The following is a 51,279-nucleotide window of genomic DNA, read 5'->3' as shown; positions in this document are numbered from 1 at the left end:
TTTGTTTAGCAAACTTACCCACAAGCATATGCCTTATATGTAGTTTCTGTTCGTCAGACCAGAGTTTTGCTGCCGACTTCCTTCAGATTCCACCTCACGGTGGACACCCTTATCTTAAGCTAACGGTTAGCACTATCGGCCCCCGTATCGGACTTTCACCGACGAGTAAACGCCCATGCCGGGCACACTAAAAAACCCTACAAACATAAATGTTTGTAGGGTTTTCAACTTTGCTATTATTATCTCTTTGAAAATTGAGATGCTCTTCTTGCTTTTTTAAGACCGTATTTCTTTCTTTCTGTCATTCTAGGATCTCTTGTTAAAAATCCTGCTTTTTTAAGTTCTGGTCTTAAATTCAAATCAGCTTTTAATAAAGATCTAGAAATACCATGTCTTATTGCTCCAGCTTGACCTGTGTATCCGCCACCATTAACATTAACTAAAACATCAAATTTATCTTTAGTTCCAGTTAATACTAACGGCTGGTTAACTATAAGAATTAAAGTTTCTAATCCAAAGTAGTTTTCTATAGCTCTTTTATTTATAGTAATTTTACCTTCTCCAGGTACAAGTCTTACTCTAGCAACTGATGTCTTTCTTCTTCCTGTTCCTATATATTGAACTTTTGCCATTATATATCCTCCCTTCGAATCTAATTAGTATTTAAGTACTAGTACTTCTGGGTTTTGAGCTTCGTTCTTATGTTCTGGTCCTCTGTAAACAATCATTTTTTTAAGTGTTTGACGACCTAATGGTCCCGTTGGAAGCATTCTTCTAACTGCCTCTTCAAAAATGAACTCAGGCTTTTTAGCTAGTGCAATTCTATATGGAACTTCTTTTAATCCACCTGGATAATGAGAATGATGTCTTAACATTTTTTGGTCTAATTTCTTACCAGTTAAAACTATCTTATCAGCATTAATTACAATTACAAAGTCACCTGTATCTACAGATGGTGTAAATGTTGGTTTATGTTTTCCTCTTAATATTGAAGCTATTTGGCTAGCTGCTCTTCCTAAAACTTTTCCTTCTACGTCTACAACGAACCATTTTCTTTCTACTTCTAGTGGTTTTGCTAAGTATGATTTCATTATTTTCCCTCCCTGAACTTTTAACAATTAAAACTCTATGCTAAAGATCCGGGGCTAGTGGATCTTATACACGATATTTTATACAAACATTTATAAGTATAATACATTCTACCGGGTGTGTCAATGCTTTTACATAAGCATATTACAACTTTATTACTTTTATTTTAATAAAAAACCTCTTCTAAACATAATCCATTCGCTGGAACCGATTTTCCAGCCTTTGATCTCTGTTTCGACTCAATTATATCTTTAATCTCACTTGGTTTTATTTTCTCTTCTCCAACTCTGATTAATGCTCCAACTATTATTCTAACCATATTGTATAGAAATCCATCAGCAGCAACATATATTTTTATAAACTCTTCATTCTTTACAATATCTAACCTAGAAATAGTTCTTACTGAAGTTTTTGCAGAGCTTCCCAAATTTTTGAAAGCAGAAAAATCATGGGTACCTATAAAATACTCAGCCCCTAGTTGCATAGCCTCTACATCCAATATTCGCCTATGTTGATATATGTAATTACGTCCTACTGCAATAGCCTCTCGCCTATTAATTATAGTATAGCTATACATTTTACCTATACTATTATACCGTGAGTGAAACTCATATGGAACTTCAAAAGAATTTAAAATAACAATATCCCTTGGGAGCTTACTATTAATAGCTCCTGTGAATTTTTCTATCATTATTTTGCTATTAGTATAAAAGTTACCTGTATAACCCTTAGCATGAACTCCGGCATCAGTTCTACTAGAACCTGTAATCTGGGTTTTTTCGCGTGTAAGTTCCTCTATAGCGCTCTCAATTTTTTCTTGAATAGTCATAACATTATTTTGTCTTTGCCATCCTGAGTAATTTGTTCCATCGTATTCTATAATAATCTTAATGTTTCTCACTACATCACGCCCCTTTCTATTTATACCTAGGATTTAACAACCCTTTGTATTTTAGCAGAATATTATGTTCTACTAACAATAGTAATGACAAACAGTAGTATAAATGAACAACTTGCAATATAATCTCTTTTAGTTACTTTTAGTTGCTTCATTCTAGTTCTTCCTTCTCCCCCCTTATAACATCTAGATTCCATAGCCATCGCTAATTCATCCGCCCGCCTAAAAGAACTTATAAATAAAGGTACTAGAATAGGAATTAAACTTTTGGCCCTGCTTATTAAATTACCAGATTCAAAATCAGCACCTCTGGCCATTTGTGCTTTCATTATTTTATCAGTCTCATCCATTAACGTCGGAATAAACCTTAATGCTATAGTCATCATCATTGCTAACTCATGAGCTGGCACACCTATTTTTTTAAATGGATTAAGGAGGCTCTCTATGCCATCAGTTAGTTCTATTGGCGATGTTGTAAGTGTTAATATAGATGTTCCCATAATTAAAAAAACTAGTCTAATAATCATAAACGCGGCAATAATTAAACCTTCTTTATAAATTTTTATAAAATGCCATTGAATAAGTGGAAGACTTCCATTTCCCCCAGTCATAAAAATATTTAGTATTGCCGTAATAAGTAATAAAACTAAAATAGGTTTTAAGCCATTGTAAATATACTTTACAGATAGATTTGCAATTAGTATTGTGACTAAAATAAATATAAGTACATATAAGTAGCCTATAAAATTATTAACTAGAAATAGGTCAATAATAAATAATATAGATATTAATATCTTAAATCTTGGATCTAACTTATGTATAAAAGAATTTCCTGGTATATATTGTCCTATTGTAATATCTTTGATCATACAAATTCCTCCAAACGCTGTAAAAAGAACATATTACGGTTCCAAATATGATTTTTATTCAAGCAAAAGAGCTACATTACTCTTTATTGAGTATCTTAAGCAACTCTTGTTTAGCTTTTTCTATGGTAAATATATCTTGAGATAAATCAAATCCTCTATTACGAAGTTCCCTAATTAAATATGTTACCTGTGGTACTGCAAGCCCAACGCTTTCTAATGTATCTATCTCTCTAAAAATTTTCTCAGGTGTTCCATCTAAGATACATTTTCCTTTATCCATTACTAAAATTCTATTTGCAACTTTAGCTACATCTTCCATACTATGTGATACTAAAATTATAGTCATATTGTTTGCTTTATAAAGCTCAACAATTTTATTTAAGATATCATCTCTTCCTTTTGGATCAAGTCCTGCGGTTGGTTCATCTAAAATTAATACCCTTGGCTCCATAGCTACTACTCCTGCAATAGCTACTCTTCTCTTTTGACCACCACTTATCTCAAAAGGTGACTTATCTTTATATTCTCCATAATCAAGTCCAACAATTTTCATGGCGCTTTGAACTCTTCTATTTATCTCATCATTATCTAGACCTAAATTTCGTGGTCCAAATGAAATGTCTTTTTCAATAGTTTCTTCAAAAAGTTGATATTCGGGATATTGAAATACTAATCCAACTTTTTTTCTTATACTTGTTAATTTCACTTTTTTTTTCGTTATATCAATATCATCTACTAAAATCGTACCCGATGTTGGTTTTAGTAACCCATTTATATGTTGAATTAGGGTCGATTTACCAGAGCCTGTATGCCCAATGAGTGCCACAAATTCTCCTTGCTTTATTTCTATAGATACATCATCTATAGCTTTTTTTTCAAAAGGAGTTTTTGGCATATATATATAAGTTAAATTTTCTATTTTAATTGACATAATGCATTCACCATCTCATCTATAGTTAGTATACCAGATTCTATATTAATACCATTCTGTCTAAGTTCATACGCAAGCTCTGTTACCTGCGGAACATCTAAACCTATTTTTTTCATAGTAGCTACATTCTTAAATATTTCTTTTGGTTTTCCGTTCATTACAATTTTACCACTATCCATAACTACTATTCTATCCGCTTCTACTGCTTCTTCCATATTATGAGTTATTAGAATGATTGTTATCCCGTAATTTTTGTTTATCTTTTTTATAGTTCTCATAACTTCTTTTCTTCCATATGGATCAAGCATCGCTGTTGGTTCATCGAAAACAATGCATTTTGGCATCATAGCAAGAATGCCTGCAATCGCCACTCTTTGTTTTTGACCACCCGAAAGTAAATGTGGAGCATGTTTTCTATATTCGTACATATGTACACTTTTTAAAGCATCATCCACTCTTTTTCTAATTTCCTTAGGATCTAATCCTAAATTCTCTGGACCAAATGCTACATCTTCTTCTACTATGGTTGCAACAATTTGATTATCTGGATTTTGAAATACCATACCAGCTACATTTCTAATCTTCCATAAATTAGCTTCTACAGATGTTTGTAATCCATCCACATAAATTTCCCCGGTTGTTGGTATTAGTAGTGCATTTATATGCTTAGCGAAAGTTGATTTTCCTGAGCCATTATGGCCTAGTACCACTAAAAATTCACCCATATTAACCTCTAGATCTAATCCATCTACAGCCACCTTAGGTTCCTCGCCTTCACTTTGCGGGTACTTATAAACAAGTTTATTACATATAACCATTTTTTCACCCATAAGTGTCACTCCCAACGTTTATAAATATGATAAAATTAAAATCTACTAAATTAGTTAATTACAACTTCAGTAGAAATCTTTCCAAAATCAATTAAATATTAATAAGAAAATGGGGATTAAGTTTGTTCCAACTTAATCCCCTTTGCTCAAACTATACTAATTCTATTATACTCATTTCTGCTGCGTCGCCTCTTCTTGGACCCATTTTCATGATTCTAGTATATCCGCCGTTTCTCTCAGCATATTTGGGTGCAATATTATCAAATAAATCTTTAACTACGCTTTCTTCAGTAATGAATGCAAGTGCCTGTCTTCTAGCATGAAGATCTCCTCTTTTTCCAAGAGTTATCATTCTTTCAGCAAACTTTCTAGTTTCTTTTGCTCTAGTTACTGTAGTTTCGATCTTACCATACTTCAACAAATTAGTTGCAAGACTTCTAAACATTGCAATTCTTTGATCAGTGGCGCGTCCTAATTTACGGTACATTGCCATATATTTTCCTCCTTACTCTTCAGTTAGTTTTAAGTTCAAACTCAAAGCTTGAAGTTTTTGTTCAACTTCTTCAAGTGATTTCTTACCTAAATTTCTAACCTTCATCATATCATCCATTGATCTTTCTGTTAGTTCCTGAACTGTATTAATTCCAGCTCTTTTCAAGCAATTATAACTTCTAACTGAAAGATCTAACTCTTCTATAGTCATTTCAAGAACTTTTTCTTTCTTATCTTCTTCTTTTTCAACCATTATTTCAACATTATCAGCATGATCTGTTAATGTCATAAACAATTTAAAGTGTTCAATAAGAATTTTAGCTGATAAACCAATAGCCTCATCTGGTCTAATTGTTCCATTAGTCCAAATTTCAATTGTCAATTTATCATAATCAGTAATTTGGCCTACTCTTGTGTTTTCAACAGTAAAATTCACTCTTTTAACTGGAGTATAAATTGAATCAACTGGTATTGTAGCTATTGGCAATTCATCTGTCTTGTTTTTAGCCATAGACACATATCCTCTACCTTTATTAACAGTTAGTTCCATATATAATTTAGCATCGTCATCCAATGTTGCTATATGCAAATCACTATTAACTACCACTACATCTCCATCAGTGCTAATATCTGCTCCAGTAACTACTCCCGGTCCTTTAGCATCAATATATACTGTTCTAGGACCTTCTCCCTCCATTGTCAGTGCCAAGCTTTTGATGTTTAGAATTAACTCTGTAACATCTTCTTTAACACCTTTAACTGTGGAAAATTCATGAAGTACTGTATCAATCTTAACTGCTGTTGTAGCAACTCCAGGTAAAGAAGAAAGAAGAATTCTCCTTAATGCATTACCTAAAGTTATACCATAACCCCTTTCCAATGGTTCAATTATAAATTTACCATAAGAACCATCTTCAGCTGTTTCTACACATTCTATTTTTGGCTTTTCTATTTCCAACATATAAACCCTCCCTTTTTTAATTGGCAACCTATTATGAGGGCAACTGATTCTATATTGATGACTATTTACTGTATAATTCGACGATTAACGTTTCATTAACAGGAACATCTATATCTTCCCTAGTTGGTATTGCTAAAACTTTTCCTTCAAATTTTTCTAAGTTAGCTTCTAACCAATTTGGTAAGGTTTTAGGGTTTTCAAGGAAAACCTTAAACTTCTCAGTAGCTCTGCTTTTTTCACATGCAGATACTACTTCATTTACTGTTAAACTGTAAGAAGGAATATCTACCTTTTTACCGTTAACTAAGAAATGTCCGTGAGTTACTAGTTGCCTAGCTTCTTGTCTTGAATTACCATAACCCAATTTATAAACTACGTTGTCAAGTCTAACTTCTAAGAGTTTCAATAGATTCTCACCTGTTATTCCTCTTAACTTGTCAGCTTTTTCATAGTATCTTCTAAATTGACTTTCAAGTATTCCGTATATTCTCTTAGCTTTTTGTTTTTCTCTCAATTGTAATCCGTAATTGGACATTTTTTTCTTACTTTGTCCATGTTGTCCTGGTGCATAGCCTCTTCTGGCAAATGCACATTTATCTGTAAAGCATCTATCACCCTTAAGGTTCAGCTTCATACCTTCTCTTCTGCAAAGTCTACAAGTAGCTCCAGTATATCTTGCCATTCAAATTACACCTCCTGTTTTTATAAACTATAAATCAAACTCTTCTTCTCTTTGGTGGTCTACATCCATTATGAGGAATTGGAGTAACGTCTTTGATTAATGTAATTTCTAATCCAGCCGCTTGAAGTGACCTAATTGCCGCTTCTCTACCTGCTCCTGGTCCTTTAACAAATACGTCAACACTCTTTAGTCCGTGCTCCATAGCTGCTTTTGTAGCAGCTTCTGCTGCCATTTGAGCTGCAAATGGAGTACTTTTTCTAGATCCTCTAAACCCTAATCCACCTGCACTAGACCAAGATAAAGCATTACCAGCTACATCTGTAAGTGTAACGATGGAATTATTGAAAGTAGACTTTATGTGTGCACAACCGTGCTCAACATTTTTTCTTTCTTTTTTTCTTCTACTTCTTTTAACTTTTTGAGCCATGTTATTCCCTCCTTACTATTTCTTCTTACCCGCCATTGTTTTCTTAGGGCCTTTTCTTGTTCTTGCATTAGTTTTAGTTTTTTGTCCTCTTACTGGAAGACCTTTTCTATGTCTTATACCTCTATAACATCCAACTTCCATTAATCTTTTTATATCTAATGCAACTCTTCTTCTTAAGTCACCCTCAATTATAAAATTCTTTTGAATGTATGTTCTTAACTCATTAACTTCTTCTTCAGTTAAGTCCTTAACTCTTGTATCAGGATTTATCCCAACAGATTTTATAATCCCCTGTGATTTTGTTAACCCTATACCAAATATATATGTTAAACCTATTTCAACTCTTTTTTCCCTTGGTAGGTCAATACCTGCTATTCTTGCCATTTACTGTTTACACCTCCCACGTAATTGTTGTTATAATTTTATCACATCTCAAGCTTCTAAAACGATGTAATAACGATTTATTATTAAAATATTAACTCTACATTTACTAATTATGTTAATACTTCTTATAAATAAAACCGATCAACCTTGTTTTTGTTTATGCTTAGGATTTTCACAGATAACCATTACTCTTCCTTTTCTCTTTATAACCTTACATTTTTCACACATAGGTTTAACTGATGGTCTTACTTTCATAGCTAACCCTCCTTATTACTTGTCTCTCCAAGTTATTCTCCCACGTGTTAAATCATATGGGGAAAGTTCTACTGTAACCTTGTCTCCTGGTAATATTCTTATGAAATTCATTCTTAACTTACCTGAAATATGAGCTAATATTTTATGCCCACTCTCCAATTCAACTTGAAATATTGCATTGGGCAAAGTTTCTAATACCACACCTTGCATTTCTATTATATCATCTTTTGACATAAGGTAATCAAACCTCCTTACCAATATCTGCAGACTGCAAAAATATTTTAATTTTAGAATTAGTAACATCTTTTTTAGATAAAATTATATCTCTAATTTCTTCAGCTACAGTGCCTGTAAAATTTAGATGTTTAACCTTCTTCTTTTTAGGTTTCTCTATTCTTCTTAACTCTCCATCAGAAATATACACATATTCATTATTAAGTATACCTACAACAATAAACGTTTTGTGCATATCCCTGCCCGCTTTAGAATTTACCACCTTACCTACAAGGCTATTATTCTCCAAATCATTCACCTCAATTAGTTCAATGCTAATATTTCAGGAACATAATTTATATCATCATGTCTCCTTAAAGTAAAACCCGGTTAGATGGAATTCCATGAACCACTTCATCATTAACAGATGTAAATATGAACGCTGGAAATCCACAATAACCCTTAAAAAATGGTTTATCACCCTGTTTTATTATGAACTCTTCAGCTAATTTATTTAGTTCTGCAGTGGTTATTCTAGGTTTTATTACCTCTTAATTATTGCAAGAGTTTCTGAAACCACCTTACCCGCATCTCTCATAAATTAAATTTCCACATTCTTTTTTGTATTTACTACTTTTTTATCTCATCTAAGATACTACAGATACTGTCAAATACACTGTTAATTTCTTGTGTCCCATCAACTTCTGATAATAAATTCTTGTCACCATAATACTTTATTAATGGTTGTGTTTGAGCTTCATATATGTCTATCCGTTCATTAACGGTTTCTTCAGTGTCATCAGCTCTTTGAACAAGATCACTTCCACATAAATCACACTTACCAACTATTTTCGATGGATTGAATGTAATATGATAACTAGCACCACAAGCAAGACACACTCTACGACCAGTCATTCTATCTAAAATGAATTCTTTGGGAACTTTTATTAATAATGCTACATCAAGTTGAATACCTTTTTCACCCAATAGACTTTTTAAAGCTTCACCTTGATTAACAGTTCTAGGATAACCATCTAATAAAAATCCATTATTGCAATCTTCATTATCTAACCTATCTTTAATTATATCTATAGTCAATTTATCTGGAACTAAATGTCCCTTATCAATATGTCTCTTAGCTTCAATTCCAAGAGGGGTTTTTTTAGAAATATTCTTTCTGAATATATCCCCTGTTGATATATGTGGTATGGAGAACTTGTTGCTAATTGATTTTGCTTGAGTTCCTTTTCCAGCTCCCGGAGGACCTAACAAGATTATTCTCATAGTATCATCTCCTGGTATTATTTTATTTAAGAAATCCTTTGTAATGACGCATTACCAATTGTGATTCAAGTTGTCTCAATGTTTCGATACCAACATTAACCATAATTAATAACATTGTGCCTCCAAAGTATATTCCCTTGAATTGAGTAAAACCTTCTGTAATAATAGGAAACAATGCTATAACACCTGCAAAAATTCCTCCAAGTATTGAAACCTTAGTAAGTACACTATCGATATATGTTGCCGTATTTTCTCCTGGTCTAATACCTGGTATGAAACCTGATGATTTATGCATATTTTCTGCCATTTCATCTGGTTTAAATGTTACCTGAGTATAAAACCATGTAAAAAATACTATTAATACAAAATACACCAATGCATATTTCCAACTATTTGCTTCAAATATGCTCCAAGGACTTCCTGTGATGAATTTTGCAATTGATGATGTCGGTTTTAGCTGTGCTATTGTTGCTGGGAATGTCATTACTGACATTGCAAAGATTATACCGATAACTCCAGATGCATTTACTCCAATAGGAATATGTGTTGATTGTCCTTTGAAAACTTTGTTTCCAACAGCCTTCCCTGCATATTGAACTGGGATTCTTCTTTCACTTAAACTTGCGATTACTACTGCAACTAATAATGCCACAGCAATTAAAACAAACAATATAACTTCTACAAAATTTACAGTGCCTGCCTTTTGAAGTCCAGCAATTTTATATGCAAGTGCAGGTAATCCAGATATAATATTAATAAATATTATCAATGAAACACCATTACCAATACCTTTACCTGTAATTTGTTCACCTATCCACACCAAAAATGTTGATGCAGTAGTCATCGTTAGTACCACTAAAAATATGGTTAAACTAGATGTATCCGAAAATGCCCCAGTACCTGCAATAATTGCATACATACCAAAAGCTTGCAAAGCTCCTAGTACTATTGAAGCATATCTAGTATAATCTTGTATTTTCTTACGTCCTTCAAGTCCTTCTTTAGAAAGTTGCTCTAAGTATGGAATTGCAATTACTAGTAATTGCATTATAATAGATGCGTTTATGTATGGACCAACACCCATTGCGAAAATACTAAATTTACCAAATGCACCACCTGAAAGCATATCGTAAAAACTAAATAATGTTCCTCCATTACTAGTTAAACTTGCTAACTTGCTAGCATCTACACCGGGAACAGGAATGAAAATACCTACCCGCATAATTACAACCATAAGTAGCGTAAATATCATACGTTTTTTTAAATCAGGAATTTTCCAGGCATTACGTATGGTTGATAGCATTTATATCACCTCAACTTTTCCCCCAGCTGCTGTAATTTTTTCAGCTGCTGCTTTCGAGAGTTTAGATACTTTTACAGTCAAATTCTTTTCTAAATTACCATTACCAAGTATTTTAACTCCATCATGTATCTTTCTTATGATTCTTTTCTCTACTAACAATTCTTGTGTAACCTCTGTACCATCTTCGAATACGTTAAGTCTATCTACATTTATACAAGAGTATTGTTTTGCAAAAATATTTGTAAAACCTCTTTTAGGTAATCTCCTATATAAAGGCATCTGACCTCCTTCAAATCCTGGTCTTGTTCCACCACCAGATCTAGAGTTCTGTCCATCTTGACCTCTTCCCGCAGTTTTTCCCCATCCAGTAGCAGTACCTCTACCGATTCTCTTAGGAGATTTTTTTGAACCTTCCGCAGGTTTTAACTCATGAAGTTTCATGTCAACACCTCCTCTTTTTTATACTTGCTCTACTTTTATTAAATATATAACTTTGTTAATCATGCCTTTGATCTGAGGAGTTTCCTCGTGCTCAACACTTTTTCGTATTTTTCTTAATCCTAAAGCATTAACAGTAGCAATATGTTCTTTCTTTCTACCAATTAAGCTTTTAACCAATGTTATTTTAACTTTAGCCAAGGTTTTCCCCTCCTATCTTAAAATTTCTTCTACAGTCTTACCTCTTAATTTAGCAACGTCTTCTGCTGTTCTTAATCTCGCTAAACCATCAATAGTAGCATTAACTACATTTCTAGGATTACTAGAACCTAAAGACTTAGCTCTAACATCCTTTAATCCTGATAATTCTAGAACCGCTCTAACTGGACCACCAGCAAGAACTCCTGTACCTTCAGCACCCGGCATTATGTGTATTACCGAAGTACCGAACTTACCATCAATTGTATGTGGTATAGTTGTTCCAACCATAGCCACGTTTACTAGATTTTTCTTAGCATCTTCTATTCCTTTTCTAATTGCTTCAGGAATTTCTACAGATTTACCCATACCAACGCCAACGTGTCCGTTTTCGTCTCCAACAACAACTAATGCGCTGAATCTGAAGTTTCTTCCACCTTTAACAACCTTAGCAACTCTGTTTATGTTAACTACTTTTTCTTTAAGATCTAATGTGCTAGGATCAATTTTCATGTGTTTCCCTCCTTCTCTTAGAATTTAAGTCCAGCTTCTCTTGCTCCTTCAGCGAGAATTTGTACTCTACCGTGGTATACATATCCGCCTCTGTCAAATACTACTTCTTTTATTCCTTTTTCAAGTGCTCTTTCGCCAATCATTTTACCTACTAATTTTGCCGCATCTTTATTGCTTCCTACTTTTGGTTCAAAAGCTTTATCTATGCTTGAAGCAGAAACTAATGTGATTTTTGCAACATCATCTATTACTTGAGCATATATGTTCTTTTCACTTCTATATACAGCTAATCTTGGTCTTTCTGCTGTACCAGAGATCTTTTTACGAACTCTAAGATGACGCTTAACTCTTGACTTTTGTCTATCGTCTTTCTTGAACACATCATTCACTCCTTCCTACTTATTTACCTGTTTTACCTTCCTTACGTCTAACAATTTCTCCAGAATATCTGATTCCCTTGCCTTTGTAAGGTTCTGGTTTTCTCCAAGTTCTTATTTCTGCTGCAACAGCTCCAACTAATTGCTTATCAATGCCTTTTACTATTATTTTATTAGCATCTGGTAATATAAATTGGATTCCTGGAACTGCATCTATTATAACTGGATGTGAATATCCAAGACTTAATGTTATTTTACCGTCTTTAAGTTGAGCTCTATAACCAACACCAACCAATTCAAGTGTTTTCTCATATCCCTCTACAACACCAATAACCATATTGTTTATTAATGATCTTGTCAATCCATGAAGAGCTCTATGCTCTTTTACATCACTTGGTCTTGTAACTACCACAGTATTGTCTTCCATAGCTATATTCATTTTAGTACTCATGTTTTGAGTTAGCTCACCTTTTGGTCCTTTTACATTAACAACATTAACTGGTGAAACTGTAACAGTTACTCCATTAGGTATAACTACTGGAAGTCTTCCGATTCTTGACATACTTACACCTCCTGTATTCTTTTCAGACATATAACTATTATTCATAATTATATCTCATATATCTTTTTTAATTGTTAACTAATTATCTATTATCACTATGTACATAACAAGTTATAACCGTTATGACTTAGAATTATTAGACTACCAAATATAACAAATAACTTCTCCGCCTAAGCCTAATTTTCTAGCTTCTCTATCTGCTACTAATCCTTTAGAAGTTGATATTATAGCAACTCCTAATCCATTCAATACTTTTGGAATATCTTCATTTTTAGAATATACTCTTAAACCAGGTTTAGATATTCTCTTAAGTCCAGTAATAACTCTTTCCTTATTTTGACCATATTTCATTGCAAGTCTCATCATAGGAACGACACCATCATTGTACTCTTCGATATTTTTAAGGTAACCTTCTTGAAGTAATATATTTGCTATTTCCTTCTTTATAGTTGATGAAGGTACTTCTACTATTTCATGTCTTACAACATTTGCATTTCTTATACGTGTTAGCAAATCTGCGATTGGGTCAGTCATAACCATTTTTCGTGCCTCCTTTCATTAGAATGTTCTAATTACCAACTTGCTTTTCTGCAACCAGGAATTTCTCCCTTGTGTGCAAGTTCTCTAAAACAGATACGGCATATACCAAATTTTTGTAATACTGAATGTGGTCTTCCACAAAGTCTGCATCTTGTATAAGCTCTAGTTGAATATTTAGGTTCTTTTTTCCATTTCTCTATTAAAGCCTTACGTGCCATATGTTTCCCTCCTAATTATTGAGCAAATGGCATTCCAAGGAATCTTAATAATTCTCTTGCTTCCTCGTCTGTCTTTGCTGTAGTAACGAATATTATATCCATTCCTCTAATTTTATCAATTTTATCATATTCTATTTCAGGAAAAATAAGTTGTTCTTTAATTCCTATAGCATAATTCCCTCTACCATCAAATGCTTTAGAAGAAGCTCCTCTAAAATCTCTAACTCTAGGTAATGCAACGTTCATTAATTTATCGGCAAATTCGAACATTTGAGCTTTTCTTAAAGTAACTTTACACCCTATTGGTGTATTTTCTCTTAGTTTAAAGTTAGCTATAGATTTCTTTGCTCTTGTTATAATCGGCTTTTGACCTGCAATAATCTGCATATCACTTATTGCTGCATCTAAAACCTTAGAGTTATCTTTAGCTTCTCCAACTCCCATATTCAATACTATCTTTTCAAGCTTAGGAACTTCCATTATGTTTTTATAACCGAATTTCTCCATCAAAGCTTGAACTACTTCTTTTTCATATTTTTCTTGTAGTCTTGAACTCATATGTTAAACCTCCTTTCAGGAATTAAAATGTTTCTGCACATTTTTTGCAAACTCTTACTTTAGTTCCATCTTCTAGAATCTTACTATTTATTCTAGTTACATTTTTGCACTTTGTGCAATATAACATAACCTTAGAACTATTAATAGCCGCTTCTCTGTGAGTTATACCACCTTGCATATTTTGTTTGCTTGGTTTCTGATGTTTTGTAATTACACTAACATCTTTCACTAAAACTTTGCCAGTTTTAGGATATACAGCTAAGACTTCGCTTATTTTACCTTTGTCTTTACCTGAAATAACCATTACTGAATCATTTTTTTTCACGTGTACTTTTTTAACTGCCATGTTAGACACCTCCTATCTTATAGAACTTCAGGCGCTAGTGATAAGATCTTAGTGAAGTCTTTATCCCTTAACTCCCTTGCAACAGGTCCGAATATACGAGTTCCTTTTGGGGTTTTGTCGTCTTTTATAATAACAGCAGCATTATCATCAAATCTAACATAAGTTCCATCTGCTCTTCTTAACCCTTTTACTGATCTGACTATAACTGCTTTAACAACTTCACCTTTTTTAACAACTCCACCTGGTGTTGCACTTTTTACGCTAGCAACTATTGTGTCACTGATGTTTCCCCACTTTCTCTTGGAACCACCTAATACTCTAATACACATAATTTCTTTTGCACCAGAATTATCTGCGACTTTTAATTTACTTTGCTGTTGTATCATATCGAATACCCTCCTTTCAGTCGTTGAACTGAAATGTTATTTAGCTTTTTCAACTATACCAGTAATTCTCCATCTTTTATCTTTAGATAATGGTCTAGTTTCCATAATTGTAACTTTATCATTGATTTTAGCTTCATTATTTTCATCATGAGCTTTAAATTTTGTTGTTGTATTAATTATTTTTCCGTATAATGGATGACGAACTTTTGTTTCAATTGCAACAACTATTGTCTTATCCATTTTATCAGAAACTACTCTACCTGTTCGTGTTTTTCTATTATTTCTTTCCACAAAAGCAACCTCCTTTCAGTTTTACTGTTCTAAAGCCTTTATTTCTTCTTGCCTAAGGATGGTCTTAATTTGGGCTATAGATTTTTTCACTTGCTTAATTCTCATAGGATTTTCTAGTTGCCCTGTAGCTAACTGAAATCTAAGGTTAAATAATTCTGCCTTAAGATCAGACATTTTCACTAGTAAATCTTGAGGATTACTTTGTCTTAATTCTTTTAATTCATTAGCCTTCAATGACTTCACCACCCATTTCCTCGAAATCTTTTCTAGATACAAACTTAGTTTTTATTGGAAGTTTGTGTGAAGCAAGTCTCATTGCCTCTCTAGCTGCTTCTTCTGTTACTCCTGCGATTTCGAATAAGACTCTACCTGGCTTAACAACTGCTACCCAATATTCTACTGATCCTTTACCTGAACCCATACGAGTTTCAGCTGGTTTTTCAGTTACTGGCTTATCAGGGAAGATTTTTATCCAAACCTTTCCGCCTCTTTTAACTTCTCTATTGATAGCAACTCTGGCAGCTTCAATTTGATTGCTTTTAACCCAACCACATTCCATAGCTTGTAATGCATAATCACCATATGCAATAAAGTTTCCTCTTGTAGCTTTTCCTCTCATTCTACCACGTTGAACCTTACGATGTTTAGATCTCTTAGGCATTAACATGTCTTATTCCTCCTTCCTTACACTTCTACGCTTCTACGCTTCTACTTCTTCCTTAACAGTTTTCTTTGTAGGAAGAATTTCACCTCTATATACCCAAACTTTAACGCCTATTTTGCCATATACTGTATTTGCTTCTGCAAATCCATAGTCTATGTCAGCTCTTAATGTTTGGCATGGTATTGTACCTTCATGATAATGTTCAGTTCTAGCTATTTCAGCTCCGCCAAGTCTTCCTGCACAAGCAATCTTGACTCCCTTTACATTAGATCTCATAGCTCTTTGAATTGTCTGTTTCATTGCTCTTCTAAAAGAAATTCTCTTTTCTAATTGAGAAGCAACATTTTCTGACATTAATTGAGCATTATTTTCTGCTTGTTTAACTTCTACTATGTTAATTAAAACATTTTTATCAGCTACTAATTTTTTCATATCAAGTTTTATAACTTCAATACCAGAGCCACCTCTACCAATTACCATTCCTGGTTTAGCAGTGTGTATGTTGATTTTAACTCTTTTAGCCGCTCTTTCAATTTCAATTTTAGAAATTCCAGCTGTATAAAGTTTACTTTTTAAGAATTTTCTAATCTTAAAATCTTCAACAAGATTATCTGAAAAATTCTTTTTATCTGCATACCATTTAGAACTCCAATCCTTTATTACACCGACTCTAAAGCCATGTGGATGTATTTTCTGTCCCACGCTATAACCCTCCTTCTTATGATCTCTCTGTAACTATAATAGTGACATGACTAGATCTTTTTCTTATTCTATAAGCTCTTCCTTGTGCACGCGGTCTAAACCTCTTAAGTGTTGGACCTTGGCATGCATAAGCTTCAGCAACAAATAGTCTATTAATATCTAAATTTAAGTTGTTTTCTGCATTTGCTACAGCTGATTTAAGTACTTTGTTAATTACTTCAGCTGCATTTTTTGGAGTGTATTGTAATATAGCAAAAGCTTCATTTACATTTTTACCTCTTATTAACCCAAGAACAATCCCCATTTTCATTGAAGAAGTTCTTACGTATTTAGCTATAGCTTTAGCCTCCATTGATGTTTCCTCCTTCCAGCACTATTTTACTTTGCTAGTTCTTTCTCTGTCAATGTGTCCTTTAAATGTTCTAGTTAATGCGAATTCTCCTAATTTATGTCCTACCATATCTTCAAGAACATAAACTGGCACATGTTTTCTTCCATCATGAACTGCGATAGTATGCCCTATCATTTGTGGGAAAATAGTAGAACTTCTTGACCAAGTCTTTATTACTTTTTTCTCACCATTTTTGTTCATTTCATTTATTCTTTTTAACAGAACTTCTTGTACATAAGGTCCTTTTTTTACTGATCTACTCATTTTGTGGCCTCCCTTCATACACAATAAACATAGCTTTCAAAAGAATTAATTCTCCTCAAACTATTTTCTATTTTTACCTTTGACAATAAATTTGTCAGAGTATTTTTTGGTCTTTCTAGTTTTATATCCTAATGCTGGTTTACCCCAAGGTGTCATTGGACTAGCGTGACCAACTGGTGACTTACCTTCTCCACCACCATGTGGATGATCGTTCGGATTCATTACTGATCCTCTGACTGTAGGTCTAAATCCTAAGTGTCTTTTTCTTCCTGCTTTACCTATGTTAACAATGTCATGCGTTAAATTAGAAACTGTTCCTATAGTAGCTCTACAGTTTACTCTAATATATCTTACCTCACCACTTGGAAGTCTTACTTGAGCATATTCTCCTTCTTTAGCCATAAGCTGAGCTGAAGAACCTGCAGATCTTACAAGTTGAGCACCTTTTCCTACTTGTAATTCTATATTATGAATTGTAGAACCCAATGGTATATTAATTATTGGAAGTGTATTTCCAACTTTTATATCAGCATCGGCACCAGATACAATTACATCTCCAACTTTTAAACCAACTGGAGCAATTATGTATCTTTTTTCACCATCAGCATAAACAACAAGAGCTATGTAAGCAGATCTGTTTGGATCATACTCAATTGTAGATACTTTTGCTGGAATTGCATCTTTGTTTCTCTTAAAATCAATTATTCTATAACTTTGTTTTGCTCCACCACCTCTGTGACGAACAGTTATTTTACCTTGATTATTTCTACCACCTTGTCTTTTAGTACTTACAAGAAGTGATTTTAGTGGCTTATCTGTTGTTATTTCTTCAAAATCAGACATAGTCATATTTCTTCTTGAAGGTGTGGTGGGTCTGAATTTTTTAATTGCCATGTGAATTCCCTCCTTTTTTCTCGCTTATCTGGCTTCTGCCAATACTAGCTTAATAATTACATACCATCAAAAAACTCAATTGTTTTACTTTCTGTTGTTAAAGTAACAATAGCTTTTTTAAAGTCAGCTCTTTTTCCAATGTGAACTCCAACTCTTTTAGTTTTACCTATATTTTTTAAAGTTCTTACATTTTCAACGACAACTCCAAATACTTCTTCTACTGCTTTTTTAACCTGAGTTTTATTTGCATGGATATCAACTATAAAGGTGTATTTTTTATCAGCCATTACCGCCATACTTTTTTCAGTAATTACTGGTTTTCTTATAATATCATGGCTAGTTAGCTTCATTATATATACACCTCCTCAATCTTAGATACAGCATCCTTTGTAACTATGAATTTTTCATATTTAAGTATGTCATAAACATTCAAGTTATTTACTGGTGTAACTTGTACTCCAGGTATATTTCTTCCTGATTTATAAACATTCTCATCTGAAGTTTCAACAACTATTAAAGTTTTCTTAGCATCAAAAGCTTTTAAAATCTCTAACATTGCCTTAGTTTTTGGTGAGTCAAATTCTAAACTATCAATTACTATCATTTCATTTTCAGCTACTTTAGCTGATAAAGCTGATTTGAAAGCAACTCTTCTCATTGACTTTGGTACAGACATACGGTAATCTCTTGGCTTTGGAGCAAATACTATACCACCATGTATCCATTGTGGCGCTCTAATAGAACCTTGTCTTGCCCTACCAGTTCCTTTTTGTCTCCAAGGCTTAATTCCACCGCCTCGAACTTCAGCTCTTGTTTTAGCTGATTGAGTTCCTTGTCTTTTATTTGCAAGTTGTGCTACAACAACTTGATGCATAGCATCTGCATTGATTTCAACTCCAAATATACTTTCATTTAATTGAATATCTCCAACTTTTTGTGCTTGTTTATTAAATAAATCTAATTTAAGCATTCTGCATCCTCCTTTCTTTAAAGTTACGCTTTAACAGCATTTCTTATTACAACTGTACCTTTGTTTGGTCCTGGAATGCCACCTTTAATTAATATAATGTTCTTTTCAGGCATTACTTTAACTATTACAAGGTTCATTACCGTTCTACTAACATTACCCATGTGACCTGGCATACGTTTATTTTTAAACGTTTTTGATGGATCAGAAGATGCTCCCATTGATCCAACTGCTCTCTTAAACTTAGAACCATGACTCATTGGTCCTGTATGCTGATTCCATCTTTTAATACAACCTTGGAATCCCTTACCTTTAGATATCCCTGATACGTCAATTTTATCTCCAGCTGCAAATATATCAGCCTTAAACTCTTGACCTACTTCATAAGCACTTGTATCTTCCATTCTAAATTCTTTTACGAATCTTCTTAAAGAAGTACCTGCTTTAGCAAATTGTCCTTGCATTGGTTTGTTAACTAACTTTTCTCTTATGTCACCAAAACCAACTTTAATTGCACTATAACCATCATTTTCAACGGTTTTAATTTGAACAACAACACATGGACCTGCTTCAACAACTGTTACTGGAACAACTTTTCTATTTTCATCAAATATTTGAGTCATACCAAGTTTTTTACCCATTATTCCTTTTTTCATGAAAATACACCTCCTACTTATTAGCGGACCACAATAGTGATCATAATAGTTAGTAATAGCAAACTATTACTTACGTTTTATCGCACTTCTATGTACGCCTATAATTTTATTTCGATATCAACACCAGCTGGTAAGTCGAGTCTCATTAGAGCATCAACAGTTTTAGGTGATGGACTAATGATATCTATTAGTCTCTTATGAGTTCTTATTTCGAATTGTTCTCTTGAATCTTTATATTTATGTGGAGCTCTTAATACTGTTATTACATCTTTTTCTGTAGGTAGTGGCACTGGACCAGCTACTTTAGCTCCTGTACTTTTAGCAGTTTGAACAATTTTTTCAGCTGATTGATCTAATATAGTGTGATCAAAAGCCTTTAATCTAATTCTAATTTTTTGCTTTATCATTATTATTTCCTCCTTTTCATCGCACGCTCTACTTCTTACGTGCAACAGCGGATGTTCTGTAAACTGTTCCGGGTGTTTCGTGAAATAAAAACATGAAACAATCGTAGGAACCCCGTCGCCCGATTCAAGATCAGGACATGTTCGGTGAAGAATTACCCGGAAGTCCGGCAACCTCTTACCTCATCACTGTTACCACAATACAACCTCTAAAGTATACAACATTTCTTTTGCTTTGACAAGTATTTTTTTTTATTATTTAATTATTTTTATATTTGTTATTTTTATTCATATTTATACATGATTTTTTCCGTATTTAAAAGGAGAAGAGCGTCCTCTTCCCCTTAATAATAAAAGCTTTTATTATATTAAAATCATCAATTGATTATAAAAAATATCTTATTAATTACTATTTAACTATTGAAGTAACAACTCCAGAACCTACTGTTCTTCCACCTTCTCTGATTGCAAATCTTAATCCCTCATCCATTGCTACTTGAGTAATTAATTCTACATTCATATCTATGTGGTCTCCTGGCATTACCATTTCCATTCCGTCTGGTAATTTGATTGATCCTGTTACATCTGTAGTTCTAAAATAAAATTGTGGTCTGTATCCGTCGAAGAATGGTGTATGTCTTCCGCCTTCTTCTTTTTTAAGTACATATACTTGACCTACAAATTTTGAATGTGGATGTATTGAACCTGGTTTTGCAAGCACTTGACCTCTTTCAATGTCTGCTCTTTGTACTCCTCTTAATAATGCTCCAATGTTGTCTCCAGCCATTGCTTGATCTAGAAGTTTTCTAAACATTTCAACTCCAGTACATACAACTTTTCTTTTGTCTTCACTAAGTCCAACTATTTCTACTTCTTCCCCAACCTTAAGTATCCCAGTTTCAACTCTTCCTGTAGCAACTGTTCCTCTACCTGTGATTGTGAATACATCCTCAACTGGCATTAAGAATGGTTTATCTGTTGCTCTTGTTGGTGTTGGAATGTAAGTATCTACAGCTTCCATTAATTCATATATACATTTTGTTGCTTCTGGGTCTGTTGGATTTTCTAATGCTTTTAATGCTGATCCCGTTATAATTGGAATATCATCACCAGGGAAGTCATACTCACTTAATAATTCTCTTACTTCCATTTCAACTAATTCTAATAATTCTGGATCATCAACCATATCTGCTTTGTTCAAGAATACTACTATATAACCTACTCCAACTCTGCTTGCAAGTAATATATGTTCTCTTGTTTGAGGCATTGGACCATCTGCCGCACTAACAACTAGGATTGCTCCATCCATTTGTGCTGCTCCTGTAATCATGTTCTTTACATAATCTGCATGTCCTGGGCAATCAACATGTGCATAATGTCTATTTTGTGTTTCATATTCAACATGTGATGTGTTAATTGTTATTCCTCTTTCTCTTTCCTCTGGTGCTTTATCAATTTGGTCAAACCTAGATGCTTCTGCTAATCCCTTAGTTGCAAGTACAGCAGTTATTGCAGCTGTTAATGTTGTCTTGCCGTGATCTACGTGCCCTATTGTTCCTATGTTTACATGTGGTTTTGTTCTTTCAAACTTTGCCTTTGCCATTTTGTATTCCTCCTTATATTTACATATTATCTCATATATTAATTATTATTTTTCGCCTATAACTTGCTCTTGAATACTCTTTGGAACTGGTTCATATGCAGCAAATTCCATACTGTATACTCCTCTACCTTGAGTTCTTGATCTAAGCGTTGTAGAATATCCAAACATTTCAGATAATGGAACCATTGCTCTTATTACTTGAGCGCCTGATTCAGCTTCCATTCCTTCAATTCTACCTCTTCTTGAATTAATATCTCCCATAACATCGCCCATGTATTCCTCTGGCACTGTTACTTCAACTTTCATTATTGGTTCAAGCAATACTGGCTCTGCCTTTGCCATACCATTTTTGAAAGCCATAGAACCAGCAACCTTAAATGCCATTTCATTTGAGTCAACATCATGATATGAACCATCAACTACTCTAACCTTAAAGTTAAGAACTGGGTATCCAGCAAGAATACCACTTTTTGATGCTTCTTTAATTCCATTTTCTATTGGTCCTATAAATTCTTTTGGAATAGATCCACCAACAGTAGCATTTTCAAATGAGTAGGGTTCAGTAGTTGGTATTAACTCTATCCAACAGTGACCGTATTGTCCACGTCCACCTGATTGTTTAATGTATTTACCTTCTGCTTTAACTTGTTTACGTATTGTTTCTTTGTACGCAACTTGTGGCTTACCTACATTGCACTCAACTTTAAATTCTCTTTGAAGTCTATCAACAATAATCTCTAGATGAAGCTCTCCCATACCACCAATTATTGTTTGACCAGTTTCTTGATCAGTATACGTTTGGAAAGTAGGATCTTCTTCTGAGAGTTTTGAAAGAGCCATTCCTAATTTTTCTTGGCCTACTTTAGTTTTAGGCTCAATAGCTACATGAATAACTGGATCTGGGAAGTCCATGGTTTCAAACAATATTGGATGATCTTCATCACATAAAGTTTCTCCAGTAGTTGTATTTTTAAGTCCAATTATTGCACCTAATTCTCCTGCACGTAATTCATCAACTTCTTCTCTGTGATTAGCATGCATTTTAACTAGCCTAGCAATTCTCTCTTTTTTACCTTTGTTAGCATTTAAAACATATGTACCAGTTTTCATTATGCCTGAGTAAACTCTTGTAAAACAAAGTCTACCAACAAATGGGTCTGTGGCTATTTTAAATGCTAATGCTGCCATTGGTTCATCATCACTTGGATGTCTTTCCAAAGGTTCACCATTATCAATATCTTGTCCTTTAACATTAGGTATATCAAGTGGTGATGGCATGTATTCTATAACAGCATCTATCATCATTTGAACACCTTTGTTTTTGTATGAAGAACCACAGATTACAGGTACTATTTCATTATTAAGTACGCCTTTTCTTAATGCTGCTTTTAACTCTTCTTCACTTATTTCTTCACCATCAAGATATTTCATCATAAGATTTTCGTCTAGTTCAGCTATTGCTTCTACCATAGCTGCTCTATATTCTTCAGCTAACTCTTTCATATCTTCAGGAATCTCTATTTCTTCTATCTGAGTTCCTAAATCGTCTTTATAGACCTCTGCAATATTTCTAATCAAATCTATAATACCGACGAATCCTTCTTCTTTACCTATTGGAAGTTGTATTGGAACTGCATTAGCTTGAAGTCTTTCTCTCATCATCTCAACAACTCTATAAAAATCTGCGCCCATTATATCCATTTTATTAACATACGCCATTCTTGGAACATTGTATTTAGCAGCTTGTCTCCACACCGTTTCAGATTGTGGTTCAACTCCACCTTTTGCAGCAAATACAGCAACTGCACCATCAAGCACTCTTAAAGCTCTCTGAACTTCAATTGTGAAATCTACGTGCCCTGGTGTGTCAATAATGTTTATATTATAACCCTTCCAAAAACAAGTTGTAGCCGCAGACGTTATTGTAATACCTCTTTCTTGTTCTTGTACCATCCAATCCATTGTAGCTCCACCATCATGAACTTCACCTATTTTATGTGTTTTACCTGTATAGAATAGTATACGTTCAGTAGTAGTTGTTTTACCAGCATCAATATGAGCCATAATACCTATGTTACGGAACTTTTCTAAAGCATATTCTCTACCCACTATTTGTTCCTCCCCTCAACGAGTGATTTTAAATTTGACAAAACTGTCTTGGCAAAGCCAAAACAGTTTTGATATTAATACCTGTAATGAGCGAAAGCTTTGTTAGCTTCAGCCATCTTGTGAATGTCTTCTCTTTTCTTTACTGCTGCTCCAGTGTTGTTTGAAGCCTCAAGTAACTCATTAGCAAGTTTTTCTCTTGCATATTTCTCGCCTCTTTTATCTGCAGCGAGTAATAACCATCTTAATCCTAATGTTTGTCTTCTCTCAGGTCTAACTTCGATAGGCACTTGATAATTAGCTCCACCTATTCTTCTAGCTTTTACTTCAAGTAATGGCATAACATTATTTAATGCTGCTTCAAAAACCTCTAAAGGTTCTTTACCTGTCTTTTCTTTGATTATGTCAAAAGCTTCATAGCATATTTTTTGTGCTACTCCTCTTTTACCATCCTCCATTACATTGTTTATTAACTTTGTAACGACTTTGCTGTTGTACATAGGATCTGGTAATACATCTCTTTTTGCAACATATCCTTTTCTAGGCACTTTACTTCCCTCCTTAACAATTTTAATTAACTCATAGGTACTCGATATTTCTACCGCAAAGCACTCTGTACTTCTGCAAATGTATGTAAATATAAACTTATCATATATATAAATGCTGAAGACATTGTACCTTAATTCAAAGCATTATTTTTTTGCCTGCTTTGGTCTCTTAGTACCGTATTTAGATCTACTTTGTAGTCTACCTGCAACTCCAGCTGAATCTAATGTTCCTCTGATGATATGGTATCTAACTCCTGGTAAATCTTTAACTTTTCCACCTCTTATAAGAACAACACTATGTTCTTGTAAATTGTGGCCTACACCTGGAATGTAAGCAGTAACTTCGTATCCGTTTGTAAGTCTAACTCTTGCAACTTTTCTTAATGCTGAGTTTGGCTTCTTAGGAGTTGTCGTTTTAACTACTGTACAAACGCCTCTTTTTTGTGGGCAATTTTTTAATGCTGGTGCAGCTGATTTTGTAGCTAATGTCTTTCTGCCTTTTCTTATCAATTGGTTAATAGTTGGCATGGTTTCACCTCCCCATTTTTATAAGATAATTTTCATTTATATCAATGTGTCATAACACAACTTACGCTATGTTATCACATGATATATCTATATTATTTAGTAGCTAGCATTAATTTAATCTTCAAAACGCAATGCTGTTGCTGATGCAACATCTATGTCACAAAGATTTCCTAGTTCTTTCATTGTGTCTACAAATATTATTTGCAGGGAATTAACTTTGGCTAATTTTAAAATAGGCTCAGTAATATTATTATCAGCATCTTTGGCTATATACAAAACCTTACCCTGATTATTCTTTAATGCTTTTAGGGTTTGTTTAACTCCAACGACCTTCTGACCTACAATTTTATCTACCATTTCTAACTCCCTTCATAACTACAATCATAAGATTTATCTAATTAAGATGCATCTACTCGATTTAAATCACACACAAGGTGTATTTTATCATTTTAGTATCCGCCTGTCAACTAGTTACAACTTATAGTTCTAAATCATTTTCACTTTCTACCTTAACTTCATCTTCAGTATTTATCTTTATAGTCCTATATCTTGTCATACCAGTACCTGCCGGTATTAACTTTCCAATTATTACATTTTCTTTCAATCCAAGTAATGGATCAATTTTACCTTTAATAGCTGCATCAGTAAGAACTCTTGTTGTTTCCTGGAATGATGCTGCTGACAAGAATGATTCCGTTGCAAGTGCTGCTTTGGTTATTCCTAATAGAGAAATTTTACCTACAGCAGGTACTCCACCTTCAGACTCAACTTTTGTGTTAGCATCTTCAAAAGCAAATATATCCACTAAATTCCCTGGAAGTAGTTCAGTATCTCCAGATTCTTCAATTTTAACTTTTCTTGTCATCTGTCTTACAACAACCTCTAAATGCTTATCATTGATATCAACACCTTGAAGCCTGTAAACCTTCTGTACTTCTGAAGATAAATAATTTTTAACACCTTGAACACCTTTAATTCTTAAGATATCATGTGGGTTTACTGAACCCTCAATTATTTCATCTCCAGCTTCAATTCTATCACCATTTGCAACTTTTAATCTTGAACCAAATGGTATATCGTAGCTTAATTCTTCTCCTGCATCACCAATAACAATTACAATTCTCTTTTTCTTAGTATCTTCCATTTTAACCGTACCACAAACATCGCTTACTATTGCAAGTCCCTTTGGTTTTCTAGCTTCAAATAATTCCTCAACTCTTGGAAGACCTTGAGTTATATCTGATCCTGCTACTCCACCTGTATGGAATGTTCTCATTGTAAGTTGTGTTCCTGGTTCTCCGATAGATTGAGCTGCAATTATTCCTACGGCTTCTCCAATATTTATTTTTTGAGAAGTTGCCATATTCATTCCATAACATTTAGCACAAACACCAATTTTAGCTTTACATGTAAATACCGATCTAATCATAACTTTTTTAACACCAGAATTTTGAACTTCTTGTGCTAAGTTTATGTCCATATATTCACCCTTAGGAACTATTACTTTACCTGTCTTTGGATGAATAATATTTTCAGCAGAATATCTCCCAGTTAATCTTTCAACTAATTGTTCAATTACTTCACTACCATCACAAATCTCTGAAACCTCAAAACCTTCATTTGTTCCACAATCTTCGTGTCTTACTATAACATCTTGGCATACATCAACAAGTCTTCTTGTTAAATAACCTGAATCAGCAGTCTTAAGTGCTGTATCTGCATTACCTTTTCTAGCTCCATGTGTCGAAATGAAATACTCTAATACTGTTAATCCATCTCTAAATGACGCTCTAATTGGCAACTCTATTATCTTACCTGATGGGTTAGCCATAAGGCCTCTCATACCGGCTAATTGTTTAATCTGACTCTTAGACCCTCTGGCTCCTGAATCTGCCATCATGAATATTGGATTGAATTTATCCAAACTATCCATTAATGCGTTTGCTACATCTTCTGTAGTCTTAGTCCATTTTTCTATTACCCTTTGGTATCTTTCTTCCTCGGATATAAATCCTCGTCTATACATTTTCTCAATTTTATTTACAGTTTCATCAGCATCTTTTAACAATGCTTTTTTAGCTTCTGGAACTTGCATATCAGATGTAGCAACAGTAATTGCTCCAATTGTTGAGTAATGATATCCTTTAGCCTTAATTTTATCTAACATCTTAGAAGTTTCTGAAGGACCATATTTCAAGTAACATTTATCAATGATACTACCAAGATTCTTTTTACTTACTAAGAAATCTATTTCACACTTTAATTCGTTTCCAGGAATACTTCTATCAATAAATCCTAAATCCTGAGGTATTGTTTCATTAAATATTAATTTTCCTGGTGTAGTTTCTATAACAGAAGTTACACTGATACCATTAACCACGCCAGAGAGCTTAACTTTAATTTTTGCATGAATAGCAATATCTTTTACTTGATATGCCATCATTACTTCATCTGGTGATGAGAATGCTCTTCCCTCACCTTTAGCACCATCCTTATCAATAGTTAGATAGTAAGCTCCTAAAACCATATCTTGAGTAGGCACACAAACTGGTTTACCATCTGATGGCTTCATTATATTGTGAGCAGCAAGCATTAAGAACCTTGCTTCAGCTTGAGCTTCAACAGATAATGGTACATGTACTGCCATTTGATCTCCATCAAAGTCAGCGTTATATGCTGTACATACAAGTGGATGTAGTTTAATAGCTCTACCCTCTACTAATATAGGTTGGAAAGCTTGAATTCCAAGTCTATGAAGTGTAGGTGCACGATTTAGTAATACCGGATGATCAGCTATTACTTCTTCTAATACATCCCATACTTGAGGCATAACCCTCTCAACCATTCTCTTAGCACTCTTAATATTATGAGCTACTCCACTACCAACAAGTTTTTTCATAACAAAAGGCTTAAATAATTCTAAAGCCATTTCTTTTGGAAGACCACATTGGTACATTTGAAGTTCCGGTCCAACAACTATAACCGAACGTCCAGAGTAATCAACACGTTTTCCAAGTAGATTTTGTCTGAATCTTCCTTGTTTACCTTTTAACATGTCAGACAAAGATTTTAAAGGTCTATTTCCTGGGCCTGTAACCGGTCTTCCACGTCTTCCATTATCTATTAATGCATCTACAGCTTCTTGAAGCATCCTTTTTTCATTTCTAACAATGATATCCGGTGCTCCTAAATCTAAAAGCTTTTTAAGTCTATTATTTCTGTTTATTACTCTTCTATATAAATCATTCAAATCAGAAGTTGCAAATCTTCCTCCATCTAATTGGACCATTGGTCTTAAATCAGGTGGTATTACTGGAATTACATCAATTATTATCCACTCAGGTTTGTTCCCTGATTTTCTAAATGACTCTGATACATCCAGTCTTCTTATACTTCTAATTCTCTTTTGTCCTGTACTTGTTTTTAGATCTTCTTTTAATTCCTTAGATAACTCTTCTAAGTTTATTCCTTGTAGAAGTACTTTAACAGATTCTGCACCCATACCAGCAACAAAACTATCATTACCAAATTTATCAATAGCTTCTCTATATTCTTTTTCACTAAGTATTTGCTTTCTTAGTAGTGATGTTTCTTTTGGATCCAATACTACATAAGAAGCAAAATAAAGAATTTTCTCGAGTGATCTAGGTGACATATCTAAGATAAGTCCCATACGAGATGGTATTCCTTTAAAATACCAAATGTGAGATACTGGAGCAGCAAGTTCAATATGCCCCATTCTTTCACGTCTTACTTTTGATTTTGTAACTTCAACACCACATCTATCACAAACTATTCCCTTATATCTTACCCTCTTGTATTTTCCACAGTGACATTCCCAATCTTTTATTGGTCCAAATATACGCTCGCAAAATAGTCCATCTCTTTCAGGTTTTAAAGTTCTATAGTTTATGGTCTCCGGTTTTTTAACTTCACCTTTTGACCATTCTCTAATTTGTTCCGGTGATGCTAATCCTATTTGAATAGCATCAAAATTATTAAATTCAAACAAGGGTCCAGCCTCCCTTCATATTAATGTTCATCATTAAAATCATTCAATTCTAAATCTTCACCAAAATCTTCTAACGGCACTTCATCATAATTTATATCAACATCTACTTCTTCATCTTCATCAATAAGTTCAACGTACTCTTCAGTTGGAGATTCAGGGACTACATCTTCTGAACCTTCTATATTAACATTTAGATTTAATTCTTCCATTTCATCATCAACTGATTCTTTAATCTTAATTTCTTCCCTATCATCAGTAAGAACCTTAACATTAAGACATAACGCTTGCAGTTCTTTTATAAGAACTTTAAACGATTCAGGCACGCCTGGTTCTGGAATGTTCTCACCTTTAACAATTGCTTCATATGTTTTAACTCTACCTACAACATCATCAGATTTAACTGTTAGAATCTCTTGCAACGTGTGAGCTGAACCATAAGCTTCCAGTGCCCAAACTTCCATTTCTCCAAATCTTTGGCCACCAAACTGTGCTTTACCACCTAATGGTTGCTGTGTTACTAGAGAATATGGTCCTGTAGATCTAGCATGTATTTTATCATCTACTAGATGATGTAATTTCAAGATATACATATATCCAACAGTAACTCTGCTGTCAAGTGCTTCTCCTGTACGTCCATCATACAAATCAGTTTTTCCATCTGCATCATATCCTGCTTTTATCAAACACGCTTCAATTTCTTCTTCTTGCGCACCATCAAATACTGGAGTTGCAATATGCCAACCAAGTTCACTAGCTGCCCATCCTAAATGAACCTCAAGTACCTGACCTATGTTCATACGAGAAGGAACTCCTAGTGGATTTAAGCATATTTGAAGTGGTCTTCCATCTGGTAAAAATGGCATATCTTCTACTGGTAATACTCTTGAGATAACTCCTTTATTACCATGCCTTCCTGCCATCTTATCGCCTACAGATATTTTTCTTTTTTGAGCTATATAACATCTGACTAGTTCATTTACACCTGGTGGAAGTTCATCACCATTTTCTCTAGTGAATACTTTAACGTCGACTATAATTCCAGCCTCGCCATGTGGCACCCTAAGTGATGTATCTCTTACTTCTCTTGCCTTTTCACCAAATATTGCTCTTAATAATCTTTCCTCTGCAGTAAGCTCTGTTTCTCCCTTAGGTGTCACTTTTCCCACAAGGATATCTCCAGATCTTATCTCAGCACCAATTCTTATTATTCCACCCTCATCTATGTCTTTAAGTGCATCCTCTCCAACATTTGGGATGTCTCTAGTTATTTCTTCAGGTCCAAGCTTAGTATCTCTTGCTTCTGATTCGTATTCTTCAATATGAACTGAAGTAAATATATCATCACGAACAAGTTCTTCAGATATTAGCATTGCATCCTCATAATTATAACCTTCCCAAGTTACAAACCCAATACGGATATTCTTACCTAAAGCTATTTCTCCAAGATCTGTTGAAGGACCATCTGCTAAAACAGAGTTTACTTCGACTTTCTCTCCTTTATTAACTATAGGTTTCTGATTTATACACGTACCCTGATTAGATCTTTTAAACTTAAGAATTTTATAAACATCGAGTCCGCTATCCGAATCTCTTCTTACTTTAATCTCGTTAGCACTTACGTACTCAACTATGCCGGCATTTCTAGCTTTCGGAAGAACACCAGAATCTACTGCAGCTCTATATTCTATTCCAGTAGCTACAATTGGAGATTGTGATTTAAGTAATGGTACTGCTTGACGTTGCATGTTCGAACCCATAAGTGCACGACTTGCATCATCATTCTCAAGAAATGGAATCATAGCAGTTGCAACAGAAACTATCTGTCTTGGTGATATATCCATTAAATCAACTTCATTTTTGGGAACAATCATTATTTCTGTTGTCTTTCTTACAGTTACCTTATCATCTACAAAAGTACCATCTTCACTAATTGGTTCGCTTGCTTGTGCTACTAGATATGAATCTTCTTCATCTGCAGTCATATAAACAATCTTGTCAGAAACTATTGATGTTTTTTTATCTACAAGTCTATATGGTGTTTCGATAAATCCATATTCATTTACCTTAGCATAACTAGCAAGTGAATTGATAAGCCCTATATTAGGTCCTTCTGGCGTCTCTATTGGACACATTCTACCGTAATGCGAGTAATGAACGTCTCTAACTTCAAAACCAGCTCTCTCTCTTGAAAGCCCACCTGGTCCTAGCGCAGATAATCTCCTTTTGTTTGTAAGTTCTGATAATGGATTTGTTTGATCCATAAATTGAGAAAGTTGAGAACTACCAAAAAATTCTTTTATAGCTGCCGCTACTGGTCTTATGTTTATTAATGCTTGAGGAGTTATTCCTTCTTGGTCTTGAATTGTCATTCTTTCCTTAACAACTCTTTCCATTCTAGATAATCCAATTCTAAATTGATTCTGTAAAAGTTCCCCTACAGATCTAATTCTTCTATTTCCTAAATGATCAATATCATCAATATAACCGATATCGTAAGTTAGTCCTAACTCGTAGCTCACTGTAGCATACATATCATCTTTAATTATATGTTTTGGTATCAATCTAGTTTTATTAGCTTTTATTTGCTCTTTAATTTCTACTTCATCACTGTAATTATCTAGTATTTCTTTTAATGTTGGATAATGAACCATTTCCCTAATATTAAGGTCAGAAATATCAAAGTTAACTACCTTATTAAGGTTAACAAAATTATTTCCTATAACTCTTATTACTTTATCCTCAACTTGAAGATCTACTACATTAATTCCAAGATTTTGAATTTCTAAAGCAGTTTCTCTGTCTATTTTTTGATCTTTTTCAACTATTACTTCACCAGTTGTAGGGTTTACAATATTCTCAGCAGCGATTTGATTTGCTATTCTATGATTAATTGACAATTTTTTATTGAATTTATATCTACCAACTCTTGACAAATCATATCTCTTAGCATCAAAGAATAATGAATCAATGAGAGATACAGCACTATCTACTGTTGGTGGTTCACCTGGTCTTAATCTCTTATATATTTCTATTAAAGCTTCTTCTCTTGTTTTAGTATTATCTTTTTCTATTGTTGCCTTTAATCTTTCTTCTTCACCTAACAATTGATGTAAATCTAAATCACTACCATTATCCATCATAGCTCTTGCTAAGATACTTATTGGCAATTTTCTAGTCTTGTCAATTCTAATATATACAATATCGTTAGAATCTGTTTCATACTCTAGCCATGCACCTCTATTTGGGATTACAGTAGCTGAGTATAGTTTTTTTCCTGTCTTGTCAACTGAATAATTGTAGTAAACTCCTGGTGATCTAACCAATTGACTTACTATAACTCTTTCTGCACCGTTGATAACAAATGTTCCTTGTGGTGTCATCAGTGGGAAATCTCCCATAAAGACTTCTTGCTCCTTGATTTCACCTGTTTCATTATTACGCAATCTAACCTTAACTTTTAAAGGTGCTGCGTAAGTTGTATCTCTTTCTTTACATTGTTCTTCAGTATACTTGATATTTTCTATATCAAGTTTATATCCTACGAACTCTAGAACAAGATTTCCCGTATAATCTTGAATAGGATTTATATCATCAAAAACCTCTTGAAGTCCTTCTTTCAAAAACCAATCATAAGAATCTAACTGTATCTCAATTAAATTTGGCATATCAGTTACTTCTTCAATCTTTGAAAAACTCATTCTTGTTCTCTTACCTAGTTGGACAGGATGTACCATCAGCTTTCACCCCTTGTATAAACTAAAATAACCAAAAACACACTTTCCATTAGGACATTATGCTTCTGGATTCAGACACTTATCATATTATTATAACCTTATTTGTTAATTTAATTCACAATAACCAGTAATTACATTTATTTTAATGCAAAACTACTAGTTTTCTTACATTACGCTATGTTATCATAATTATAATTCTATGTCAACATAACATTTTAAAAAAGGGCACTCTTATATAAAAGTACCCTTCTTTTATAATAAAATTATTTTACTTCTGCAACTCCGCCAACTTCTTCAAGTTTAGCTTTCATTGCCGCAGCATCATCTTTATTTACAGCTTCTTTTATAGTTTTTGGAGCTCCGTCAACTATATCTTTAGCTTCTTTAAGTCCTAGTCCAGTTAATTCTCTAACAACTTTAATAACCTTAATTTTGTTAGGTCCAACTTCTTTAAGTATTACGTCGAATTCAGTTTTTTCTTCAGCGACAGCTGAAGCAGCTCCTGCAGCAGCAACTGGTGCTGAAGCACTTACTCCAAATTCCTCTTCGCAAGTTTTTACTAGTTCATTTAATTCTAAAACACTCATATCTTTTATAGCTTGAATAATATCTTCTCTTGTCATTATAAATGCACCTCCGAATTTTTTTCATATATATATTTGTATTTGCCTCTACACAAGACATCATTGCCCTCATAGAAGATGTGATTTGAAACAATTAAATTAGTTAGCTATGTATCGTCACGTAATATTTAAAATATTATTGTGCTGATTCCTTTTGCTCTTTAATTGAGTTCAATAAATATGCAAGATTTGATAATGGAGCCTTGAAGCTTCCAAGTAATTTTGCTATAAGAACATCTCTTGATGGTATTAATGCAAGAGCATTAACTTCTGCGCTATCGAATATTTTACCTTCGATTAAAGCTGCTTTAAGCTCTAATTTTTTGTGAGTTTTTGCAAACTCCTTTAAAATTCTAGCAGCAACAGTTGCATCTTCGTATCCAAACGCTAATGAAATAGATCCTTGTAAGTAAGTATCTATACCTTCAATTCCTAATTCCTTAGCAGCTAGAATAACTAAAGTGTTTTTATATACTTTATATTCTACCCCAGCTTCTCTAAGGTTTTTTCTTAGCTCTGTATCTTCTTCTACATCAAGACCTTGATATTGACTAAGTACTACACCTTTAGCTTTTGCTAATTTTTCTTTTATTTCTGCCACTTTTACTTCTTTTAATTGTCTATTATTACTTAGCACTGTATATCCACCTCCTAACAGTTTTTAACTGCTTTTTAAGAAAATTAAAGTCTCTCCGCAGACGCGAAGAGACCTAATAACTGTACACAAGTACATTTATTGGAATCCTCGGCAGGCATGTTGTCTTTTACGCTTTCGCACCTGCTATCTACGGAATATCATTTATTTCACTTTAAACATTGTACCACGTTTAAAGTTATTTGTATATACTAATCTAAAACTTTAGCTTGATTTACTTTTATTCCAGGTCCCATAGTACTTGAAACTGAAACTGATTTTAAATATTGTCCTTTAGCTGCTGATGGTTTAGCTTTAACTACTGCTTCCATTAATGCATGAAAGTTAGCAATCAATTTTTCAGCTCCGAAAGATTTTTTACCAATAGCTACATGAATTATAGAAGTTTTATCAACTCTATACTCAACCTTACCAGCTTTGATTTCATTTATTGCTTTAGTAACATCAAATGTAACTGTTCCTGATTTTGGATTTGGCATTAAACCCTTAGGTCCTAGCACTCTACCCAATTTACCAACAACACCCATCATATCTGGAGTAGCAACAACTATATCAAATCCGAACCAATTTTCTTTTTGAATTTTATCAACTAATTCATCAGTTCCAACAAAATCTGCTCCTGCAAGTTCTGCTTCCTTAGCTTTATCACCTTTAGCAAAAACTAAAACTTTTACACTTTTACCTGTTCCATAAGGAAGTACTACTGCACCTCTAACTTGTTGATCTGCATGTCTTGGATCAACACCAAGGCTGATAGCAAGTTCTATTGTTTCATCGAATTTAGCCTTAGATGTTTTTACTACAAGGTCCATAGTTTCTGTTGGTGTATATAAAGCACTTTTATCTATAAGTTTAGCGCTTTCTTTATAATTTTTTCCCATAATAGTATCCTCCTTCGTGGTAATAACGGTTTTTACCTCCCACGTAATTAATTCAAAATTATTCTTCTACAACTATTCCCATACTTCTTGCTGTTCCAGCTATCATACTCATAGCAGATTCAATTGATGCTGCATTTAAATCTGGCATCTTAAGTTCTGCTATTTCTTTTACTTTAGCTTTAGAAACTGTAGCAATTTTGGTTTTGTTTGGAACACCAGAACCACTTTCTAAGCCAACAGCTTTCTTTAATAGTATAGCTGCTGGTGGAGTCTTTAGTATAAAACTAAAAGATCTATCTTGATATACTGTTATAACTACTGGTATTATCATGCCTGCTTGATCAGAAGTTTTTGCATTAAATTCTTTACAGAATCCCATGATATTAACACCGTGTTGTCCAAGTGCTGGACCAACTGGTGGTGCCGGAGTAGCTTTCCCTGCAGGAAGTTGAAGTTTTATCATCCCTGTTATTTTCTTAGCCATGAATTTATACCTCCCATATTGTGGTAATCGGATTTAAAATCCTCCCACTTAATAAAACTTTCGCTTTATTTAGTACCTAGTCTAATTTTTCTATCTGATTAAATTCTAGTTCAACAGGTGTTTCCCTGCCAAACATATTTATAAGTGCTTTGATTTTTTGCTTTTCCAAATGAATTTCTTGTATAAGAGCAACAAATCCTTCTAGTGGTCCGAATGTTACTTGTATGCTCTCGCCTACTTCGTAATCAGAAACTATAGTCTTTTCTGCAATTCCCATAGTTCTAACTTCATCCTCAGTAAGAGCTACTGGTTTAGATCCAGGCCCTACAAATCCAGTTACACCTCTAGTATTTCTAACTATATACCAAGACTCATCTGTCATAAGCATTTTAACCATTACATAACCTGGAAACACTTTTTTTAAAGTTATTTTTTGTTTCCCATCCTTTACTTCAACTACTTCTTCCATAGGAACTTGAATATCATGTACATATTCTTCAAGATTCCTATTTTCAATTGCTTTTTCTAGGTTGACTTTAACTTTATTCTCATAACCAGAATATGTATGTACAACGTACCATTTAGCTTTATCTGCCATAGCTCAAGGGGTGGAGAATTCCGTCCCCTACCTCCCTCCTTTACCTTATTTAAAGATTAGCATATAGAGGTTATTAAACCCATAATCCAACAAACCCACAAATACTACAAAAAGTAAAGTAAAACTTGCCACTGCATAAGTTGCTTTTTTAACATCTTGTTTTGAAGGCCAAGTTATTCTTTTTGTTTCTGCCTTAAGTTCCTTGAAAAAATTTGCTATACCTTTTTTGTTTGGTTTTTCTTTTAATTTAACATTCCCAGTAACAGCCATATTATTCACATCCCCACTGTTTTTGTGTTTATGCTATATTATTTTGTTTCTTTATGAAGTGTATGTTTGTGGCAGAACTTACAGTATTTCTTCATTTCTATTCTATCTGGGTTATTTTTTTTGTTTTTCATTGTATTGTAATTTCTCTGTTTGCAATCATTACAAGCTAGAGTTACTTTTACTCTCACAATCTACACCTCCCGATTTTTCATCTATTTCAGAAAACTCATGCTTATTAAGCTCTAAGCTATCTTTAGCATTTTTATTTTACTTAAACAATCTATCACAAATTAGTACATATGTCAATGGATTAGTTAGAAGTGCTTTTCAATAAACGTTTCTAACACCAATAATTCAGTACCATCTTATATTTTGTAAGAACTCGGCATAAGTCATTTTTTTACCTTATGCCGAACACTTATACTTACTATTTAACTATTGAAGTAACAACTCCAGAACCTACTGTTCTTCCACCTTCTCTGATTGCAAATCTTAATCCCTCATCCATTGCTACTTGAGTAATTAATTCTACATTCATATCTATGTGGTCTCCTGGCATTACCATTTCCATTCCGTCTGGTAATTTGATTGATCCTGTTACATCTGTAGTTCTAAAATAAAATTGTGGTCTGTATCCGTCGAAGAATGGTGTATGTCTTCCGCCTTCTTCTTTTTTAAGTACATATACTTGACCTACAAATTTTGAATGTGGATGTATTGAACCTGGTTTTGCAAGTACTTGACCTCTTTCAATGTCTGCTCTTTGTACTCCTCTTAATAACGCTCCAATGTTGTCTCCAGCCATTGCTTGATCTAGAAGTTTTCTAAACATTTCAACTCCGGTACATACAACTTTTCTTTTTTCTTCGCTAAGTCCAACTATTTCTACTTCTTCTCCAACCTTAAGTATCCCAGTTTCAACTCTTCCTGTAGCAACTGTTCCTCTACCTGTGATTGTGAATACATCCTCAACTGGCATTAAGAATGGTTTATCTGTTGCTCTTGCTGGTGTTGGAATGTAAGTATCTACAGCTTCCATTAATTCATATATACATTTTGTTGCTTCTGGGTCTGTTGGACTTTCTAATGCTTTTAATGCTGATCCTGTTATAATTGGAATATCATCACCAGGGAAGTCATACTCACTTAATAATTCTCTTACTTCCATTTCAACTAATTCTAATAATTCTGGATCATCAACCATATCTGCTTTGTTCAAGAATACTACTATATAACCTACTCCAACTCTGCTTGCAAGTAATATATGTTCTCTTGTTTGAGGCATTGGACCATCTGCTGCACTAACAACTAGGATTGCTCCATCCATTTGTGCTGCTCCTGTAATCATGTTCTTTACATAATCTGCATGTCCTGGGCAATCAACATGTGCATAATGTCTATTTTCTGTTTCATATTCAACATGTGATGTGTTAATTGTTATTCCTCTTTCTCTTTCCTCTGGTGCTTTATCAATTTGGTCAAATCTAGATGCTTCTGCTAATCCTTTAGTTGCAAGTACAGCAGTTATTGCAGCTGTTAATGTTGTCTTGCCGTGATCTACGTGCCCTATTGTTCCTATATTTACATGTGGTTTGGTTCTTTCAAACTTTGCCTTTGCCATTTTGTATTCCTCCTCGTTTAAATAATATCGCCTTTTCGTTCGTAAACTTATCCTAGTGTACTGCAGGACCTTAATAGCTATGGAGCCCATAACCGGGATTGAACCGGTGACCTCCACCTTACCAAGGTGACGCTCTTCCGACTGAGCTATATGGGCATTTAATTTTGGAGCGGGAAACGGGGCTTGAACCCGCGACACCCAACTTGGGAAGCTGGTGCTCTACCACTGAGCTACTCCCGCTGAAGTACAACTTAAAGCTATACACCAGTTATTAACTTTACTATTGTTTGTTTTCTTTGTCAATACATTTTTACCTTTTACTTAGACATTTTTCTAATTTTCTTTTAACTCTTTGCAAAGCATTATCAATGGACTTTGCATGCCTATCTAAATCGCAAGCAATTTCTTGATAAGATTTACCATCTAAGTATGACATAAGCACCTCCATCTCAAGTTCCGATAATACTTCACCAATTTCATTTTGAATGCTTATTACTTCCTCACGACTTATAACCAACTCTTCTGGATCAGTTATTTTAGCACCTGATAGCACATCCAACAATGTTCTGTCTGATTCCTCGTCATATATTGGTTTATTTAAGGATATATAAGTATTAAGGGGAATGTGTTTTTGGCGAGTAGCTGTTTTTATTGCTGTAATTATCTGCCTAGTAACACAAATTTCTGCAAAAGCCCTAAAAGAAGATAATCTGTCTGACCTAAAATCTCTAATAGCCTTATAGAGACCTATCATCCCTTCCTGGTAAATATCTTCTTTATCTGCACCAATCAAAAAATATGACTTAGCCCTTGCTTTCACAAAATTTTTGTATTTATTAATTAAATATTCTTGTGCACGAACATTGCTAATTTGTGCTTCAATAACAACTTCCTCATCCAATCTTTCTTCAAAGCTTGAAGTATTCACGCTAGCTTTAATGATCTTTTCCAACAAATATCCCCTCCACACCAACCATGTGTCATATAGATGATTATACCTCAGAGCAATTTATATAGTCAAGAAAATTCAACGGCCCCTTCTCATTTTCTCAAGTTTTTCCAATGTTTTTTCATCTACTCTCTCTTCTAACCAATTTCTTTTTTCCAAGTACTTTTTTTCGATCTCTGTTTCAATCTTTTTTTGCGTTCTGATTACTTCATGATAAAATTCAATTGAAGACATCCTAGTAGCTCCCCTTTGGAATGCAATCTGTTGCTCTAGAGAGTCGGATGTAATGACGCAAACTTCAATATTTCGTCCTATGTTATTGACCATTCTTTCAATATAGCTATCTGCCGTTTCTCCTTCTTTTGTAAAAACTACAACTAAGTTCCCTTGTCTCTCTTCTTTTTGAATACTGCCCTTAACTAATTGTGCATCAAAGACTATAAACATTTTATAACCATTAAATGCTACGTAGTTTTGAAGTATACCTATAAGCTGAAGCCTTGAAGATTCATAACTATATTCTTTAACCTTTTTAAGACTTGGCCAACTATTAATAACATTATACCCATCAACAAAAAGTGTTCTCACTTTTTACCTCATCTAATTTTTTGTTTCATAGTTTCATACATTATTATACCAGCTGCAACAGAGGCATTTAAAGATGTTATTTTCCCTACCATTGGTATTTTCACTAAAACATCACATTTTTCTTTTGTAAGTTTTGCAATACCTCTACCTTCACTTCCAATAACAAGTGCTACAGCTCCAGTTAAATCAGTATTGAAAATATAATCTTCCGCATCCATATCAGCACCGTAAACCCATACTCCACGTTTTTTTATTTCTTCTATAGCTACATTTATATTAGTTACTTTTGCTATTTTCACATGTTCAATTGCACCAGCAGATGTTTTATACACCGTAGGCGTAGCTCCTACATTTTTTCTCTTTGGTATTATTATTCCATGAGCTCCACATACCTCAGCAGTTCGTATTATAGACCCAAAATTATGTGGATCTTCAATTTCATCTAGTATAATTATAAAAGGTTTTTCTCCTTTTTCCTCTGCATTTTTAAATATATCATTTATTTCAAAATATTTGTACGGTGTTACTACAGCGATTACCCCTTGATGTGAAGAAGTTTGTGACATTTCATCTAACTTTCTTCTATCTACTTCCTTTGTAACAATTCCCTTTTCTTTAGCTAGTGCCATTACCACGCTTATGGATCCTACTAAATCGCCCTTAGCAATAAGAATGTATTCTACAGTTCTATCCGATTTTAGCGCTTCTATAACTGCATTTCTTCCTTCAATTAAATCTTCTCTAATAATTTTAGCTTCACCTTCTCCACTTGCGTTACTACTCTTAGGCTTTATTTCAGATTTTACCCTAGTGAACTTATTTTTTACTGCCTTCTCTTCATTTTTCCTAGTTCCTCTATTAATCACCTTGTTTTTATCTTCTTTATTACTTGTAAATTCTCTACTTTCCTTACCACCTTGGTCGCCCGTTCTATTTCTTCTAGGCATTGTTCCGCTTTTTTCTTCATTACTACTTGTAAATCCTCTACTTACTTTTCCACCCTTTTCGCTAGTTCTAACTTTTTTAGATTCAAATCCTGTTCTTTCTTCTCTGCTACTTTCAAATCCTTTGTTTCCTTTGTTTCCTTGATATTTTTTGTTATCACTCATTTTGAATACCTCTCCATTTCATTTATTTCATCTATTTCATCTCGTATTCTTTTCTTACTTCCAATGTCTTTCCACAACACATTTTTCCCTCAGGACAATGCCCACTAACACAACTTGGCCCTGCATATCTAAAAATTGATGGTGCGACTTCCCTAGCCTGCATCAACATTGTTTTAGCCATTTGGCGTATTTCCCACTGAGCTCTTGTGCAACACCTCTGATTAAAAAAATGCATTAACTCTCTAGCATTCATAGTAGCTATTATTTTAGTCTCGCAAGCATTTGGGAATACATACCGTGCGTCTTCGATAGCTTTTTTCTCCGCTTTGCTTTTAAGCACTAAGTATTGTTTTTTTTCAATATCTTCAGCCTTTATAAGTTTTTCAACCTTTAAATATTCCACTATAGAATTAGCTAATTCATTTCTTGATAATATCTCAACTAATTGGTTGTACTCTTCTTGAATCCGCTTCATGGATTTTATGAAAATTTCCTTTGCCTGCTCATCTTTCTCAACATTAGGTGGAATTATGTATTCAAATTGTTTAAGCTGTACGTATCTCTGACTCTGTTGAGAATATGATGCTACCCTATGTCTAACTAATTGATGGGTCAAACTTCTAGATATCCCCTCAACTGCAAAAGTAAAGCTCACATGCTCTATCGGTGAATGATGACCATAATTCATTAAAGTATTGATAAATTTTTTTGTTTTTTCTTGATCTAAATTTTCTAATATTTCATCAATTCCTACTTGACTATAACAAAGTTTAGCTGCTGCAGCTATAATTTTTTCAGGATTCGGTGTATGTTCTATTAATTTAACCTTGAGCATAATTATTCATCTCCCAAATCAAGATTTATAATTTTCTCGAAAATATCATTTAACCTTTCATTCTTCTCACTTAAGTATAAAAAACCTACTAAAGCTTCAAAGCCTGTAGCCCACTTATATTCATTTAAATCTGCATTTTTAGGCGTTGAACCACTTTTAGAATTTCTAGCTCTTTTAAAAATACCTAGTTCCTCTTCGTCTAAATTTGTTATCAAAACTTTCATAAACTCGCTTTGTGCATGCGCTTTTACATACGAAACCGCCTTAACATGAATTTTATGTGCATTCATATCTCTATTTTTTTCTACAAGGTAAGATCTGATAAACACCTCATAAATTGCATCTCCAACTATTGCAAGAACTAGTGGATTTAACTGTCTAACTTGCGCCACTGTGAATTTGCCCTTTAGCATATTAAACTCCATGATTAATCTCCTTTTTTAATATTAGACACTCCTATTATTAGATTTATTTTTTATATATAACTATTTTAAAATAAAAGCATCAAAAAAAACAAAAATTCGCCCTGTTTTAGGGCGAATTTCATCGCGGTACCACCTAAATTTGTGCTTATTTGTTAACGGTATATATTACCGGTAGTTTTACTACAGCTCCAAAGTAGGTTCAAAACCTTTGAAAATCTCTCAACCTAGTATTTTCTCTCTGTATAATGGTTTTTACTATTCTTCATCATTACTTAATATTTAGTTTATATGTGATATTTTATAGTTACTAATAAATATACACATTATATCTGATACTGTCAACAGTGATTTCTTTGCAATATTTGCATCGCTATGTCTAAATCTTCTGGCGTTGTAACCTTTATATTATCGTAGCTACCTTCATAAAGATATACTTTATTACCATATTGTTCAACCACCATTGTATCATCGGTTACTTTAATACCCTCACGACTAATTTTTTCGTGACATTCTAAAATAAGGTTATACCTAAAACCTTGTGGAGTTTGAACACAAAAGAGCATCTCTCTATTAGGTGTTTTTATAGAAAACCCAGAAGAGTCTTTAATCTTAATAGTATCCTTAGGTTGTACTCCGCAAGCCGCAGCTCCATATAAATTAGCATAAAAAATTGCATTTCTAATAATATCTTCGCTAACAAAAGGTCTAGCCCCATCATGAATAAGTACAACTTCACAATTTCTTACAGCCTTTAAACCATTTAAAACAGAATGTTGTCTTTCTTTACCACCGCTAACAACACTTTTCACCTTTGCAAACTTATATTTTTTAATTATTTTTTCATTGCAATAATCTACTTCAGACGCTGCAGCAACTACTATAATCTCATCTATACAAGGGCTTTTTGAAAAACTCCTTAAAGTATAGTATAAAACTGGGTATCCTTTAATATCTAAATATTGCTTATTAATAGATCCACCCATCCTTTTTCCCTTACCCGCTGCCAAAATTATGGCGCAGTTTCTACTCATAAAAAACCTCTCTTACATATTATAACTAACTTTTCACTAAAGAATCCTTATTTTTAGCAAAAATCATTCTACCTGCAGCCGTCTGAAGTACTGATGTTACAATAACAACTATATTCTCACCAATATACTTTCGTCCACCTTCGACAACAATCATTGTACCATCATCCAAATAAGCTATTCCTTGACCTGATTCCTTTCCATCTTTCATCACTTGTATTTTCATTTCTTCCCCCGGAAGTACTACCGGTTTTACAGCGTTCGCAAGTTCATTAATATTCAAAACCGGTACCCCTTGAAATTCAGCTACCTTATTAAGGTTAAAATCATTGGTAATTACTTTGCCATTCAAAACCTGAGCTAATTTAAGTAATTTGCTATCTACTTCTGCAATGTTAGGAAAATCTTTTTCCCAAATCTCAACCTCAATATTTAATTCCTTTTGTATTTTATTTAATATATCTAATCCTCGTCTTCCTCTATTTCTCTTAAGTCCATCTGACGAATCCGCAATATGCCTAAGTTCCTCTAATACAAATGTAGGTATTACTAATGGTCCTTCAACAAAGCCAGTTTGACAAATATCAAATATTCTACCATCAATTATTACCGATGTATCTAGCACTTTTGGATTTTCATTAGTAAACCCTTTAACTTTCTTATCTTTAAATCCATTGCTTTTTTTGATACTTGTAAAGAAAGCTAATATTTCATCTCTTTTTCTGGCACAAATATCTGCTCCTAAAGCTATCATTATAACTGTAAAAATAATCACAATAATAGTCCATAAAGGCGATCTATAATTAAATAACCCTGCAAATAAAGATGCAATTACAAGCCCTATTATCGCTCCACCTGTACCAAAAACAATTTGTGATGTTGGCATTTTTTGTGTGCTTTTTACCACATAATCCATGAATTTCATTATAAAAGACACTAGTATAGGAGATAGCAAAAATATAATAACCCCAAAAATCAAAGTAGAAAAAATGATGAATATTATTCCTTGAATTGTCCCCTCTTTAAAATAACTAAACCCTGCTAAATAACTTGTGCTTAGAAGTATTCCACCTATTATATACCCTAAAATTAGTCCTATGATTGTAAAAAGTCCTCTAAAAATTTTTTTTAACAAAAAATTTCACCTCCTCTTAAATTATTAACACTTATTTGAATTTATATCCCGTTATTATCTAATATATACTATAAATGATTGTATTTCAATAAAATATGTCATACAATCAACAATTTATTAAACTAAACTCCTTATTTTACATAATGCTTGTTCCATGTTAAGTTCAAAAGCTAACATTATTTCACTAGCAACCATTCCTTCAACTCTTTCTAAAATCTTTATCTCTCCAGGCGGAAGCATATCTTTCTTTTGTAAATAATATAAATCCCTAATTACCTCACACATTTTCAAAGTATTCCCACTTTGAATTTTTTTCTTATTACTTCTATATCTATTATTCCAATTTCTTTCAATGAAATCTGAATTACTCCCTATTATATTCAAAATTACCTCTAATTCTGCTTTATTTAAAATGTTTCTTACTCTATAATTTTCAATTTTATTTATTGGAATCATAAAATTCATGTTGTCTAATAAAAGATATATATTTACATATTTACATTTTGTATTAGATGATACTTTGTCATCAATGTCTTTTACATATCCAGCACCATAATCTGATATAAATATTTTTTCACCAACATTTAACATACTATTCCCCCTATTAATAAAACTCCTGTTGATTTATTATATATTCATAAGGTGAAATGCGTACTTAGTTTATTGACAAAACCGTAATTTGAATCCTATAATGTAACTAATTAAATATTTACAAGGAGTTGAACTTAATGAAAGATTGTATATTTGATAATTTTCAAAATTCTGTAGATGAATCCCTATTACGGCATAGAAGTCTTTTAGATGTAATTACTAAACTGCAAGAATCTGATGCTAGAGTCAATAGGGCTGTTGCAAAATCTGTTACCAATTGTGGCTGTATTAAGTTAGAAGAAAAAAACATGTACACACCACCTAATATAGACGATTTAGATTTAGATGACCCTGGCACTTCACATTCTCCTGTACAAGGTGCTCTATGTGAAAACTGTAGGGAGGTCTTAGAAAAAGAACTTGGGAACAATCTTTTTTATATTACTTCATTATGTAATATTTTAGGTTTGAATTTATATGATATTCTTTTAAAAGAATATGATAAAATTAGCACACTTGGCAAATATACTATGCGCTAGCAAATATTGCACAAGATAAGTTAATCCTTATTTTGTGCTATATTTGCTTGTCTAGCATAAATTGCTCTTTTAACCTTCTTAACCCATTTTTAATAGCTTTAGCTCTTGCTTCTCCAATTCCCTCTACACTATCAAGTTGTTCATAAGAAGCTTCCATTGTGGCTTTTAATTCTCTAAAGTGCTTAACTAGATTTTCAATAACATTTACAGGTATTCTAGGTATTTTATTTAGCATCCTATATCCTCTTGGAGAAATTAAAGTATCAACTAATGGAACCCCTATATATCCAATAATTCTAGATATAAAATCTAAATCCATCAGTTCACCTGAAGTCATATTTTCTATTTGTCTATACATATCAGTATAACTCATACCACTTTGACAATAATCTCTTATTAAAAGTATTCCATCTTCCTCAACACTTCTAATTAATTCATTTAATTGCATTGAAATTAGCCTACCCTCATTGCCTAACTCACATATATGCCTTTCTATTTCTCCAACTATTCTCATAACCATCTCTGTCCTTTGTATTGCTGATATCACATCAAACAATGTAGCTAAATCTTGAAATTCTAAAAGATTTAAATTACTTACTACTCGCTCAAGCACTGAAACATATTTTTCTAATGTTTGGATAGCTTGGTTAGCTTTTGCTAGAATAATACTACTATCTCTTAATACATATTTTATATCATCTTTGTAAACAGTTATAATAGTTCTTCTTTGTGATATTGCAACAACCACATACCCTGTTTGCTTAGCTATTCTTTGCGCTGTTCTATGCCTTGTTCCAGTTTCATAAGTTGGAATTGTAGAACTTGGCATAAGCTGAGTATTAGCATATAATATTTTTTTCAAATCACTACTTATTACTATAGCTCCGTCCATCTTTGCTAACTCATATATATAAGCAGGACTATAGTCCGCATTTATTCCAAATCCACCATCTACAATATCTAATACTTCCTTACCATTTCCTAAAACGATAAGTCCACCAGTTTTAGCTCTAAGAATATTTTCAAGTCCTTCTCTAAGCGAAGTACCAGGTGCCAGTATTTTCAATATACTCATAAGTTCCTTACTTTTTTCTTCTCTCATCCTTTTCTCCCTACTTAATAAATTATAAATTATAAATTAAAGTTCTATATCAAAATAAATTATATTTTCTATAAATTAAAAAACCACTCTAGAGTGGTTTTTAAAAAAATTGTCTTAGTATAATTATATACTTTTTAATCTATATAAACAACATTAAATATGTAAAACCTTAAAAATCAATTTATCATTTTTCATAAGAACACTTACATTATCACCTTTATTAATATTACCCCTCAGTATTTCTTCAGACAACTTATCTTCTATAACTTTAGTTATTTCTCGCCTTAATGGTCTTGCTCCATAATTGCTGTTAAATCCCGACTTAGCTAAATATTTCTTAGTTTCATTGTCAAAACTAATATTAATTTTAATATCTTCAAGACGCTCCTTCACAACTTTAAGCATTAACTCTACTATTTTATATAAATCATCCTGTTCTAGTGAATGAAATACAATAATATCATCTATTCTATTTAAGAACTCTGGTCTAAATGAAAGTTTTAACTCTTCCATTATATTCTCTTTCATCTTTTCATATTCAGAACTCACACCGTTTTCCTTTATATCAAACCCTAGAGACCTTTGTTTTTTAAGAGTAGACGCGCCAACATTAGATGTCATTATAATTACTGTATTTTTAAAGTCTATTGTTTTACCTTTCCCATCAGTTAACCTTCCGTCTTCTAATATTTGCAATAAAATGTTAACTACATCAGGATGAGCTTTTTCAATTTCATCGAAAAGAACAACTGAATATGGGTTTCTTCTCACTTTTTCTGTTAGTTGTCCCCCTTCATCAAATCCAATATATCCTGGCGGGGAACCCATAAGTCTCGAAACCGTATGCTTATCCATATATTCTGACATATCTATTCTTATCATGTTATTTTCATCACCAAACATAGCCTCTGCTAAAGCTTTTGACAACTCTGTTTTTCCTACCCCAGTTGGCCCTAAAAATATAAAAGAGCCTATCGGTCTTTTAGGATCCTTTAACCCTACTCTTGCACGTCTTATTGCACTTGAAATAGATTTAACCGCTTCATATTGACCTATCACTTTCTCGTGTAGTATCTTCTCCAATTTTAATAATCTTTCAGATTCCTTTTGTGTCAATTTTTCTATTGGAATGTTAATCCATCTTGATACAACATTAGCAATTTCAGTTTCTGAAACTATTAGTTCATCCGCTTGATTTTGTGTTTTCCAGCTGTTTTTAGAATTATATAATTTATCTTTTAAGTTTTTTTCGGTATCTCTTATTTTAGCTGCCTTCTCAAAATCCTGTACTGATATAGCATCTAATTTTTCTTTAGAAATTTTATCTATTTCATCTTCTAAATTTTTAAGATTTGCCGGAGTAGTCAAATTTTGAATTCTAACTTTTGCCCCCGCCTCATCTATAAGATCTATTGCTTTATCAGGTAAATATCTATCAGATATATACCTATGTGACAGACTAACAGCAGCCTCTATGGCACCATCAGTGATCTTAACTCTATGATGTGCCTCATACTTGTCCCTTAGTCCTTTTAATATTTCAACAGCCTCTTGTTTACTTGGTTCTCCTACCATAATAGGTTGAAACCTTCTCTCGAGTGCTGTATCTTTTTCAATGTGCTTTCTATATTCGTCTATAGTTGTTGCGCCTATACATTGTATTTCCCCACGAGCAAGTGCTGGTTTCAATATATTAGATGCATCAATAGCTCCTTCGGCTCCTCCTGCTCCAATTATAGTATGAATTTCATCTATAAATATAATCACATTTCCCACTACTAGTATTTCTTTCATTACCTTTTTAAGCCTTTCCTCAAACTCTCCTCTATATTTAGAACCTGCAACCATAGAAGATATATCTAAAGTTATAACTCTTTTATCTTTTAAAATTTCTGGGATACTCCCGGAAGCTATTCTTTGTGCTAGTCCTTCTGCTATAGCGGTCTTACCTACACCTGGCTCCCCTATAAGGCACGGATTATTCTTCATTCTTCTGCACAAAATTTCTAAAAGCCTTTGTGTTTCATTATCTCTTCCTATAACAGGGTCAAGTTTGCCTTCTTTCGCCATTTCAGTTAAGTCTTTTCCAAAATGATCTAATGTGGGCGTACTATGGTTTTGTTTTTCTTTTGATATACTTCCCTTTGGATTACCCTCAGAACACCAATTATTTAATATATCATTTTTTAGTATATTAAAGTCTGCTCCTAAGTTAGCTAATATTGTATATGCAACTCCTTCTGATTCTCTAATTAATGCGATCAAAATGTGTTCTGGGCTAATATAGTTATGATTTAAATTTCTTGCTTCAATTAAACTTAGTTCTAATAGACGTTTTGTTCTTGGAGTCAGAGGTATTTCATTTCTGCGCATTTCTACGTCGCCTTCACCTTCATATTCTATTACTAATTTTTTTACCTCGACCGACGAAATTTTCATATTATTTAATGACTTTTTACATACACCATCTTGTTCTCTTAGAATTCCTAACAGTATATGCTCTGTTCCTACATAACCATGCTTTAATTGTTGCGCTTCCTCTTGAGCATACACCAAAACCTTTTGTGCTCTTTCTGTAAATTTATTAAACATCATGTTCAAACACCTCACCTGCAATAAATTTTCTTATTACTTTAATTATGCCCAATTTTATCCTTATTATTTCATGATATAATAGCATTCTGTAATTATTTAATAAAAAAAGACATACCTAAAACATTTTATACCAAAATGTTTTCGATATGTCCATATTAAATTGTTTTTTTATATGCTAACTCACTAAGAAATTTTCATATTTATATATTTTCTATCTTTATACAACATAGAAATTCCCTTTTCATAATCAAAAAAATTAATGACTATACACTTAGCATCATAACATCTAATATTAATTTTTTCACTCTCTTTTAAAACTACATCTATTTCTGTATTATCTTTAAAATATGTGAACCTTCTAATTTCATCTAGTAACTGTACAATATTATTCTTATTTTTAATCATTTGGTTCCCCCTATTATAAATTTTTTCACCCTTTTTATAAACTCATACTTGTATATAAAATCTTAATTATATTGTTCTATATATTTACTATTCTATAAAACAATTTTTATTCCTTGTTTGTATTATGATTTTCGTAATATATTTTTTTACATTTAAATTTATAATATTCCTAATTTTATGTACATACTGCAAAATAGTGAACTACCTATGTAATATTATTGAACTCTAATAATGCATTATTTATTAGCTCTAAAAATAAATAGTAATTCTAAAATTACTAATTATTCAAATTTAATCATTTATATAAATTTACTTCGCCATAAATGCTTCAATTTCATCTACAGTCTTAATTATTTGTTTTGAAAGATTTTCACATCCATCTTTTGTAATTAATATATCATCTTCAATTCTAATCCCAATATTTTCTTCTTTTATGTAAAGTCCTGGTTCATTAGTGAATATCATACCAGTCTTTAATTTTATGTCTCGATTTCCTACATCATGAGTATCTAATCCTAAATAATGACTTACCCCATGGAAATAGTATTTAGATAATTCACTAGGTTCTTTAATAAGACCTAACTGTATACATCCAGCTGCAAGTACCTCTTTTGCTGTTTCATTTAAAACTGAGAACAATATACCAGGTTTTGCGATTGCTATTACCGCTTCTTGTGCTTTTAATACCACGTTATAAATTTCCTTTTGTCTTTCTGTATATTTACCATTAACAGGGAATGTACGGCTTATATCCGCATTGTAATATTTATATTGAGCTCCCAAATCAAACAACACTAATTCACTATCCTGAAGTTCACTATCGTTTTTTACATAATGAAGTATTGTTGCATTCTTACCACCAGCTGCAATGGTATGAAAAGCATAATCTGTTACACCATTACTTTTCAATGAAAAATCAAAGTAAGCCTCTAATTGATATTCCTTCATACCGACTTTGGCATTTTTCATTAGTTGTCTTACACCCATATCCGTAATATCTATAGCTTGCCTTATTAATTTTATTTCTTCTTCTGATTTAATAAGTCTAAGACTAACTATTTCATGGTATATATTTTGTACCCTTAAATAAGGGTATCTCTGCGTTACTACTTTCACAAAAATTTGTGATGTAGACATTGATATATCAAACCCTTGTCTTTCAAGATCCAAATATAAATTCTCAATTTTTGTTTTTTCTAAAATGCCATTAAATAAATCTTTAAAATTATCCAAAAACTCAATATTTTCTATGCCAGAAATTTCTTTTGCCTCTTCTTTAGCCATTTTCTCCCCTACCCACCTAGCCAATACGGGGTCACTTTTCTCTACAAATAATGTTTCTTCAACTTTACCATTTCTTTGTACTATCATTAAAATCATTTTATCCTTATCAATACCTGTTAAATAATAAAAATTTCTGTTTGGAGTGAACGCATATGTTTCATCCGCTGATTTATATGGTGCCTCCCCTGCAAATATTAATGTTATTGAGTTTTGTTCTAAACTTTTCCAAAGATTCTTCCTATTTATATTAAATAATATATTTTTCATTTCAATTTACCTCCTGATGAATATCATAAATTTGTTTTATTAATATTATAACATAATAGCTATCCTTCCTTTTGCGATGTAATATAGTATTCACCATTTTCCGTATCTCCTTGAGTCACAATAGTAAAACTATTATTTTCTAACATTTCACAAAGTATTCTCATTTCATCAGAATTTTTCATTCTTGAAGTAATTGTAAATCTATCATTTTGTGAAATCATTCCCATATAATCATGAATGCTACTGTAATCACTTAAATTAATATCCCCAGGAATATCTAATTTGTATTCAGACATTTAATTTCCCCCTTTTTACTATTACTAACATTAGGTTCTGTAATTTCGGGTAAAATATCCGTATTTATTATAAAAAATAAAAGTACCAATAATATAAAATTATTGGTACTTAAATACATATTTCAAAACAAAAATAAATTACTAATAACACTCATATTTCTTATACACACTTAATATAATATTCGTTGCATTTACTTAGCAGTATAATTTTTCACAAAATAAAAAAAGCTAATAATTAGCTTTTGTATATCTTAAATTTATTATTAAATTATAAAAAAATGGCTCCGCGAAAAGGATTTGAACCTTCAACCTATCGGTTAACAGCCGAGCGCTCCACCGTTGAGCTATCGCGGAACATTACCTAGCGATGACCTACTCTTCCACAAAGTTACCCCTGCAGTACCATCGGCGCATTGAAGCTTAACCTTCGTGTTCGGTATGGGAACGGGTGTTACCTTCAGGCCATAATCACTAGATGAGA

67 protein-coding genes, 3 tRNA genes, 1 rRNA gene and 1 other annotated feature are annotated in these 51,279 nt (G+C 33.0%); of the genes, 1 reads left to right on the top strand and 70 read right to left on the bottom strand.

The annotated features are described in order from the left end of the window. Window positions 1–239: 239 nt before the first annotated feature. From rpsI to KPL37_RS10390, 63 genes are all read right to left on the bottom strand, one after another. Window positions 240–632 (bottom strand): 30S ribosomal protein S9, encoded by a 393-nt coding sequence (gene rpsI / locus KPL37_RS10700; RefSeq protein ID WP_216149148.1) that lies wholly within the window; start codon window positions 630–632, stop codon window positions 240–242. 24 nt (window positions 633–656) lie between these two features. After that, window positions 657–1,091 (bottom strand): 50S ribosomal protein L13, encoded by a 435-nt coding sequence (rplM, locus tag KPL37_RS10695; RefSeq protein ID WP_216149146.1) that lies wholly within the window; start codon window positions 1,089–1,091, stop codon window positions 657–659. 164 nt (window positions 1,092–1,255) lie between these two features. Further along, entirely contained in the window at window positions 1,256–1,990 is a 735-nt protein-coding gene (gene truA, locus KPL37_RS10690; RefSeq protein WP_216149144.1) for a tRNA pseudouridine(38-40) synthase TruA, read from the bottom strand. A gap of 62 nt (window positions 1,991–2,052) precedes the next feature. Next, window positions 2,053–2,856, bottom strand: a complete 804-nt coding sequence (locus tag KPL37_RS10685) for an energy-coupling factor transporter transmembrane component T family protein (protein WP_216149142.1) — start codon at window positions 2,854–2,856, stop codon at window positions 2,053–2,055. A 76-nt stretch (window positions 2,857–2,932) separates the two neighbouring features. Continuing rightward, window positions 2,933–3,787: an energy-coupling factor transporter ATPase gene (locus tag KPL37_RS10680; RefSeq protein WP_216149140.1), complete on the bottom strand. Its 855-nt coding sequence runs from the start codon at window positions 3,785–3,787 to the stop codon at window positions 2,933–2,935. Continuing rightward, window positions 3,772–4,617, bottom strand: a complete 846-nt coding sequence (locus tag KPL37_RS10675) for an energy-coupling factor transporter ATPase (RefSeq protein WP_216149138.1) — start codon at window positions 4,615–4,617, stop codon at window positions 3,772–3,774. The genes KPL37_RS10680 and KPL37_RS10675 overlap by 16 nt, the downstream gene beginning before the upstream one ends. Before the next feature lie 151 nt (window positions 4,618–4,768). Continuing rightward, window positions 4,769–5,110 (bottom strand): 50S ribosomal protein L17, encoded by a 342-nt coding sequence (gene rplQ / locus KPL37_RS10670; RefSeq protein ID WP_216149136.1) that lies wholly within the window; start codon window positions 5,108–5,110, stop codon window positions 4,769–4,771. A 12-nt stretch (window positions 5,111–5,122) separates the two neighbouring features. Further along, complete coding sequence (locus KPL37_RS10665; protein ID WP_216149134.1) at window positions 5,123–6,070, bottom strand: DNA-directed RNA polymerase subunit alpha; 948 nt, start codon at window positions 6,068–6,070, stop codon at window positions 5,123–5,125. Between the two features lie 61 nt (window positions 6,071–6,131). Further along, window positions 6,132–6,752, bottom strand: a complete 621-nt coding sequence (rpsD, locus tag KPL37_RS10660) for a 30S ribosomal protein S4 (RefSeq protein WP_216149132.1) — start codon at window positions 6,750–6,752, stop codon at window positions 6,132–6,134. A 34-nt stretch (window positions 6,753–6,786) separates the two neighbouring features. After that, window positions 6,787–7,179 (bottom strand): 30S ribosomal protein S11, encoded by a 393-nt coding sequence (rpsK, locus tag KPL37_RS10655; protein WP_216149130.1) that lies wholly within the window; start codon window positions 7,177–7,179, stop codon window positions 6,787–6,789. 15 nt (window positions 7,180–7,194) lie between these two features. Further along, window positions 7,195–7,563 carry a 30S ribosomal protein S13 gene (gene rpsM, locus KPL37_RS10650; protein ID WP_216149128.1) on the bottom strand — a complete coding sequence of 123 codons (369 nt, stop codon included), beginning with the start codon at window positions 7,561–7,563 and terminating at the stop codon, window positions 7,195–7,197. Window positions 7,564–7,704: 141 nt separating this feature from the next. After that, a complete protein-coding gene (gene rpmJ / locus KPL37_RS10645; protein WP_021122033.1) occupies window positions 7,705–7,818 on the bottom strand; it encodes a 50S ribosomal protein L36 in 114 nt (37 codons plus the stop codon). Between the two features lie 15 nt (window positions 7,819–7,833). Then, the gene (infA, locus tag KPL37_RS10640; RefSeq protein ID WP_125002904.1) at window positions 7,834–8,052 is read right to left on the bottom strand and encodes a translation initiation factor IF-1; all 219 of its coding nucleotides are present in this window, start codon (window positions 8,050–8,052) and stop codon (window positions 7,834–7,836) included. Between the two features lie 7 nt (window positions 8,053–8,059). Then, on the bottom strand, window positions 8,060–8,350 hold the full coding sequence (locus tag KPL37_RS10635) for a KOW domain-containing RNA-binding protein (RefSeq protein ID WP_343216250.1): 291 nt from the start codon (window positions 8,348–8,350) through the stop codon (window positions 8,060–8,062). 55 nt (window positions 8,351–8,405) lie between these two features. Next, on the bottom strand, window positions 8,406–8,522 hold the full coding sequence (locus KPL37_RS19730; protein WP_343216252.1) for a hypothetical protein: 117 nt from the start codon (window positions 8,520–8,522) through the stop codon (window positions 8,406–8,408). Window positions 8,523–8,661: 139 nt separating this feature from the next. Continuing rightward, window positions 8,662–9,315 (bottom strand): adenylate kinase, encoded by a 654-nt coding sequence (locus tag KPL37_RS10625; RefSeq protein ID WP_216149125.1) that lies wholly within the window; start codon window positions 9,313–9,315, stop codon window positions 8,662–8,664. A 22-nt stretch (window positions 9,316–9,337) separates the two neighbouring features. Further along, the gene (gene secY, locus KPL37_RS10620) at window positions 9,338–10,618 is read right to left on the bottom strand and encodes a preprotein translocase subunit SecY (protein ID WP_216149123.1); all 1,281 of its coding nucleotides are present in this window, start codon (window positions 10,616–10,618) and stop codon (window positions 9,338–9,340) included. Then, window positions 10,619–11,059, bottom strand: a complete 441-nt coding sequence (gene rplO / locus KPL37_RS10615; RefSeq protein ID WP_216149121.1) for a 50S ribosomal protein L15 — start codon at window positions 11,057–11,059, stop codon at window positions 10,619–10,621. A gap of 18 nt (window positions 11,060–11,077) precedes the next feature. Further along, the gene (gene rpmD / locus KPL37_RS10610) at window positions 11,078–11,257 is read right to left on the bottom strand and encodes a 50S ribosomal protein L30 (protein ID WP_216149119.1); all 180 of its coding nucleotides are present in this window, start codon (window positions 11,255–11,257) and stop codon (window positions 11,078–11,080) included. 12 nt (window positions 11,258–11,269) lie between these two features. After that, complete coding sequence (rpsE, locus tag KPL37_RS10605) at window positions 11,270–11,767, bottom strand: 30S ribosomal protein S5 (protein ID WP_216149117.1); 498 nt, start codon at window positions 11,765–11,767, stop codon at window positions 11,270–11,272. Between the two features lie 17 nt (window positions 11,768–11,784). Beyond that, window positions 11,785–12,147 carry a 50S ribosomal protein L18 gene (rplR, locus tag KPL37_RS10600; protein ID WP_216149115.1) on the bottom strand — a complete coding sequence of 121 codons (363 nt, stop codon included), beginning with the start codon at window positions 12,145–12,147 and terminating at the stop codon, window positions 11,785–11,787. A 19-nt stretch (window positions 12,148–12,166) separates the two neighbouring features. After that, window positions 12,167–12,706 carry a 50S ribosomal protein L6 gene (rplF, locus tag KPL37_RS10595; protein WP_071614617.1) on the bottom strand — a complete coding sequence of 180 codons (540 nt, stop codon included), beginning with the start codon at window positions 12,704–12,706 and terminating at the stop codon, window positions 12,167–12,169. A gap of 141 nt (window positions 12,707–12,847) precedes the next feature. Next, window positions 12,848–13,246, bottom strand: coding sequence for a 30S ribosomal protein S8 (gene rpsH / locus KPL37_RS10590; protein ID WP_071614618.1), 399 nt, complete (start codon window positions 13,244–13,246; stop codon window positions 12,848–12,850). Between the two features lie 32 nt (window positions 13,247–13,278). Continuing rightward, window positions 13,279–13,464, bottom strand: a complete 186-nt coding sequence (locus KPL37_RS10585) for a type Z 30S ribosomal protein S14 (RefSeq protein ID WP_071614619.1) — start codon at window positions 13,462–13,464, stop codon at window positions 13,279–13,281. Between the two features lie 15 nt (window positions 13,465–13,479). Beyond that, window positions 13,480–14,022, bottom strand: coding sequence for a 50S ribosomal protein L5 (rplE, locus tag KPL37_RS10580; protein WP_216149113.1), 543 nt, complete (start codon window positions 14,020–14,022; stop codon window positions 13,480–13,482). Between the two features lie 22 nt (window positions 14,023–14,044). After that, on the bottom strand, window positions 14,045–14,368 hold the full coding sequence (gene rplX, locus KPL37_RS10575; RefSeq protein ID WP_071614621.1) for a 50S ribosomal protein L24: 324 nt from the start codon (window positions 14,366–14,368) through the stop codon (window positions 14,045–14,047). Between the two features lie 17 nt (window positions 14,369–14,385). After that, window positions 14,386–14,754, bottom strand: coding sequence for a 50S ribosomal protein L14 (rplN, locus tag KPL37_RS10570; RefSeq protein WP_071614622.1), 369 nt, complete (start codon window positions 14,752–14,754; stop codon window positions 14,386–14,388). Between the two features lie 36 nt (window positions 14,755–14,790). Beyond that, entirely contained in the window at window positions 14,791–15,045 is a 255-nt protein-coding gene (gene rpsQ / locus KPL37_RS10565; RefSeq protein WP_071614623.1) for a 30S ribosomal protein S17, read from the bottom strand. 21 nt (window positions 15,046–15,066) lie between these two features. Next, window positions 15,067–15,279: a 50S ribosomal protein L29 gene (gene rpmC, locus KPL37_RS10560; RefSeq protein WP_071614624.1), complete on the bottom strand. Its 213-nt coding sequence runs from the start codon at window positions 15,277–15,279 to the stop codon at window positions 15,067–15,069. Continuing rightward, window positions 15,269–15,712, bottom strand: a complete 444-nt coding sequence (gene rplP, locus KPL37_RS10555) for a 50S ribosomal protein L16 (RefSeq protein WP_071614625.1) — start codon at window positions 15,710–15,712, stop codon at window positions 15,269–15,271. The genes rpmC and rplP overlap by 11 nt, the downstream gene beginning before the upstream one ends. A 33-nt stretch (window positions 15,713–15,745) precedes the next feature. Beyond that, the gene (gene rpsC / locus KPL37_RS10550; RefSeq protein WP_216149111.1) at window positions 15,746–16,411 is read right to left on the bottom strand and encodes a 30S ribosomal protein S3; all 666 of its coding nucleotides are present in this window, start codon (window positions 16,409–16,411) and stop codon (window positions 15,746–15,748) included. Window positions 16,412–16,427: 16 nt separating this feature from the next. Further along, window positions 16,428–16,763 (bottom strand): 50S ribosomal protein L22, encoded by a 336-nt coding sequence (gene rplV / locus KPL37_RS10545; protein ID WP_216149109.1) that lies wholly within the window; start codon window positions 16,761–16,763, stop codon window positions 16,428–16,430. Window positions 16,764–16,784: 21 nt separating this feature from the next. Further along, the gene (gene rpsS, locus KPL37_RS10540) at window positions 16,785–17,066 is read right to left on the bottom strand and encodes a 30S ribosomal protein S19 (protein WP_216149107.1); all 282 of its coding nucleotides are present in this window, start codon (window positions 17,064–17,066) and stop codon (window positions 16,785–16,787) included. Between the two features lie 60 nt (window positions 17,067–17,126). Further along, window positions 17,127–17,960 carry a 50S ribosomal protein L2 gene (gene rplB / locus KPL37_RS10535; RefSeq protein WP_216149105.1) on the bottom strand — a complete coding sequence of 278 codons (834 nt, stop codon included), beginning with the start codon at window positions 17,958–17,960 and terminating at the stop codon, window positions 17,127–17,129. Between the two features lie 56 nt (window positions 17,961–18,016). Then, complete coding sequence (gene rplW, locus KPL37_RS10530; RefSeq protein WP_071614630.1) at window positions 18,017–18,310, bottom strand: 50S ribosomal protein L23; 294 nt, start codon at window positions 18,308–18,310, stop codon at window positions 18,017–18,019. Then, complete coding sequence (rplD, locus tag KPL37_RS10525) at window positions 18,310–18,930, bottom strand: 50S ribosomal protein L4 (RefSeq protein WP_216149103.1); 621 nt, start codon at window positions 18,928–18,930, stop codon at window positions 18,310–18,312. Before rplD ends, rplW begins: the two co-directional genes overlap by 1 nt. Before the next feature lie 23 nt (window positions 18,931–18,953). Further along, complete coding sequence (gene rplC, locus KPL37_RS10520) at window positions 18,954–19,583, bottom strand: 50S ribosomal protein L3 (RefSeq protein ID WP_216149101.1); 630 nt, start codon at window positions 19,581–19,583, stop codon at window positions 18,954–18,956. Window positions 19,584–19,681: 98 nt separating this feature from the next. Further along, window positions 19,682–19,990, bottom strand: a complete 309-nt coding sequence (gene rpsJ, locus KPL37_RS10515) for a 30S ribosomal protein S10 (protein ID WP_216149098.1) — start codon at window positions 19,988–19,990, stop codon at window positions 19,682–19,684. Between the two features lie 406 nt (window positions 19,991–20,396). Further along, a complete protein-coding gene (gene tuf, locus KPL37_RS10510; protein ID WP_216149096.1) occupies window positions 20,397–21,590 on the bottom strand; it encodes an elongation factor Tu in 1,194 nt (397 codons plus the stop codon). Between the two features lie 45 nt (window positions 21,591–21,635). Further along, window positions 21,636–23,699, bottom strand: coding sequence for an elongation factor G (gene fusA / locus KPL37_RS10505; RefSeq protein WP_216149094.1), 2,064 nt, complete (start codon window positions 23,697–23,699; stop codon window positions 21,636–21,638). A gap of 74 nt (window positions 23,700–23,773) precedes the next feature. After that, complete coding sequence (rpsG, locus tag KPL37_RS10500) at window positions 23,774–24,244, bottom strand: 30S ribosomal protein S7 (RefSeq protein ID WP_216149092.1); 471 nt, start codon at window positions 24,242–24,244, stop codon at window positions 23,774–23,776. A gap of 144 nt (window positions 24,245–24,388) precedes the next feature. Continuing rightward, window positions 24,389–24,772, bottom strand: a complete 384-nt coding sequence (gene rpsL, locus KPL37_RS10495) for a 30S ribosomal protein S12 (protein ID WP_071614637.1) — start codon at window positions 24,770–24,772, stop codon at window positions 24,389–24,391. A 114-nt stretch (window positions 24,773–24,886) separates the two neighbouring features. Beyond that, window positions 24,887–25,129, bottom strand: a complete 243-nt coding sequence (locus tag KPL37_RS10490; RefSeq protein WP_216149090.1) for a ribosomal L7Ae/L30e/S12e/Gadd45 family protein — start codon at window positions 25,127–25,129, stop codon at window positions 24,887–24,889. Window positions 25,130–25,250: 121 nt separating this feature from the next. After that, window positions 25,251–28,784, bottom strand: coding sequence for a DNA-directed RNA polymerase subunit beta' (rpoC, locus tag KPL37_RS10485; protein ID WP_216149088.1), 3,534 nt, complete (start codon window positions 28,782–28,784; stop codon window positions 25,251–25,253). Between the two features lie 20 nt (window positions 28,785–28,804). Then, window positions 28,805–32,518 carry a DNA-directed RNA polymerase subunit beta gene (rpoB, locus tag KPL37_RS10480; protein WP_216149086.1) on the bottom strand — a complete coding sequence of 1,238 codons (3,714 nt, stop codon included), beginning with the start codon at window positions 32,516–32,518 and terminating at the stop codon, window positions 28,805–28,807. 263 nt (window positions 32,519–32,781) lie between these two features. Then, complete coding sequence (gene rplL / locus KPL37_RS10475) at window positions 32,782–33,141, bottom strand: 50S ribosomal protein L7/L12 (RefSeq protein WP_216149083.1); 360 nt, start codon at window positions 33,139–33,141, stop codon at window positions 32,782–32,784. 136 nt (window positions 33,142–33,277) lie between these two features. After that, on the bottom strand, window positions 33,278–33,778 hold the full coding sequence (gene rplJ, locus KPL37_RS10470; RefSeq protein WP_216149082.1) for a 50S ribosomal protein L10: 501 nt from the start codon (window positions 33,776–33,778) through the stop codon (window positions 33,278–33,280). A gap of 34 nt (window positions 33,779–33,812) precedes the next feature. Beyond that, window positions 33,813–33,950, bottom strand: a sequence feature (ribosomal protein L10 leader region). A 37-nt stretch (window positions 33,951–33,987) separates the two neighbouring features. Beyond that, complete coding sequence (gene rplA / locus KPL37_RS10465) at window positions 33,988–34,677, bottom strand: 50S ribosomal protein L1 (RefSeq protein WP_216149080.1); 690 nt, start codon at window positions 34,675–34,677, stop codon at window positions 33,988–33,990. Window positions 34,678–34,735: 58 nt separating this feature from the next. Continuing rightward, a complete protein-coding gene (gene rplK, locus KPL37_RS10460) occupies window positions 34,736–35,161 on the bottom strand; it encodes a 50S ribosomal protein L11 (RefSeq protein WP_216149077.1) in 426 nt (141 codons plus the stop codon). A gap of 76 nt (window positions 35,162–35,237) precedes the next feature. Continuing rightward, on the bottom strand, window positions 35,238–35,759 hold the full coding sequence (gene nusG / locus KPL37_RS10455) for a transcription termination/antitermination protein NusG (protein WP_216149075.1): 522 nt from the start codon (window positions 35,757–35,759) through the stop codon (window positions 35,238–35,240). Between the two features lie 45 nt (window positions 35,760–35,804). Then, window positions 35,805–36,029: a preprotein translocase subunit SecE gene (secE, locus tag KPL37_RS10450; protein ID WP_216149073.1), complete on the bottom strand. Its 225-nt coding sequence runs from the start codon at window positions 36,027–36,029 to the stop codon at window positions 35,805–35,807. A gap of 38 nt (window positions 36,030–36,067) precedes the next feature. Next, a complete protein-coding gene (rpmG, locus tag KPL37_RS10445; RefSeq protein WP_071614647.1) occupies window positions 36,068–36,217 on the bottom strand; it encodes a 50S ribosomal protein L33 in 150 nt (49 codons plus the stop codon). Window positions 36,218–36,456: 239 nt separating this feature from the next. Continuing rightward, a complete protein-coding gene (gene tuf / locus KPL37_RS10440; RefSeq protein WP_216149071.1) occupies window positions 36,457–37,650 on the bottom strand; it encodes an elongation factor Tu in 1,194 nt (397 codons plus the stop codon). Window positions 37,651–37,730: 80 nt separating this feature from the next. Beyond that, a tRNA-Thr gene (locus KPL37_RS10435) sits at window positions 37,731–37,806 on the bottom strand. Window positions 37,807–37,815: 9 nt separating this feature from the next. Next, window positions 37,816–37,890 (bottom strand) — tRNA-Gly (locus KPL37_RS10430). A 70-nt stretch (window positions 37,891–37,960) separates the two neighbouring features. Beyond that, window positions 37,961–38,602, bottom strand: a complete 642-nt coding sequence (gene sigH, locus KPL37_RS10425) for an RNA polymerase sporulation sigma factor SigH (protein ID WP_216149069.1) — start codon at window positions 38,600–38,602, stop codon at window positions 37,961–37,963. Between the two features lie 75 nt (window positions 38,603–38,677). Further along, the gene (locus tag KPL37_RS10420; protein WP_216149067.1) at window positions 38,678–39,187 is read right to left on the bottom strand and encodes an NYN domain-containing protein; all 510 of its coding nucleotides are present in this window, start codon (window positions 39,185–39,187) and stop codon (window positions 38,678–38,680) included. Window positions 39,188–39,195: 8 nt separating this feature from the next. Then, window positions 39,196–40,134 (bottom strand): 23S rRNA (guanosine(2251)-2'-O)-methyltransferase RlmB, encoded by a 939-nt coding sequence (rlmB, locus tag KPL37_RS10415; RefSeq protein ID WP_216149150.1) that lies wholly within the window; start codon window positions 40,132–40,134, stop codon window positions 39,196–39,198. Between the two features lie 193 nt (window positions 40,135–40,327). Next, complete coding sequence (thyX, locus tag KPL37_RS10410) at window positions 40,328–41,131, bottom strand: FAD-dependent thymidylate synthase (RefSeq protein ID WP_216149065.1); 804 nt, start codon at window positions 41,129–41,131, stop codon at window positions 40,328–40,330. A gap of 2 nt (window positions 41,132–41,133) precedes the next feature. Then, window positions 41,134–41,556, bottom strand: a complete 423-nt coding sequence (locus KPL37_RS10405) for a Mini-ribonuclease 3 (protein WP_216149063.1) — start codon at window positions 41,554–41,556, stop codon at window positions 41,134–41,136. A 338-nt stretch (window positions 41,557–41,894) separates the two neighbouring features. After that, entirely contained in the window at window positions 41,895–42,587 is a 693-nt protein-coding gene (ispD, locus tag KPL37_RS10400; RefSeq protein ID WP_216149061.1) for a 2-C-methyl-D-erythritol 4-phosphate cytidylyltransferase, read from the bottom strand. A gap of 25 nt (window positions 42,588–42,612) precedes the next feature. Further along, window positions 42,613–43,719 (bottom strand): PIN/TRAM domain-containing protein, encoded by a 1,107-nt coding sequence (locus KPL37_RS10395; RefSeq protein WP_216149059.1) that lies wholly within the window; start codon window positions 43,717–43,719, stop codon window positions 42,613–42,615. Between the two features lie 117 nt (window positions 43,720–43,836). Then, entirely contained in the window at window positions 43,837–44,310 is a 474-nt protein-coding gene (locus tag KPL37_RS10390) for a CarD family transcriptional regulator (protein WP_216149057.1), read from the bottom strand. A gap of 137 nt (window positions 44,311–44,447) precedes the next feature. On the opposite strand from KPL37_RS10390, the gene KPL37_RS10385 reads away from it, so the two are divergent. After that, complete coding sequence (locus KPL37_RS10385) at window positions 44,448–44,849, top strand: nucleoside triphosphate pyrophosphohydrolase family protein (RefSeq protein WP_216149055.1); 402 nt, start codon at window positions 44,448–44,450, stop codon at window positions 44,847–44,849. 37 nt (window positions 44,850–44,886) lie between these two features. Here the strand turns inward: KPL37_RS10385 and disA are convergent, their stop codons facing one another. The 7 genes from disA to rrf form a co-directional block, all read right to left on the bottom strand. Next, window positions 44,887–45,951: a DNA integrity scanning diadenylate cyclase DisA gene (disA, locus tag KPL37_RS10380; protein ID WP_216149053.1), complete on the bottom strand. Its 1,065-nt coding sequence runs from the start codon at window positions 45,949–45,951 to the stop codon at window positions 44,887–44,889. Window positions 45,952–46,104: 153 nt separating this feature from the next. Next, window positions 46,105–48,546, bottom strand: a complete 2,442-nt coding sequence (locus tag KPL37_RS10375; RefSeq protein ID WP_216149051.1) for an ATP-dependent Clp protease ATP-binding subunit — start codon at window positions 48,544–48,546, stop codon at window positions 46,105–46,107. 183 nt (window positions 48,547–48,729) lie between these two features. After that, entirely contained in the window at window positions 48,730–48,951 is a 222-nt protein-coding gene (locus KPL37_RS10370) for a hypothetical protein (protein ID WP_216149049.1), read from the bottom strand. 309 nt (window positions 48,952–49,260) lie between these two features. Then, on the bottom strand, window positions 49,261–50,502 hold the full coding sequence (locus KPL37_RS10365) for an aminopeptidase P family protein (RefSeq protein ID WP_216149047.1): 1,242 nt from the start codon (window positions 50,500–50,502) through the stop codon (window positions 49,261–49,263). Between the two features lie 59 nt (window positions 50,503–50,561). Next, window positions 50,562–50,798, bottom strand: a complete 237-nt coding sequence (locus KPL37_RS10360) for a hypothetical protein (RefSeq protein ID WP_216149045.1) — start codon at window positions 50,796–50,798, stop codon at window positions 50,562–50,564. A 279-nt stretch (window positions 50,799–51,077) separates the two neighbouring features. Next, a tRNA-Asn gene (locus tag KPL37_RS10355) sits at window positions 51,078–51,152 on the bottom strand. Between the two features lie 5 nt (window positions 51,153–51,157). After that, window positions 51,158–51,274 (bottom strand): 5S ribosomal RNA (gene rrf / locus KPL37_RS10350). Window positions 51,275–51,279: the final 5 nt, after the last annotated feature.

Source organism: Clostridium frigoris, from assembly GCF_018861865.1.
GTDB lineage: Bacteria > Bacillota > Clostridia > Clostridiales > Clostridiaceae > Clostridium_AD > Clostridium_AD frigoris.
This window is presented reverse-complemented; position numbering and strand designations above follow the sequence as displayed.

Bases quoted from the DNA above. Each gene is read 5' to 3' on its own strand.
- rpsI (WP_216149148.1), bottom strand. From the start codon at position 632: ATGGCAAAAGTTCAATATATAGGAACAGGAAGAAGAAAGACATCAGTT.
- rplM (WP_216149146.1), bottom strand. From the start codon at position 1,091: ATGAAATCATACTTAGCAAAACCACTAGAAGTAGAAAGAAAATGGTTC.
- KPL37_RS10685 (WP_216149142.1), bottom strand. From the start codon at position 2,856: ATGATCAAAGATATTACAATAGGACAATATATACCAGGAAATTCTTTT.
- KPL37_RS10680 (WP_216149140.1), bottom strand. From the start codon at position 3,787: ATGTCAATTAAAATAGAAAATTTAACTTATATATATATGCCAAAAACT.
- KPL37_RS10675 (WP_216149138.1), bottom strand. From the start codon at position 4,617: ATGGGTGAAAAAATGGTTATATGTAATAAACTTGTTTATAAGTACCCG.
- rplQ (WP_216149136.1), bottom strand. From the start codon at position 5,110: ATGGCAATGTACCGTAAATTAGGACGCGCCACTGATCAAAGAATTGCA.
- KPL37_RS10665 (WP_216149134.1), bottom strand. From the start codon at position 6,070: ATGTTGGAAATAGAAAAGCCAAAAATAGAATGTGTAGAAACAGCTGAA.
- rpsD (WP_216149132.1), bottom strand. From the start codon at position 6,752: ATGGCAAGATATACTGGAGCTACTTGTAGACTTTGCAGAAGAGAAGGT.
- rpsK (WP_216149130.1), bottom strand. From the start codon at position 7,179: ATGGCTCAAAAAGTTAAAAGAAGTAGAAGAAAAAAAGAAAGAAAAAAT.
- rpsM (WP_216149128.1), bottom strand. From the start codon at position 7,563: ATGGCAAGAATAGCAGGTATTGACCTACCAAGGGAAAAAAGAGTTGAA.
- rpmJ (WP_021122033.1), bottom strand. From the start codon at position 7,818: ATGAAAGTAAGACCATCAGTTAAACCTATGTGTGAAAAATGTAAGGTT.
- infA (WP_125002904.1), bottom strand. From the start codon at position 8,052: ATGTCAAAAGATGATATAATAGAAATGCAAGGTGTGGTATTAGAAACT.
- KPL37_RS10625 (WP_216149125.1), bottom strand. From the start codon at position 9,315: ATGAGAATAATCTTGTTAGGTCCTCCGGGAGCTGGAAAAGGAACTCAA.
- secY (WP_216149123.1), bottom strand. From the start codon at position 10,618: ATGCTATCAACCATACGTAATGCCTGGAAAATTCCTGATTTAAAAAAA.
- rplO (WP_216149121.1), bottom strand. From the start codon at position 11,059: ATGAAACTTCATGAGTTAAAACCTGCGGAAGGTTCAAAAAAATCTCCT.
- rpsE (WP_216149117.1), bottom strand. From the start codon at position 11,767: ATGAAAATTGATCCTAGCACATTAGATCTTAAAGAAAAAGTAGTTAAC.
- rplF (WP_071614617.1), bottom strand. From the start codon at position 12,706: ATGTCAAGAATCGGAAGACTTCCAGTAGTTATACCTAATGGAGTAACT.
- rpsH (WP_071614618.1), bottom strand. From the start codon at position 13,246: ATGGTTATGACTGACCCAATCGCAGATTTGCTAACACGTATAAGAAAT.
- KPL37_RS10585 (WP_071614619.1), bottom strand. From the start codon at position 13,464: ATGGCACGTAAGGCTTTAATAGAGAAATGGAAAAAAGAACCTAAATAT.
- rplE (WP_216149113.1), bottom strand. From the start codon at position 14,022: ATGAGTTCAAGACTACAAGAAAAATATGAAAAAGAAGTAGTTCAAGCT.
- rplX (WP_071614621.1), bottom strand. From the start codon at position 14,368: ATGGCAGTTAAAAAAGTACACGTGAAAAAAAATGATTCAGTAATGGTT.
- rplN (WP_071614622.1), bottom strand. From the start codon at position 14,754: ATGATACAACAGCAAAGTAAATTAAAAGTCGCAGATAATTCTGGTGCA.
- rplP (WP_071614625.1), bottom strand. From the start codon at position 15,712: ATGTTAATGCCTAAGAGATCTAAACATCGTAAGGTTCAACGTGGTAGA.
- rplV (WP_216149109.1), bottom strand. From the start codon at position 16,763: ATGGAGGCTAAAGCTATAGCTAAATACGTAAGAACTTCTTCAATGAAA.
- rpsS (WP_216149107.1), bottom strand. From the start codon at position 17,066: ATGAGTAGATCAGTAAAAAAAGGACCTTATGTACAAGAAGTTCTGTTA.
- rplB (WP_216149105.1), bottom strand. From the start codon at position 17,960: ATGGCAATTAAAAAATTCAGACCCACCACACCTTCAAGAAGAAATATG.
- rplW (WP_071614630.1), bottom strand. From the start codon at position 18,310: ATGAAGCTAACTAGCCATGATATTATAAGAAAACCAGTAATTACTGAA.
- rplD (WP_216149103.1), bottom strand. From the start codon at position 18,930: ATGCTTAAATTAGATTTATTTAATAAACAAGCACAAAAAGTTGGAGAT.
- rplC (WP_216149101.1), bottom strand. From the start codon at position 19,583: ATGAAAAAAGGAATAATGGGTAAAAAACTTGGTATGACTCAAATATTT.
- rpsJ (WP_216149098.1), bottom strand. From the start codon at position 19,990: ATGATAAAGCAAAAAATTAGAATTAGATTAAAGGCTTTTGATCACACT.
- tuf (WP_216149096.1), bottom strand. From the start codon at position 21,590: ATGGCAAAGGCAAAGTTTGAAAGAACAAAACCACATGTAAACATAGGA.
- rpsL (WP_071614637.1), bottom strand. From the start codon at position 24,772: ATGCCAACTATTAACCAATTGATAAGAAAAGGCAGAAAGACATTAGCT.
- KPL37_RS10490 (WP_216149090.1), bottom strand. From the start codon at position 25,129: ATGGTAGATAAAATTGTAGGTCAGAAGGTCGTTGGAGTTAAACAAACC.
- rpoB (WP_216149086.1), bottom strand. From the start codon at position 32,518: ATGGTACATCCTGTCCAACTAGGTAAGAGAACAAGAATGAGTTTTTCA.
- rplL (WP_216149083.1), bottom strand. From the start codon at position 33,141: ATGACAAGAGAAGATATTATTCAAGCTATAAAAGATATGAGTGTTTTA.
- rplA (WP_216149080.1), bottom strand. From the start codon at position 34,677: ATGGGAAAAAATTATAAAGAAAGCGCTAAACTTATAGATAAAAGTGCT.
- rplK (WP_216149077.1), bottom strand. From the start codon at position 35,161: ATGGCTAAGAAAATAACAGGGATGATAAAACTTCAACTTCCTGCAGGG.
- nusG (WP_216149075.1), bottom strand. From the start codon at position 35,759: ATGGCAGATAAAGCTAAATGGTACGTTGTACATACATATTCTGGTTAT.
- secE (WP_216149073.1), bottom strand. From the start codon at position 36,029: ATGGCTGTTACTGGGAATGTTAAATTAAAAGAAAAACCAAACAAAAAA.
- tuf (WP_216149071.1), bottom strand. From the start codon at position 37,650: ATGGCAAAGGCAAAGTTTGAAAGAACCAAACCACATGTAAATATAGGA.
- rlmB (WP_216149150.1), bottom strand. From the start codon at position 40,134: ATGCCTAGAAGAAATAGAACGGGCGACCAAGGTGGTAAGGAAAGTAGA.
- thyX (WP_216149065.1), bottom strand. From the start codon at position 41,131: ATGCTCAAGGTTAAATTAATAGAACATACACCGAATCCTGAAAAAATT.
- KPL37_RS10405 (WP_216149063.1), bottom strand. From the start codon at position 41,556: ATGGAGTTTAATATGCTAAAGGGCAAATTCACAGTGGCGCAAGTTAGA.
- ispD (WP_216149061.1), bottom strand. From the start codon at position 42,587: ATGAGTAGAAACTGCGCCATAATTTTGGCAGCGGGTAAGGGAAAAAGG.
- KPL37_RS10390 (WP_216149057.1), bottom strand. From the start codon at position 44,310: ATGTTAAATGTTGGTGAAAAAATATTTATATCAGATTATGGTGCTGGA.
- KPL37_RS10385 (WP_216149055.1), top strand. From the start codon at position 44,448: ATGAAAGATTGTATATTTGATAATTTTCAAAATTCTGTAGATGAATCC.
- disA (WP_216149053.1), bottom strand. From the start codon at position 45,951: ATGAGAGAAGAAAAAAGTAAGGAACTTATGAGTATATTGAAAATACTG.
- KPL37_RS10375 (WP_216149051.1), bottom strand. From the start codon at position 48,546: ATGATGTTTAATAAATTTACAGAAAGAGCACAAAAGGTTTTGGTGTAT.
- KPL37_RS10370 (WP_216149049.1), bottom strand. From the start codon at position 48,951: ATGATTAAAAATAAGAATAATATTGTACAGTTACTAGATGAAATTAGA.
- KPL37_RS10365 (WP_216149047.1), bottom strand. From the start codon at position 50,502: ATGAAAAATATATTATTTAATATAAATAGGAAGAATCTTTGGAAAAGT.
- KPL37_RS10360 (WP_216149045.1), bottom strand. From the start codon at position 50,798: ATGTCTGAATACAAATTAGATATTCCTGGGGATATTAATTTAAGTGAT.